Annotated in this window: 34 protein-coding genes and 1 pseudogene; 22 read left to right on the top strand and 13 right to left on the bottom strand. The window is 72.9% G+C overall.

The annotated features are described in order from the left end of the window. Positions 1–257 (top strand): LuxR C-terminal-related transcriptional regulator (locus AB0G13_RS19780; protein ID WP_357876119.1); only part of this gene is annotated, 257 nt, incomplete at its 5' end. Between the two features lie 141 nt (positions 258–398). Here the strand turns inward: AB0G13_RS19780 and AB0G13_RS19775 are convergent. After that, positions 399–809 (bottom strand): DUF5319 domain-containing protein, encoded by a 411-nt coding sequence (locus AB0G13_RS19775; protein ID WP_357876117.1) that lies wholly within the window; start codon positions 807–809, stop codon positions 399–401. 196 nt (positions 810–1,005) lie between these two features. Between AB0G13_RS19775 and guaB the strand changes: the two genes are divergently transcribed. The 4 genes from guaB (at position 1,006) to AB0G13_RS19755 (ending at position 6,802) form a co-directional block, all read left to right on the top strand. Next, positions 1,006–2,568 carry an IMP dehydrogenase gene (guaB, locus tag AB0G13_RS19770; RefSeq protein ID WP_357876115.1) on the top strand — a complete coding sequence of 521 codons (1,563 nt, stop codon included), beginning with the start codon at positions 1,006–1,008 and terminating at the stop codon, positions 2,566–2,568. 28 nt (positions 2,569–2,596) lie between these two features. Continuing rightward, positions 2,597–3,715: a GuaB3 family IMP dehydrogenase-related protein gene (locus tag AB0G13_RS19765; protein WP_357876113.1), complete on the top strand. Its 1,119-nt coding sequence runs from the start codon at positions 2,597–2,599 to the stop codon at positions 3,713–3,715. Between the two features lie 49 nt (positions 3,716–3,764). Next, positions 3,765–5,174: a M1 family metallopeptidase gene (locus AB0G13_RS19760; protein ID WP_357876111.1), complete on the top strand. Its 1,410-nt coding sequence runs from the start codon at positions 3,765–3,767 to the stop codon at positions 5,172–5,174. A 164-nt stretch (positions 5,175–5,338) separates the two neighbouring features. Further along, the gene (locus AB0G13_RS19755; protein ID WP_357876108.1) at positions 5,339–6,802 is read left to right on the top strand and encodes a M1 family metallopeptidase; all 1,464 of its coding nucleotides are present in this window, start codon (positions 5,339–5,341) and stop codon (positions 6,800–6,802) included. Between the two features lie 66 nt (positions 6,803–6,868). Here AB0G13_RS19755 and AB0G13_RS19750 read toward each other — a convergent pair whose 3' ends face one another. Beyond that, the gene (locus tag AB0G13_RS19750) at positions 6,869–7,993 is read right to left on the bottom strand and encodes an LCP family protein (protein ID WP_357876106.1); all 1,125 of its coding nucleotides are present in this window, start codon (positions 7,991–7,993) and stop codon (positions 6,869–6,871) included. A 134-nt stretch (positions 7,994–8,127) separates the two neighbouring features. Between AB0G13_RS19750 and AB0G13_RS19745 the strand changes: the two genes are divergently transcribed. Beyond that, entirely contained in the window at positions 8,128–9,822 is a 1,695-nt protein-coding gene (locus tag AB0G13_RS19745) for a GMC family oxidoreductase (protein WP_357876104.1), read from the top strand. A gap of 47 nt (positions 9,823–9,869) precedes the next feature. Here the strand turns inward: AB0G13_RS19745 and AB0G13_RS19740 are convergent, their stop codons facing one another. After that, entirely contained in the window at positions 9,870–10,847 is a 978-nt protein-coding gene (locus AB0G13_RS19740; protein ID WP_357876102.1) for a Brp/Blh family beta-carotene 15,15'-dioxygenase, read from the bottom strand. A 79-nt stretch (positions 10,848–10,926) separates the two neighbouring features. Next, positions 10,927–11,625 carry a bacteriorhodopsin gene (locus AB0G13_RS19735; protein WP_357876100.1) on the bottom strand — a complete coding sequence of 233 codons (699 nt, stop codon included), beginning with the start codon at positions 11,623–11,625 and terminating at the stop codon, positions 10,927–10,929. Positions 11,626–11,777: 152 nt separating this feature from the next. Between AB0G13_RS19735 and guaA the strand changes: the two genes are divergently transcribed. After that, on the top strand, positions 11,778–13,331 hold the full coding sequence (gene guaA, locus AB0G13_RS19730) for a glutamine-hydrolyzing GMP synthase (RefSeq protein WP_357876098.1): 1,554 nt from the start codon (positions 11,778–11,780) through the stop codon (positions 13,329–13,331). A gap of 7 nt (positions 13,332–13,338) precedes the next feature. Here guaA and AB0G13_RS19725 read toward each other — a convergent pair whose 3' ends face one another. After that, positions 13,339–13,656 (bottom strand): PspC domain-containing protein, encoded by a 318-nt coding sequence (locus tag AB0G13_RS19725; RefSeq protein WP_357876096.1) that lies wholly within the window; start codon positions 13,654–13,656, stop codon positions 13,339–13,341. Positions 13,657–13,800: 144 nt separating this feature from the next. Here AB0G13_RS19725 and AB0G13_RS19720 point away from each other — a divergent pair, with 144 nt between their 5' ends. The 3 genes from AB0G13_RS19720 to AB0G13_RS19710 all read left to right on the top strand — a co-directional run bounded on the left by AB0G13_RS19720 (position 13,801) and on the right by AB0G13_RS19710 (position 17,128). Beyond that, a complete protein-coding gene (locus AB0G13_RS19720; protein ID WP_357876094.1) occupies positions 13,801–14,748 on the top strand; it encodes an NUDIX hydrolase in 948 nt (315 codons plus the stop codon). A 126-nt stretch (positions 14,749–14,874) separates the two neighbouring features. Then, positions 14,875–15,801 carry an NUDIX domain-containing protein gene (locus tag AB0G13_RS19715; protein ID WP_357876092.1) on the top strand — a complete coding sequence of 309 codons (927 nt, stop codon included), beginning with the start codon at positions 14,875–14,877 and terminating at the stop codon, positions 15,799–15,801. Positions 15,802–16,210: 409 nt separating this feature from the next. Beyond that, positions 16,211–17,128 (top strand): CDP-alcohol phosphatidyltransferase family protein, encoded by a 918-nt coding sequence (locus tag AB0G13_RS19710; protein ID WP_357876090.1) that lies wholly within the window; start codon positions 16,211–16,213, stop codon positions 17,126–17,128. Between the two features lie 57 nt (positions 17,129–17,185). On the opposite strand, the gene AB0G13_RS19705 is transcribed toward AB0G13_RS19710, so the two are convergent. The 3 genes and pseudogenes from AB0G13_RS19705 to AB0G13_RS19695 all read right to left on the bottom strand — a co-directional run bounded on the left by AB0G13_RS19705 (position 17,186) and on the right by AB0G13_RS19695 (position 20,976). After that, positions 17,186–18,439, bottom strand: coding sequence for a phosphatidylserine decarboxylase (locus AB0G13_RS19705; protein WP_357876088.1), 1,254 nt, complete (start codon positions 18,437–18,439; stop codon positions 17,186–17,188). Between the two features lie 672 nt (positions 18,440–19,111). Beyond that, positions 19,112–19,300, bottom strand: a pseudogene (locus AB0G13_RS19700) (hypothetical protein); the annotation flags it as partial. Then, a complete protein-coding gene (locus AB0G13_RS19695; protein WP_357876086.1) occupies positions 19,297–20,976 on the bottom strand; it encodes a PspC domain-containing protein in 1,680 nt (559 codons plus the stop codon). The pseudogene AB0G13_RS19700 and the gene AB0G13_RS19695, both read right to left, overlap by 4 nt. A gap of 172 nt (positions 20,977–21,148) precedes the next feature. Here AB0G13_RS19695 and AB0G13_RS19690 point away from each other — a divergent pair, with 172 nt between their 5' ends. The 8 genes from AB0G13_RS19690 to AB0G13_RS19655 all read left to right on the top strand — a co-directional run bounded on the left by AB0G13_RS19690 (position 21,149) and on the right by AB0G13_RS19655 (position 30,619). Next, positions 21,149–22,414 (top strand): PspC domain-containing protein, encoded by a 1,266-nt coding sequence (locus AB0G13_RS19690; RefSeq protein WP_357876084.1) that lies wholly within the window; start codon positions 21,149–21,151, stop codon positions 22,412–22,414. Then, on the top strand, positions 22,414–23,100 hold the full coding sequence (locus AB0G13_RS19685) for a response regulator transcription factor (protein WP_357876082.1): 687 nt from the start codon (positions 22,414–22,416) through the stop codon (positions 23,098–23,100). Before AB0G13_RS19690 ends, AB0G13_RS19685 begins: the two co-directional genes overlap by 1 nt. Positions 23,101–23,141: 41 nt before the next feature. Next, a complete protein-coding gene (locus AB0G13_RS19680; RefSeq protein ID WP_357876080.1) occupies positions 23,142–24,143 on the top strand; it encodes a Cys-Gln thioester bond-forming surface protein in 1,002 nt (333 codons plus the stop codon). 653 nt (positions 24,144–24,796) lie between these two features. Next, entirely contained in the window at positions 24,797–26,437 is a 1,641-nt protein-coding gene (locus AB0G13_RS19675) for an ABC transporter substrate-binding protein (protein WP_357876078.1), read from the top strand. A 150-nt stretch (positions 26,438–26,587) separates the two neighbouring features. Then, entirely contained in the window at positions 26,588–27,514 is a 927-nt protein-coding gene (locus AB0G13_RS19670) for an ABC transporter permease (protein ID WP_357876076.1), read from the top strand. Positions 27,515–27,586: 72 nt separating this feature from the next. Next, positions 27,587–28,564: an ABC transporter permease gene (locus AB0G13_RS19665; protein WP_357876074.1), complete on the top strand. Its 978-nt coding sequence runs from the start codon at positions 27,587–27,589 to the stop codon at positions 28,562–28,564. A gap of 26 nt (positions 28,565–28,590) precedes the next feature. Next, positions 28,591–29,613, top strand: coding sequence for an ABC transporter ATP-binding protein (locus tag AB0G13_RS19660; protein ID WP_357876123.1), 1,023 nt, complete (start codon positions 28,591–28,593; stop codon positions 29,611–29,613). Next, positions 29,606–30,619 (top strand): dipeptide ABC transporter ATP-binding protein, encoded by a 1,014-nt coding sequence (locus AB0G13_RS19655; protein ID WP_357876072.1) that lies wholly within the window; start codon positions 29,606–29,608, stop codon positions 30,617–30,619. The genes AB0G13_RS19660 and AB0G13_RS19655 overlap by 8 nt, the downstream gene beginning before the upstream one ends. Before the next feature lie 153 nt (positions 30,620–30,772). Here AB0G13_RS19655 and AB0G13_RS19650 read toward each other — a convergent pair whose 3' ends face one another. After that, a complete protein-coding gene (locus AB0G13_RS19650; RefSeq protein WP_357876070.1) occupies positions 30,773–31,165 on the bottom strand; it encodes a chorismate mutase in 393 nt (130 codons plus the stop codon). Positions 31,166–31,433: 268 nt separating this feature from the next. Next, positions 31,434–33,284 carry a bifunctional metallophosphatase/5'-nucleotidase gene (locus tag AB0G13_RS19645; RefSeq protein WP_357876068.1) on the bottom strand — a complete coding sequence of 617 codons (1,851 nt, stop codon included), beginning with the start codon at positions 33,282–33,284 and terminating at the stop codon, positions 31,434–31,436. A gap of 210 nt (positions 33,285–33,494) precedes the next feature. Between AB0G13_RS19645 and pcrA the strand changes: the two genes are divergently transcribed. Next, positions 33,495–35,900, top strand: a complete 2,406-nt coding sequence (gene pcrA, locus AB0G13_RS19640) for a DNA helicase PcrA (RefSeq protein WP_357876066.1) — start codon at positions 33,495–33,497, stop codon at positions 35,898–35,900. 58 nt (positions 35,901–35,958) lie between these two features. Here pcrA and AB0G13_RS19635 read toward each other — a convergent pair whose 3' ends face one another. Then, on the bottom strand, positions 35,959–36,705 hold the full coding sequence (locus AB0G13_RS19635; protein WP_357876121.1) for a M23 family metallopeptidase: 747 nt from the start codon (positions 36,703–36,705) through the stop codon (positions 35,959–35,961). Positions 36,706–36,990: 285 nt separating this feature from the next. Continuing rightward, a complete protein-coding gene (locus AB0G13_RS19630) occupies positions 36,991–37,707 on the bottom strand; it encodes a M23 family metallopeptidase (protein ID WP_357876064.1) in 717 nt (238 codons plus the stop codon). 430 nt (positions 37,708–38,137) lie between these two features. Here AB0G13_RS19630 and AB0G13_RS19625 point away from each other — a divergent pair, with 430 nt between their 5' ends. From AB0G13_RS19625 to sucD, 3 genes are all read left to right on the top strand, one after another. Next, entirely contained in the window at positions 38,138–38,542 is a 405-nt protein-coding gene (locus AB0G13_RS19625) for a cobalamin B12-binding domain-containing protein (protein WP_101412721.1), read from the top strand. A gap of 444 nt (positions 38,543–38,986) precedes the next feature. After that, complete coding sequence (sucC, locus tag AB0G13_RS19620; protein WP_357876061.1) at positions 38,987–40,165, top strand: ADP-forming succinate--CoA ligase subunit beta; 1,179 nt, start codon at positions 38,987–38,989, stop codon at positions 40,163–40,165. Positions 40,166–40,167: 2 nt separating this feature from the next. Next, positions 40,168–41,055: a succinate--CoA ligase subunit alpha gene (gene sucD / locus AB0G13_RS19615; RefSeq protein ID WP_357876059.1), complete on the top strand. Its 888-nt coding sequence runs from the start codon at positions 40,168–40,170 to the stop codon at positions 41,053–41,055. Positions 41,056–41,125: 70 nt separating this feature from the next. On the opposite strand, the gene AB0G13_RS19610 is transcribed toward sucD, so the two are convergent. Beyond that, positions 41,126–41,392, bottom strand: coding sequence for a DUF4190 domain-containing protein (locus tag AB0G13_RS19610; protein WP_357876057.1), 267 nt, complete (start codon positions 41,390–41,392; stop codon positions 41,126–41,128). Positions 41,393–41,643 lie beyond the last annotated feature (251 nt).

Genomic DNA, 41,643 nt, shown 5'->3' with positions numbered 1-41,643 from the left:
CGGCGGAGGCCGCGCCCCCGGGGCGGCGGGGCGGGCCGGGCCCGCGCGGCGGCCGGTCCCAGGTCGGGCTGACCGAACGCGAGCTCCAGGTGCTGCTGGGCATGGCGGAGGGCAAGAGCAACGCCGAGATCGGCCGGGAGCTGTTCGTCTCGGAGGACACGGTGAAGACGCACGCCCGGCGGCTGTTCCGCAAGCTCGGCGCCCGGGACCGCGCGCACGCCGTGGCGGCCGGCTTCCGCGCCGGCCTGGTGGCCTGAGCCACACCCGTCGGCACGCGGCCCACCGACGGGCCCCGGCGCGCGGAACCGGCGGGTGGGCCCGAGCCGCACCCGGGGCGTTGCCGCCGCGCGGAGCCGGCGGGGTGGCCCGAGCCGCACCCGGTGCGGCGCCGGCCCGGCTCAGCGTTCGGGCTCGGGCTCCTCGTCGGCGCCCTCGGTCAGGGTGTCGTGAACCCCGTCGGCGTAGCCGCGGGCGTAGTCCCAGGTGACGTAGTGGTCCGGATCGGGGTCGTAGGCCGGCTCGTGCACCCGGGGGCGGCCCGAGCTGAGCAGGTGACGCAGATTGCCCCGCAGCAGGTCCCAGTCGAAGTAGTGCGGCTCCCGGCAGTCCTCGCACTCGATGACCAGCCCGCGCACCCCGATCGGTGCCAGCAGCGCCTGGTAGATCTCCAGGTCGGCGAGATCCTCCAGCACGTCCTGTCGCTCGACGTCGGTCAGCGGGTCGAGCGGGGCGTCGTCGCCCGGATCGTGCAGGCCGGCGGCCGGATCGGCCGGGTCGCCGTTGAAGGGGTCGATGGGCTCGTCGTGCACCCCCTCACCGTAGACCCAACGCCAGGGCCGCGTCCGCCCCCGGCCACCGGTGACCTGGGCCGCCATCGGCCGCCACCGGCCGGGGGTGGCCCAGGTCGGTGGGTACGATGGGACGACGCGCCCGTCACCCGGCGTGTGCCGGTGCCCGCCCGCGCCACCTCGCTGAAGCCCGTCCGAGCAGCTCAGGGGAGCAATCGTGGAATTTTCGCCCAGCACCGATCTTCCGACCGGCGCCGACAGCGGCGAGCTGGGCGGCCACCTGCCGGAGCTGCCCGCCGGCTCCGCCCGGGTGGTTCCGCTCGGGTTGACCTTCGACGACGTGCTGCTCCAGCCGGGCGAGTCGGACGTGGTGCCCAGCCGGGTCAACACCGTGACGAAGCTGACCCGCAACATCGACCTGTCGATCCCGCTGCTCTCCAGCGCGATGGACACGGTGACCGAGGCCCGGATGGCGATCGCCATGGCCCGCCAGGGCGGCATCGGCGTGCTGCACCGCAACCTCTCGCTGGAGGACCAGGCGCTCCAGGTCGACCTGGTGAAGCGCTCCGAGTCCGGCATGATCACCAACCCGGTGACCGCCAGCCCCGACGACACCCTGCGGGACGTCGACGCCCTCTGCGGGCGCTACCGCATCTCCGGCGTGCCCGTCGTGGACCGCGAGGGCCAGCTGGTCGGCATCGTCACCAACCGCGACATGCGGTTCGTCTCCGACCCGGCCACCCCGGTCCACCAGATCATGACCCGCACCCCGCTGGTCACCGCCCCGGTCGGGGTGAGCAAGGACGACGCCCTCGACCTGCTGCGCCGGCACAAGGTCGAGAAGCTGCCGATCGTCGACGACTCGGGCCGGCTGCGCGGGCTGATCACGGTCAAGGACTTCACCAAGAGCGAGCAGTACCCGAACGCCACCAAGGACGACGCCGGCCGGCTGCGGGTCGCCGCCGCCGTCGGGGTCGGCGACGACGCCTACAAGCGGGCCCGGGCGCTGGTCGACGCGGGCGTCGACGTGCTGATCGTGGACACCGCGCACGGCCACCAGCGGGCCGTGCTGGACATGGTCCGCCAGCTCAAGAAGGACGTGACGATCGACATCGTCGGCGGCAACGTCGCCACCTACGCCGGCGCCAGGGCGCTGGTCGAGGCGGGCGCCGACGGCGTGAAGGTCGGCGTCGGCCCGGGCGCGATCTGCACCACCCGGATCGTCGCCGGGGTGGGCGTACCGCAGATCACCGCGATCATGGAGGCCGCGCGCGCCGCGCGGCCGGCCGGCGTCCCGGTGATCGGCGACGGTGGCATCCAGTACTCGGGCGACATCGCCAAGGCGCTCGTCGCGGGCGCCGACACGGTGATGCTGGGCAGCCTGCTGGCCGGCTGCGAGGAGAGCCCCGGCGAGCTGATCTTCATCAACGGCAAGCAGTACAAGGCCTACCGGGGCATGGGGTCGCTCGGCGCGATGCAGTCCCGGGGCCAGGGCAAGTCCTACTCCAAGGACCGCTACTTCCAGCAGGACGTGCTGGCCGAGGACAAGCTGGTCCCCGAGGGCGTGGAGGGCCAGGTGCCCTACCGGGGCCCGCTGTCCGCGGTCGCCCACCAGCTCACCGGTGGGCTGCGCGCGGCGATGGGGTACGTCGGCGCGGAGAGCATCCCCGAGCTGCACCGCCGCGGTCAGCTCATCCGGATCACGGCGGCCGGGCTCAAGGAGAGCCACCCGCACGACATCCAGATGACGGTCGAGGCGCCCAACTACCACTCCCGCTGACCATCCCCCTGCGACAACTGGAGTCCCCATGCGTGACGTGGTCGAGATCGGGCTGGGCAAGACCGCGCAGCGCGGCTACCACCTGGACGACATCGCCATCGTGCCGAGCCGCCGGACCCGGGACGTCGACGACGTCTCCACCACCTGGCAGCTCGACGCCTACCAGTTCGGCATCCCCTGCGTCGGGCACCCCTCGGACGCGACGATGAGCCCGGCCTCCGCCGTCCGGCTCGGCCAGCTGGGCGGTCTCGGCGTGCTCAACGTCGAGGGCCTGTGGACGCGCTACGAGAACCCGACCAAGATCCTGGAGGAGCTGTCCGGGCTCGACGAGGACGCCCGCACCACCAAGCGGCTCCAGGAGGTGTACGCGGAGCCGATCCGCCCCGACCTGATCGCCGAGCGGGTCCGCGAGCTGCGCGCCGGCGGCGGCACGGTGGCGGTGCGGGTCTCCCCGCAGCACACCCTGGCGCTGGCCCCGGTGATCCTCGACGCCGGCGTGGACATCCTGGTCATCCAGGGCACCATCGTCTCCGCCGAGCACGTCTCGACCACCGACGAGCCGCTCAACCTCAAGGAGTTCATCGCCGACCTGGACCTGCCGGTCGTCGTCGGCGGCTGCACCGACTACAAGACCGCGCTGCACCTGATGCGTACGGGCGCGGCGGGCGTGATCGTCGGCATCGGCGGCGACGAGTGGTCCACGACCGAGTCGGTGCTGGGCATCCGGGTGCCGATGGCGACCGCGATCGCCGACGCGGCGGCGGCCCGCCGGGACTACCTCGACGAGACCGGCGGCCGCTACGTGCACCTGATCGCCGACGGCGACATCCAGACCTCAGGCGACATCGCCAAGGCCCTCGGCTGCGGCGCGGACGCGGTGATGCTCGGCGAGCCGCTGTCGCTCTGCGCGGAGGCGCCGGCCGGCGGCGCCTGGTGGCACTCCGCCGCCAGCCACCCGTCGCTGCCACGGGGCGCGTTCGAGACCGCCGGCGAGCCGCTCGGCTCGATGGAGCAGCTGCTCTTCGGCCCGGCCGACGAGCCGGACGGCCAGCTCAACCTCTTCGGCGGGCTGCGCCGCGCGATGGCCAAGTGCGGCTACCGCGACCTCAAGGAGTTCCAGAAGGTCGGCCTGGTCCTCGACCGCTGACCTGCGCAAGCGGCACCACCCGCACCGGCCGCGCCGATAGGCTCGGCCGGTGCGTCGTACCCACCGTCGGTTCCGCCCCGCGCTCGCCGTCGCCGTCGTCGCGGCCCTGGCGTTCGCGGCCTGCACCGACGGCGACGAGCGGGGCGACTTCCGGCCGGGGGCGCCCGACCTCGCCGACCCGTACGTCCCGGGGGCCGGCAACGGTGGCTACGACGTCGCGGGCTACCGGCTCACCGTCCGCTACGACCCGGCGACCGACCGGCTCGCCGGGCGGGCCGCGCTCACGGCCACCGCGACCACCGGGCTGTCCCGGTTCAACCTGGACCTCGCCGGGCTGGACGTGTCGCGGGTGGCCGTCGACGGCCGGCCGGCCGGGTCCGCCCGCGACGGCGACGAGCTGGTGGTCACCCCGCGCGACGGCCTGTCCCGGGGCGCCCGGTTCACCGTCGAGGTGGACTACTCCGGCGTGCCGGCGGCGAGAGCCGACGGGCAACTCGGCAGCGGCGGCTTCCTGCACACCGACGACGGCGCGATCGCGCTGGGCCAGCCCTGGTCGGCGGCCACCTGGTTCCCGGTCAACGACCACCCGTCCGACAAGGCCACGTACGACATCGAGGTGACCGTCCCGCAGGGGCTGGCCGCGCTGAGCAACGGGGTGCCGGGGGAGAGGTCCAGCGCCGACGGCTGGACCACCTGGCGCTGGGCCGAGCGGGCGCCGATGGCCAGCTACCTGACCACCCTGGTGATCGGCGACTACCGGGTGCACAGCGGCACGCACGCCGGCAGGCCGATGGTCACGGCGGTGCCGGCGAGCCTCCCGGCGACCGGGCCGGAGGCCGCCTCGCTGGCCCGCACCGGCGAGATCGCCGACTTCCTGGCCAGCCGGTTCGGGCCGTACCCGTTCGACTCCTACGGCGGCGTGGTGGTCACCGACGGCCGGATCGGCTACGCGCTGGAGACCCAGTCCCGACCGGTCTACGGGCCGGGCTTCTTCCGCGGCGGGCGGCCCAACCTGGGCGTGGTCGCGCACGAACTGGCCCACCAGTGGTTCGGCAACAGCGTGGCGCTCAGTCGGTGGAGCGACATCTGGCTCAACGAGGGCTTCGCCAGCTACGCGGAGTGGCTGTGGGAGGAGCACGACGGCGGTCGCACCGCGCAGCGCAACTTCGAGCTGGAGTACGCGGCCACCGACTGGTCCCGGCCGTCCGTCGACCCCGGACGGTCCGGGTTGTTCGGGTCGGCCGTCTACAAGCGCGGCGCGCTCGCCGTGCACGCGCTGCGCCGCACGGTCGGCGACGACGCCTTCTTCCGCATCCTGCGGACCTGGACCGCCGAGCGGCGCGGCGGCAACGCCACCACCGACGACCTGATCGCGCTGGCCGAGCGGGTCGCCGGGAAGCCGCTGCGCCCGTTCTTCGACGCCTGGCTCGCCGGCGGGACCGCCCCCGCACTGCCCTGACGCGGCTTCCGTCGGCGCTCGGTAGGCTGCGGCCGGACGCGGCGCCGCACCGCCCGCCCGCCCCGTCGCCATCCGTGCGCCCGGGCGAGCGGCACCGGCCGGGCGCGAGTGGTCCACCACGGTCGCCGGTGGGGCAGCCGGTGGCGCAGGGAGGGGACGAGGCGATGACGCTGTCGCGGCGGACGCTGTGCGCGGGCACCGGCCTGCTGCTGGCCGGGACGCTCGGGCTGGCCGGATGCGGGTCGGCCGACGAGCCGGCCCCGGCCCCGACCCCGGCCGCCGCCTCGCCCGGCGGGCCGCGCCAGTTCAAGGCGGGTGCGGCCGGCGCCGGCGACGAGTACTTCCCGACCTACGGCAACGGCGGGTACGACGTCAGCCGCTACACCGTGAAGGTGCGGTACGACCCGGCGGAGGACCGGCTCACCGGGACCACCACCGTGCAGGCGGCGGCGACCAGCGACCTGTCCGCGTTCAACCTGGACCTGGCCGGGCTGACCGTGCGGTCCGTGACGGTGGACGGGGCCCCGGCGAAGCACGGCCGCAAGGGCGACGAACTGGTGGTCACGCCGGCCCGCGGCCTGATCGCCGGCAACGGCTTCGTCGCCGAGATCGCGTACGAGGGCGAGCCGGAGCCGCTGCGCAACGAGGCCCTCGGCCTCGGGGGCTTCCTGCACACCGACGAGGGGGCGATCGCGCTCGGCCAGCCCGAGTCGGCGAGCACGTGGTTCCCGGTCAACGACCACCCCTCGGACAAGGCCGCCTACGACTTCGAGATCACCGTGCCGAAGGGACTGACGGCGGTCAGCAACGGGGTGCCGGCGGGGAAGAGCACGGCCGGCGACTGGACCACCTGGAAGTGGGCCGAGCGCAGCCCGATGGCGAGCTACCTGAGCATGGTGGTCGTCGGGAGGTTCCGGATCACCGAGGGCGAGCACAAGGGGCGGCCGGTGTTCCACGCGGTCACCGCCGACCTGCCCGAGGGCGCGGCGGACCGGTCGATCGCCGACACGGTCGAGGTGGCCGACTACCTGGAGAGCGTGTTCGGGCCGTACCCGTTCGGGGCGTACGGCGGCGTGGTGATCTCCGACGCCCGCATCCGGTACGCCCTGGAGACGCAGAGCCGCCCGGTCTACTCCGCGAGCTTCTTCTCCGGCGGCGAGAACACCGGCGTGGTCGCCCACGAGCTGGCGCACCAGTGGTTCGGCAACAGCGTGTCGCTGGCGAAGTGGCAGGACATCTGGCTCAACGAGGGCCTGGCCACGTACGCCGAGTGGCTCTGGGCCGAGCACGACGGCGGGCGCACCGCCCAGCAGGAGTTCGACGCCCGGTACGCCGGCTCGTCCGGCCAGGTGTGGCGGACGCCGCCGGGCGAGCCGGGGGCGGCGAACCTGTTCAGCGAGTCGGTCTACCAGCGCGGCGGGATGACCGTGCACGCGCTGCGGGTGGCCGTCGGCGACAGGGTCTTCTTCGAGATCCTGAAGACCTGGGCGGCGCAGAAGCGCGACGGGAACGCGACTACGGCCGAGTTCGTCGCGCTGGCCGAGCGGGTCTCGGGTGCGCAGCTCGACGACCTCCTCGAGGCGTGGCTGTACGGCACGGAGCGCCCCGCCCGCCCCGAGCGCCTGTGACGGCGCTCAACGCCCCGCCCCTTCCGGCACCGCCGACGGCGCTCGGTGCGGTGCCGCCGATGGCGCTCAGCGCGTGAGGCGCAGCTTCGGGTTGGCGGCGAGGTAGGCGTCCGCCCGGCCCGCGCGCAGCTCGGTGAGGAACTTCCGGCCGGCCGGCGTGAGTTGCTCGCCCCGGTAGGCGCTGCCCCGGCCGACGCCCGCGCCGGGCAGGTCGACCAGCACGAACTTCTCCGGCGTGAGCCCGCCGAGGGCATACGCGACGTCCACGACGCGCGGCCCGCCCGCGTAGACCAGGGTGTCGCCGAGTGCGTCGACCACCTGCTGGACGCGCTCCGGCTGCCGGGCCAGGTCCTCGTCGAGGATCTTCGTGGCCAGCGCCTTGATCAGCTGCTGCTGGTGGCGCTGCCGGGCGTAGCCGCCGCCGGTGATGTAGCGCTGCCGCGCGTAGTCCAGCGCCTGCCAGCCGGTGAGGTGCCGCTCGCCCTTCTCGTACACCATCTGCGGCCCGACGTAGCCCCCGCCGCCCGGCGCGGGCTCCCGGTGCCGGCCGTCGGGGCGGCGGTGCAGCGAGACCACCCGCTGGTCGACGTAGAGGTCCACGCCGCCGAGGGAGTCGACCAGCCGGTCGAAGCCGTTGAAGGTGAGCACCGCGCCGGCGTCGAAGCGCAGCCCGGTGTAGCCGCTGACCGTGCTGCGCAGCAGCTCGTACCCCTGGGCGGTGCTCGGCTGCTTGGGCTTGCCGGGCACCCGGCTGCCGTAGCTCATCGCGTGGGTGAGCTTGGTCTTCGCGCCGCGGTAGCCGGCCTTCGGGAAGGCCGGGACGTCGACCAGCAGGTCGCGGGGGAGGGAGAAGAGGTACGCCCGGTCGAGGCCCTTCGGCACGTGCAGCACCAGCACGGCGTCGCCGTGCGGCTCCCAGCCCGGCACGCTGACCCGGGTGTCCACCCCGACGAGCAGGAGGTTGAGCGGGCCGGTGATGCCGGCGCCCGGCGGCGCGGTCGGGCTCGGACTCGGGGTGGGGCTCGCCTGCGGCGTGCCGGTGGCGCCCGTCGGCCCGACCCCGCGCGGCGGCCCGTCGTCGCCGACGAGCCGGGTGACCACCAGGGCGCCCGCGGCCACCAGGATCACGGCCGCGAGGGCGGCCAGCCCCAGCACCCGTCGTGGGCGTGGCGCCCCTGTCCGCTGAGTCATGCGACACCCCCGTGATGACAACGCCCCGACGGGGGCGCCGAGTTGCGGGCGGGCGCCTCCGGATCGCGGACCGGAGCATGATCCCGCAAAATCGGGCGCTGGCGCGATGGCTACCGAGCGGTAATGATGCGGTCATGCGGTACGACGTGCTCGTCATCGGGTCCGGCTTCGGCGGCAGCGTCACCGCGCTCCGGTTGGCCGAGAAGGGCTATTCGGTCGGGGTGCTGGAGGCCGGGCGGCGCTTCGCCGACGACGAGTTTCCGCAGACCTCCTGGCGGCTGCGGCGGTTCCTGTGGGCGCCCCGCCTCGGCTGCTACGGCCTCCAGCGGCTCACCCTGCTGCGCCCGGCCGACCGGAAGGCCGGCGGCGGGGTGCTGGTGCTCTCCGGCGCGGGGGTCGGCGGCGGTTCGCTGGTCTACGCCAACACCCTCTACGAGCCGCTGGACGCCTTCTACACCGACCCGCAGTGGCGCGACGTCACCGACTGGCGCGACGAGCTGGCCCGCCACTACGACCAGGCGAAGCGGATGCTCGGCGCGACCACGTACCCGCGCGTCACCCGCGCGGACCGGGCGATGCGGGCGGTGGCCGACCGGATGGGGGTGGGCCACACCCACCACGCCACCCCGGTCGGCGTGTTCATCGGCCGCCCCGGCCAGCGGGCCGCCGACCCGTACTTCGGCGGCGCGGGGCCGGAGCGCACCGGCTGCACGCACTGCGGCGCGTGCATGACCGGCTGCCGGCACGGCGCGAAGAACACGCTGGTCAAGAACTACCTCTGGCTGGCCGAGCGGCTCGGCGCGCGGGTGCACCCGCTGACCACGGTCACCGCGGTCCGCCCCACCGACGGCGGGTACGCGGTGCACACCGTGCGCACCGGGGCCTGGCTGCGCGCGCGGCGGCAGGTGTTCCACGCCGACCAGGTGGTCTTCGCGGCCGGCGCGCTCGGCACCCAGCGGCTGCTGCACACGATGAAGGCGGAGGGGGCGCTGCCCGCGCTCTCGCCCCGCCTCGGCGAGCTGACCCGGACCAACTCCGAGGCCATCCTGGGCGCCGCAGTGCCCCGCCGGCGGGCCCGCGCGGACGGGCTCGACTTCACCGAGGGGGTGGCGATCACCAGCTCGTTCCACCCCGACCCGCAGACCCACGTCGAGCCGGTCCGCTACGGCCGGGGCTCGAACGCGATGGGGCTGCTCCAGTCGCTGCTGGTCGACGGCGGGCCGCACCGGATCCGCCGCTGGCTGGAGACCCTGCTGCGCCAGCCCGGCACGGCGGCCCGGCTGCTGTCGGTGCGCGGCTGGTCGGAGCGGACGGTGATCGCCCTGGTCATGCAGTCGGCGGACAACTCGCTGACCACCCGGCTGCGGCGCGGCCCGTTCGGCCGGCGCCTGGTCTCCGGGCCGGGGCACGGCACGCCCAACCCGACCTGGATCCCGGCCGGCAACCAGGCGGCCCGCCTGCTGGCCGAGGAGATCGGCGGTACGCCCGGCGGCGCGCTGACCGAACCGTTCGACATCCCGATGACCGCGCACATCCTCGGCGGGGCGGTGATCGGCGCCACCCCGGCCGACGGTGTGATCGACCCGTGGCACCGGGTCTTCGGCCACCCGGGGCTGCACGTGGTCGACGGCGCGGCGGTCTCGGCGAACCTCGGGGTGAACCCGTCGCTGACCATCACCGCCCAGGCGGAACGCGCGATGTCCTTCTGGCCCAACAAGGGCGACGAGGACCCGAGGCCGCCGCTCGGCGAGCCGTACCGCCGGCTGGAGCCGGTGCCCCCGCGCCTCCCGGCGGTGCCGGCCGACGCCCCCGGCGCCCTGCGGATGTGACCAGGGCCCGGCGGGGTCAGCCGGTCCGGCGTGCGTGGCCCGTGGGGTCAGTCCGCCCGGCGTCCGGGCCCGGGCCCGCGTCGGTCCGTCCAGGCGACCAGCACCGCGTGCGGGAGGGTCAGCGCGGCCAGCACGGCGAACGTCGCGGGCAGCGGGTCCGCTCCGTGGCCGGGCCAGGCGACCAGGGCGACCAGGGCGGCGACGGCCGTCACCGTGGGAGCCGCCGCCTGCCGGGCGAAGCGGCGCAGCGGCGGTGCGACCCGCCCGGCCGCCAGGTCGGCCGTGTTGCGCGGGTCGTGCCGCAGCAACCGGGCGACGTGGCGGCACGAGTGCCAGGCCGCGAAGTACACCCCCACGGCCAGGGCCGGCGGCACCGTGCCGAACAGCCCGGCGAGGAGGACGGGTTCGACGGCGTCGCGGGCGCGACCGGCGCGGACGTCCCGGATCGCGGTGACCGCGACCGCGCACAGCACGGCGGCCAGCGCCAGCGCCCGCACCTCGACGGTGAGCAGCGCCGGTGCCCGAGGGGCCACCGCCGCCAGCAGCGGGTCGACCTGGTCCCGCCACAGCGCCAACGGGACGACCACCGGCGGCCCGCCGTACGCGAGCACGGCCGTCACCCCCGCCCGGACCGGCCGGCGGTCCCGCTCGGCCTGGAACGCCACGTCGGCGGTGCCGAAGTGGACGACCGACACGACGAGGAACCCGACCAGCGCCGGGCCCGGCGCGGCCCGGAAGGCCGCCAGCCCGGCACCGGCCACGGCGGTGTAGACCACCAGCAGCGCCACGCGCGCCGACAGCGGCCGGGCGCGCGCCGACAGCCAGGCGGGCACGAGATGGTCGACCGCGCCGTGCGGGAGCCCGAGGAGCAGCCCCGCGACCAGGAAGGCCGGCGTGCCGCCCAGCCCGGCGGCGCCGATCAGCGGCGACGTCGCCAGCAGCCCGCCGAGCGCGAGCTGCGAGGCGGTCCCGGCGCGCCGCAGCAGCCGGTCCGGCTGCCGCGGCCCGGCCGCCGCGCCGGTCACGCGCGGCGGCGACCGCCGGAGCCGGGTGGGTGCCCGGCCGTCCGCCCCCGGCACCGGACGGCCGGCCCCGGTGACCGGGTCAGACGACGGTGAGCTCACCACGGGCGGACAGGGCGCGTAGCCGACCGAGATCGAGGATGCTCCAGCCCACCTTCGACAGGATGGAGAGCACGACGAGGAGCAGGCTGGTGGTGGAGGAGCCGAGCAGGCCGAGACCGGACGGGCCGAGGACCCAGAACAGCGGATAGCCCGCCCAGAGCGCGCTGAGCAGCAGGGCGGCCTCCGTGTACACGGCCGCGATCCGTTCCGGCTGGCCGTGCGCGTGGGCGCGCAGCGGTCCCCAGATCAGGCCGTAGACCGCGAGGAGGGCCAGCACGCCGATCGCGTACAGGGTGTAGCGGAGCGTGGTGTCGGCCGCGAGGTCGGCGAGCAGGCCGCTGAGGATCACCACCACGTTCGCCCCCGCGAGGACGCCCATTAGCCGCCAGCAACGCCCGGGCAGGGAGTGCGTCGCAGTCAGCATCAGGGCCACCAGCAACAGGGGGGCGGTGACCACCCAGTCGACGTACCGCGCCCAGTAGAGCGTGTGGCCGGCCACCTCCGTCCGGCCGCCGCCCAGCGCCATGACCAGGTACCAGCAGCCGGACCAGAGCGGGATGGCGATCGCCACCCGGTACTCGCTGAGCGGGACGCCCCGCGGGTTCGCGCGCCACCGGGTGAACAACACGACCCCGCCCGCCATGGCGGCGACGTACATCCACAGCCACCACTCGGTCATGCTGACTCCTCGGCCGACTCCCCCACCGTATACGGGTCAAAAGCCGCATACATGCCCAATGGCTCCCGCTGCCGGGTGTTGGCGTGGCGGATCGCCCGCACTCTGGCGGACCGGCGGGGGGCCCGGCGGCGGCGTCGGTAGGATTTGCTGCCATGAGCACGCCTCGCCCCGTCCTCGTGGTGGACTTCGGAGCCCAGTACGCCCAGCTCATCGCGCGTCGGGTGCGTGAGGCCAAGGTCTATTCGGAGATCGTGCCGCACTCGATGCCGGTCGCCGAGATGCTGGCGAAGGACCCGGCCGCGATCATCCTCTCCGGCGGCCCGTCCAGCGTCTACGCGCCGGGCGCCCCGCAGATCGACGCCGGCATGTTCGAGTCCGGGGTGCCGGTCTTCGGCATCTGCTACGGCTTCCAGGCGATGGCCCAGGCGCTCGGCGGCACGGTGGCCCGCACCGGCAACCGCGAGTACGGCGGCACCCCCCTGCGCGCCCGCCCGGAGGCCGGGGTGCTGCTGCGCGAACTGCCGGACGACCTGCCGGTCTGGATGAGCCACGGCGACTGCGTGACCGAGGCCCCGGCGGGCTTCACGGTGACCGCCGAGTCGGCGGGCGCGCCGGTCGCCGCGTTCGAGGACGTGGCCGGCCGCCGGGCCGGCGTGCAGTTCCACCCGGAGGTCGGGCACACCGCGCACGGCCAGGAGATGCTGCGCCGCTTCCTGCACGACATCGCCGGCATCGAGCCGACCTGGACGCCCGAGAACATCATCGACGAGCAGGTCGCCCGGATCCGCGAGCAGGTCGGCGACAAGGAGGTCATCTGCGGCCTCAGCGGCGGGGTCGACTCGGCCGTCGCCGCCGCGCTGGTGCACAAGGCCGTCGGCGACCAGTTGACCTGCGTCTTCGTCGACCACGGCCTGCTGCGCGCCGGCGAGGCCGAGCAGGTGGAGAAGGACTACGTCGCTGCCACGGGCATCAAGCTCAAGGTGGTCGACGCGCAGGAGCGCTTCCTCGGCGCCCTGGCCGGGGTGACCGACCCGGAGCAGAAGCGCAAGATCATCGGCCGGGAGTTCATCCGGGTCTTCGAGGCCGCGGCGCGGGAGATCGCCGCCCACGGCGACGTCGAGTTCCTCGTCCAGGGCACCCTCTACCCGGACGTGGTGGAGTCCGGCGGCGGCACCGGCACCGCCAACATCAAGAGCCACCACAACGTCGGCGGCCTGCCCGAGGACCTGAAGTTCGCGCTGGTCGAACCGCTGCGCACGCTGTTCAAGGACGAGGTCCGGGCGCTCGGCCTGGAGCTGGGCCTGCCGGAGGCGATGGTGTGGCGGCACCCGTTCCCGGGTCCCGGCCTGGCCATCCGGATCATCGGCGCGGTCGACCGGGAGCGGCTCGACCTGCTCCGCCAGGCCGACCTGATCGCCCGGGAGGAGCTCACCGCCGCCGGCCTGGACCGGGGCGTCTGGCAGTTCCCGGTGGTGCTCCTGGCCGACGTGCGCAGCGTCGGGGTGCAGGGCGACGGCCGCAGCTACGGGCATCCCGTGGTGCTGCGGCCGGTCTCCAGCGAGGACGCGATGACCGCCGACTGGTCCCGGCTGCCCTACGAGGTGGTGGCGCGGATCTCCACCCGGATCACCAACGAGGTCGCCGAGGTCAACCGCGTCGTGCTGGACGTGACGAGCAAGCCGCCGGGCACCATCGAGTGGGAGTGATCCCGCCTCACGCCGCCGGCGGGTAGGTCGGCGGCGTGGGCTGTGCCACGGTCGGCTGTGCCACCGTGGGCGGCGCGGCCTGCGCCGGGTGCGGCCAGGCGGGCGCGTCGGCCGGCTCCTCGGGCATCAGGAACCACATGATCGGGTACGCGAGCAACGCGAGCCCGCCGGTGAGCAGGCCGGAGACCGCGAAGACCACCCGGACCAGGGTGGGGTCGACGGCGAAGTACCGGCCGAGGCCGCTGGCGACCCCGGCGATCATCCGGTCCGTCACGGGGCGACGGAGCTGCTTGTACGGGGGCCGGGGAGGGGTGGTGTGGGTCATGCCTCCACGGTCCGCGCCGGTCGGCCGGCCGGCCTCGGTGACCGCCCGGATCCCTACCCTGACCTGCCCCTGAGGCGCGAGCTTTCAGTCAGGAATCTGACTCTTTTCGATGGAGGTAACCCGGGCCGGGGAGAATTTGGCCCCGTGACCACCATGCTGGAGCCGCTCCGCAGGATCGCGGCATACGCAGTTTGTGCTGATTCAGTCGGCCGGGTGTTGCTGGTCCGCGCATCGGAGCGCTCCGGCACCCCCGGCACGTGGTCGCTGCCCGGCGGGGCGGTCGACCACGGTGAGGACCCGCACCACACCGTCGTCCGGGAGACCGCCGCCGAGACCGGCCTCTCCGTCTCCGTCGCCGGCCTGCACGACGTGCTCGCCGACATGCGGGCGCTGCCGGAGCGGGGCATCACCATCCACACCGACCGCCTGATCTTCCAGGTCTCGGTGCGGGGCGGGACGCTCGCCGACCGGGTCGACCGGCCGACCGACCTGGCCCGCTGGTTCACCCCGGAGGAGGCCCGCGAGCTGCCGCTGCGGTCGTTCACCGCGCGGGCCCTGGGCCTGCCCGCCTCGTCCGCCGACATCGTTCCGGACGAGGCGCCGGAGTTCCCCTCCTTCTACGCCGTGCCCGGCCCCGACGGGCTGCACCGGGCCCAGCGCTTCGCCGCGTACGCGGTGGTGACCGACCCGGACGGGCGGGTGCTGCTCACCCGCGTCTCCGACGGCTATCCGGGCGCGGGCTGCTGGCACCTGCCCGGCGGCGGCACCGACTACGGCGAGCAGCCCGGCGCCGCCCTGATCCGGGAACTGGTAGAGGAGACCGGGCAGAACGGCCGCCTCGTCGAGCTGCTCGGCGTGGCCAGCCACCGCGACGCCGCCTCCCTCGGCCCGGAGGGCTATCCGATCGACTGGCACGGCGTGCGCGCCTTCTACCGGGTCGTGGTCGACAAGCCGGCCCCGCCCACCGTCGCCGACGTCGGCGGTTCCACCTGCGAGGCCCGCTGGTTCGCCCGCGACGAGCTGGGCGCCCTCCCCACCGACCGGCTGACCGAGGTGACGGCGGAAGCCGTCCAGGCCGCCCGCCTGGCCTGACCCACCCCGGCCCCCGAGGCCTCCCTGTTCGTCGATCACGAGGTTGACCGGGCGACACGCCGGATCCGCTGCGGCTAACCTCATGATCGACGGAACGGGTCGGCGCGGGCGGGGGAGTGCGGGCGGGTGGAGCAATGGCGGCGGGTCGGTGCGTACGGGGTGTGTCGGGGCTCGGCCGGGCGGGTGTTGTTGGCCCGGGGCTCCGGCTCGTGCCCGTTCCCGGGCGTCTGGCAGCTCCCCGGGGGCGGGCTCGAGCACGCCGAGCACCCGGCGCACGCGGTGGTCCGCGAGTTCGCCGAGGAGACCGGCCTCACGGTGGAGGTCACCGGGCTGCGGGCCGTGCTCGCCGACGTGACGACCTTCCGTGACGCCAACGTCGCGGTGCACACCGACCGCCTGGTCTTCGACGTCGCCGCGCGGGGCGGCGAACTGCGGCCGGAGCCCGCCGGCGGCAGCGACGAGGTGGCCTGGTTCACGACCGCCGAGGCGGCCACGTTGCCGCTGATGCCGTTCACCGCCGAGCTGCTCGGCCTGCCCGTGTCGCCGCTGCCGCCGGATCTGCCCCGCTCGCCGGCGGCGGAGCCGGCCACCGCGCCCCCGGCCGACCGGAGGCAGCGCTTCGGGGCGTACGGCCTGGTCACCGACCCCGCCGGCCGGGTGCTGCTCACCATGATCGCCGACGGCTATCCGGGCGCCGGCCGGTGGCACCTGCCCGGCGGCGGGACCGACCACGGCGAGCAGCCGGTCGCCGCGCTGCTGCGCGAGCTGGTCGAGGAGGCCGGCCAGCTCGGTCGGGTGGTCGAGCTGATCGGCGTCGACAACCTGCACAACCCGGCCGCGTTGGGCCCGGAGGGGCGCCCGCTCGACTGGCACGGCATCCGGGTGGTCTACCGGGTGGCGGTGGACGCGCCCACCGAGCCGCGGGTGACCGAGCTCGCCGGCGGCTCCACCGCCCGCGCCGGCTGGTTCACGCCCGGGCAGCTCGCCGGCCTGCCGCTCACCGAGATCGCCGCCGTGGCGCTGGCCGGGGCCGCCGCCGACGATCGTCCGTAGAGCGCCGCTTTGACGCTGGCCGGGGCCCCGCCGACGATCGTCCGTAACCGGACATCGGTGTCCCCGGCGCCCGCTCACCGAGCCGGCGGAGACGGGGTCCGGTACATTCGATGTGGGGTTGGTGGAGGAAACGGGCGATGGAGCCCGGGATGGGAATAAGAGAGCGGTTCGCGCGGTTGGACCAGATATAAGTACCGCCGGCAGCTATCGCCAACCCCCGTTCCCCTATGCGATGGTGTACTCCGCAAAACGGCTGCCGGGCCAGAAAGGTCCGGCACGAGACAGCCGGACACCCGCCCTCGCGGCGGTCAGCCGATCCGGTGATGGAGGAAACGTGCCGAGAGCCCCATGGCGCCGGCGTCGTACCACTGACAGTCCGCGTCCCGCAGGGCGTCGCTGGGCGGGCCCGTTGCGCCGCAGCAGTTCGCTCGCCCGGCAGGTGCTGCTGGTCCGGGTGGGGCGCCGCGACGGTGACCTGCACGGAGGCAGCGACCTTTCGATGCCCGAGCACCGCTACGCCGACCGGCCGCGCCGCCGCTACGGGCTGCCCCGGGTCGAGCGCGCCGAGGTCGCCTCGATCGTCCCGGTCAGCCCCGCCCTCGGCCCCACGACACCGGTCGACGAGCCGGCGATGTCGATCCCGCTGCTTCCCGGCGAGCGCACACTCGCCCGCCGGATGAAGTTCGCGGTGGTCAACGCCTGCACGCTCAGCAGCCTGATGCTCGGCATGCTGGCCATCTTCCTGGCCATGCAGGGCGAGGTGCGTGTCGCCGCGCTCTGCCTGATCGCCTGCGTCGTCTTCGACGGCCTCGACGGCGCGCTCGCCCGCAAGTTCGGCGTGGCCAGCCCGTTCGGCGCGCAGATGGACTCGCTGGCCGACATGTGCTCGTTCGGCCTCGCCGCCCCGGTGGTGGTCTACGCCTCGCTGGCCGGCTCGGTCTCCACACCGGCCGCCGCGGTGGCCTGCGCCCTCGTGGCGGCGTGCGCGGCGATCCGGCTCGCCCGGTTCAACGTCTCGCCGAAGGACGGCAGGTTCTTCTGCGGCGTGCCCACCACCATGGCGGCCGCCGTGCTCGCCCTGACCGTCGCCATCGGGCTGCCCGTGCCGGGCATCGTCCTGGTCGCCGGCGTGGCACTGCTCGCCTTCGCCATGGTCTCCAGCTTCCCCTACGCGAAGCTCGCGCGGCTGGTGAAGCTTCCGCCGTGGCTGTGGCTGGCCCCGGTGATCGGCGCGCTGATCGACATCCGGCTCACCTTCGCCCTGATCGTGGTCGGTTACCTGGTCAGCGGCCCGGTGCTCTGGCTGCGTCAGCGCCGCACCGCCTGAGGCACGTACGCGAGAAGGGGCGCCGCGATCCGCGGCGCCCCTTCTTCGTGTCGTCCTTCAGCGCCAGCGGGCGATGACGGTCGAGCCCCCGACCACCTTGTCCCCGGGGCCGACCAGCGGCTCCGCCGCGTCGGCCGGCAGGTAGACGTCGGTGCGCGAGCCGAACCGGATCAGGCCGAAGCGCTCACCCCGGGCCAGCAGCGCGCCGATCGGCGCCCGCTGCACGATCCGCCGGGCGATCAGGCCGGTGCGCTGCGCCACGACCACCGTGCCGTGCGCGGTGTCCAGCACCGTGTACGCCGCCACGTTGTGCTCCGCCGCCGGCTTCATCGCGTTGGCGAAGCCACCGTCGGCGACGAAGTAGTCGACCACCTTGCCGGCCACCGGAGCCCGGTTGACGTGCACGTCCAGCACCGACAGGAAGACCGCGATCCGCAGCCACTCGCCCTCGCCGAAGCGCTCGTCGTGCAGCCGCTGCACGGAGAGCACCCGGCCGTCGGCCGAGGCGACCACCGCCGACGGGTCCTCCGGCACGTCGCGGTTCGGGTCCCGGAAGAAGGCGGCCACCGGCGCGGCGGCCAGGGCCGGGAGCAGCCAGAGCTTCGACTTCGGCCGGGTCGCCCGGGCCACCGCGGCCAGGCCCAGCGCGATGCCGGCCGCGGCCACCCCGTTGGAGTCGATGTGCATGCCGCGGGTCAGCGGGACGCTGGACGGGCGGTGCGCCGGGGCCAGCCGGGCCGCCGACGCGGCGTCGGCCGGGGTGTAGCGGAGCCGGTACACCCGCAGCGGCGGCGTGTTGCGCAGCACCAGGTCGACGCCGACGCCGTACAGCGCGCCCTGCCGGTCCAGCTCGGTGGCCGCGCCCGCGGTACGCCCCGGCGTGGCGGTCGTGGCGACGCTCAACACCGCGCCGTCGGCGAGGTACTTCGTCAGGCCCTCGACGGCGGCGCGGGTCTCGTCGGCCGTGCCGGTGAGCGGCTCCCCGGCGACGACGACCGCGGCGGGCTCGGCCTCGGCCAGGGTGTCGACGACGCGGACCCGGTCGGCCACCCAACGCCCTTGGGCGGTGACGTGCTCCCGGAGGGCCGCCGAGGAGGTCGACCCGGCGGGCACCAGGGTGAGGGTGTCGCCGGGCAGCAGCGCGTCGATCGCCGCGGCCAGCACCGCGGACTCCGGCGTCGCGCCGACCAGCAGCGCGGCCTTCGGGTCGTTGATCCGGGCAAGCTCGGAGACGAGGGTACGGGCGGCTCGCTCGCCGATGCGGACCGGACCGGAGCGGCCGGAGGTGCGCACGGCGGGGGACTGCGTCATGTCGGACGGACTCCTGACGGGGTAGAGACGGGAATCGCGGCGGGACCGCCACGGCGGCGCGGTCCGGCCGGCGCGGCGGCCAGGTCGGCGCGGGCCGGCCGGCGGAGGCGAGTTCTCCACGGCCAGCATAGGCCGCCGCCGACGCCGGCCGCACCGCTGTGGTCAGCCGCGCGGGCGCTCCTCGTCGGCCAACGGCCCGTCGGTCCGCCGGGGCAGGGCGTCCTCGTCGGCGGCGCGGTTCTCGACCGCCTCGGGCCGGACGTCGGTGACGGCCTGCGTCGGCCACTCGTCGGCCTCGCCCCCGGCCCGCAGGCCGGCCGTGGGCCCGCCCGGCGTGAACCCGCCCGTCGGTCCGCCCGGCGTGGGCCCGCCCGGCGTCGGCGCGTCGGTCGTCGGTCCGCCCGGCGTCGGTCCGCCGGTCGTCGGCGCGGACACGTCCCACTCGGAGCGCCCGCCCCAGTCGGAGCGTTCGCCCCAGTCTGACCGCCGGCCGCCCCACGCCGTCGGCTCGTCGGCCGGCGCGGGCCGGTCGAGGTCCCAACGGGTCGGGTCGACCTCGGCGGCCTGTCGGTCCGTCGCCCGGTTCGCCGGTTCCGCAGCCGGCGGGGTGGAGACGGGCTCGTCCCGGTCGGTGTCGGCGGTGTCGGCGGCGGCAGCGGGCTTGGCCGCGCCGGCGGACCGCCCGGAGCGGAGCGCGCCCACCAGGCCCAGCAGGCCGATCAGGATCAGCGCGCCGGCCAGGAACCAGCCGACCGGCGGGAGGGCGAGCCCGAGCAGCTGGGCGAGCAGCCACCAGGCGGCGAGGCCGAGGAAGATCAGCCCGAAGGCGAACGACACGATGTCGGTGCGGTGGGCCTTCACCGGGTCACCTCCAGGTTGCCGGCGTTGACGTGGATGTAGAGGCGCAGCGTGCCGCCGCCGGGGCCGTCCGGACCCAGGTCGGCCGCCTCCCGCAGCTCGCCGGCGAGCCCGCCGGAACGCTTGCCGAAGACGACCGCGTCGCCGGCGTTGACGTCGGCCACCGTGGTGACGTCGACGTTCGGCGGCACCACCACCGTGCACTCGCCGAAGTTGACGGAGACGGTGATCTCGGTGTTCTTCTTGTCGAAGTCGACCGCGCGCAGGTCCAGGACCGTGTCGCCGAAGCTGTTCTCGTACCGCAGGGCGAGATCGCGGTGGTCGGTGGGCGCCCAGGTGACGTTGCCGTCGACGCCCCGGATCCGGTCGTAGGACTCGGCCACGGTGGCCACCCCGAGCGCGGCGGCGGCCACCACGCCGAGCGCGATCAGCCACCGGGCCCGCCCGAACCAGGTGCCGACCAGCAGGCCGAGCCCGATGGTGGCCAGCGTGGCCGCGAAGTACGCCGACGCCCCCACGTCGAAGACGTCCAGCAGGTCGACGACGGCCACCACGCCCAGGGCGAGGAAGATCAGCGAGAACGTCACCGCGCCGAGCGGGGAGCGCTCGCGTGGTCGCTTCGGCGGCTTCACCGGCGGCTTCGGCGGCCTCGGCGGCACGGCGGTCTGCGCGGCGTACGGGCCGTGCGGGGCGAACGGGGGCCGGTAGCCCGGGGGCAGGGGCGGGGACGGCGGGTGACCCGGCCCCGGTGCGCCCGAGGTCGCGGCGGGCCAGCCCGAGGTGGGCGGGGCCGGCGGCCAGCCGACGGTCGGCGTACCCGTCGAGGGGCGGGCGGGCGGCACCGGGGCGACGGGCGGCCAGGCGGGCAGTTCGGCGGTCGGTTCGGCCGGCCGGCCGGGCACCGGGGCACCCCAGGTGACCGGGGCGCCGGTCGCCGGCGGGGTCGGGACCGGACCCGCCGCGGGAGCCACGGCCACGGTCGGCGGGACCGCGTACGCGAACGGGGCGGGATGGCCGACCGGGGGCACCGGCCCGGGCGGGGCGGTGGGCGGTACGGGCGGGACGGGGCCGACCGGCGCGCCCTGGGCGCTCCTGTGGTCGCGGTTCAGCAGCAGCGCGCCGCCGATCAGGATCGTGGCGCCGAGCAGTACCGCCCGGAACGCGTCCGTGACGATGTAGCCGAAACTGATCGCGACCAGGATGCTCAGCACGATCACGGTGACCGGGGACATGCTGGACCGCCCCCGGCCCAGCATGGACTCGACGGGGGAGGCGCTGTCCCCCTCGCCCGGGATGATCAGCCAGGCGGTGACGTAGACCAGGATGCCGATGCCGCCGAAGAAGCCGAGCACCGCCAGCAGCACCCGCCAGAGGACCGGGTCGGTGTTGGTGGCCCGGCCGATCGCCGCGCAGACGCCGGCCAGGTAGCGACCGTCGCGGGGGCGCACCAGCCCGTACCGCGAGGTGAAGCCGGCGCCGCCGAACGACGGCTGCGGTCCGGGGCCCGGTCCGGCGCCGGGCGGGGGCGTCCGACCCGCGTCTGCGGCGGTCGGGGCGGCCACCGGCGGCGGCGTTCCGGAGTCGGTGGGCGCGGGCCCGCCCGGCGGTGTCGCGGTGGGGGGTGCTCCACCCGGCTGTGCCGCCCCGGGGCCGGCGGACTGGGCAGCTTCCTCGGTCATGTCTCGATCCTGCTGCCCGGACCCGCCGGACGACCTCAGGACCCGACCCTGACCCCACCCTGAGATCCCGACGGCCCGAATGTCGGGGGCGTCCCCGTGGTCGGGCGGTGGCGCGCCGTGTGACGATCGATCCGACGCCGGCAACGGGCCGTCGCCCGCTTTCGTGCCCGCCGTGACCAGGGAGTCTCCGATCAGCGCCGTGACACAGCCACCCCGCCTCTACCGCGCCCCCGAGCACCGGATGGCCGCGGGGGTGGCCGCCGGCATCGCCGACCACCTCGGCATCTCGGTGCTGCGGGTACGGGTCGCCTTCATGGTGCTGCTCGGGCTGAGCGGGCTCGGCCTGCTGCTCTACGCGGCCTTCTGGGCGGTCGTGCCGCTGCGCCCGGGTGACACCGCCGTACCGGCCCGCAGGGACGTCGCCCAGCTGCTGCCGTTCGTGGCGATCGGCCTCGGCGTGCTGCTGGTGCAGGTGATGGTCTTCGACTCGGTCGGGGCGGCCGGCACCGCCGGTTGGCTGGTCGCGATCATCGCGGTCGGCGCCGGGGTGATCTGGCACCAGTCGGCCCCGGAGCGGCGGCGGCAGTGGGGCGACACCATGCCGGTGCCCTGGCTGGGCGCGGTGGTGGAGGAGAGCGACCGGCGGGCCTTCGTGCTCCGGTTCATCGGCGGCGGGGTACTGGTCGCGGTCGGCATCATCGGCGTCGCCGCGGTCTACTCCCCGGCGCAGAACTTCGACGCCGTGCTCAACGGCGTGATCTTCGCCCTGGTCGGGCTCGCCGGGGTCGGCGTGGTGGCCGCGCCGGTGCTGTGGCGGACGTACAACCAGCTCCGCTCGGAGCGCGAGGGGCGCATCCGGGAGCAGGAACGGGCCGAGCTCGCCGCCATGGTGCACGACCAGGTGCTGCACACCCTGGCCCTGATCCAGCGCAACGCGAGCGACGTGAAGACCGTCCAGCGGCTCGCCCGGGGGCAGGAACGTTCCCTGCGCAACTGGCTCTACAAGCCCACCAGCTCGCCCACCGAGCGGTTCGCCGCCGCCCTGGAGCAGGCCGCCGCCGAGGTCGAGGACACGTTCGCGATCACGGTGGAGGCGGTGGTGGTCGGCGACCGGGAGACCGACGAGCGGGTCGGCGCGCTGGTGGCGGCCACGCGCGAGGCGCTGGTGAACGCCGCCCGGCACGCCGGGGTGCAGACGGTCTCGCTCTACGCCGAGGTCGAGCCCGATCAGGTCAGCGCCTTCGTCCGGGACCGGGGGAAGGGCTTCGACCCGGATACGGTGGAGGATCACCGGCACGGGGTCCGGGGTTCGATCATCGGGCGGATGAAGCGGCACGGCGGCCGGGCGGAGATCCGCTCCGGGCCGGGGGAAGGGACCGAGGTCCGGTTGATCCTGCCGATCACCCGGGACCCGGCAACGGCGGAAAGGGACAAGTGATGACCGAGCAGTCGATGGAACCGGTCGAGGGGGCGGCGGCCCGCACCGAGCGGCTGCGGGTCTTCCTCGTCGACGACCACGCCATGTTCCGCGCGGGGGTCCGCGCCGAGCTGGGCGCGCACGTCGAGGTGGTGGGCGAGGCGAGCACCGTCGGCGAGGCGGTCACCCGGATCGCCGCCACGCTGCCCGACGTGGTGCTGCTCGACGTGCACATGCCCGACGGCGGCGGCCGGGCGGTGCTGGAGGCGATGCGGCGTACCCACCCGCAGGTGAAGTTCCTGGCGCTGAGCGTCTCGGACGCGGCGGAGGACGTGATCGGGCTGATCCGGGCGGGTGCGCGGGGCTACGTCACGAAGACGATCTCCCCGGAGGAGCTGGCCGCGGCGGTCCGCCGGGTGGCCGACGGCGACGCCGTGTTCAGCCCCCGGCTGGCGGGGTTCGTGCTGGACGCGTTCGCCGCCCGTCCCGACGCCCCGGTGGCGGACCCCGAGCTGGACCAGCTCACCAACCGCGAGCGCGAGGTCCTGCGGCTGCTCGCCCGGGGGTACGCCTACAAGGAGATCGCCAAGGAGCTCTACATCTCCATCAAGACGGTGGAGACGCACGTGTCGAACGTGCTTCGCAAGCTCCAGATGTCCAACAGGTACGAGTTGTCCCGCTGGGCGGCCGACCGCCGACTCGTCTGATCCATATCCTTTCCCTGGTCGAGGGCAGCAACGTCACGCTCATGCTCAACGGGCAGCCGAAGAGCACCGGTGCGCTGGCGCTCAAGATCGACGGGAAGCTCGTCCCCGCCTTCTGCATCGACTACCACACCAACGTGGCGATCGACGGCGAGTACAAGGAGGGCACCTGGGACGAGTCCCAGGTGAAGAACCTCGGCAAGGTGCAGTGGGTGCTGACACACGGCTACCCGAACGCCGACTCCGCCAAGCTGCTGGCCGCCGCACCGGCGAAGGACGAGGCCGACAAGCTGCTCTACTTCGGCACCCAGACCGCCATCTGGAACTTCAGCGACGGCGTCAAGCTGGGCGACTGGGTCGACAACCCGAAGCTGCTCGCCAAGGAGCAGTACGACGTGGTCAAGAAGGTCCACGACTACCTGGTCGCCAACGCCACCGACCAGCCCGAGCCGAAGGCCGAGCTGAGCGTCGACCCGGCGAGCTCGAAGGCCGCCGTCGGCGAGAAGGCCGGCCCCTTCACCGTCAAGGGCCCGGCGGGCGAGATCACCGTCGCGGTCGACGGCGGCTCGGCGGTCGACGCCGAGGGCAAGCCGGTCACCACGACCACCAACGGCGGGCAGTTCTGGCTCACCGCGGACGGCGCCAGCGAGGTGAAGGTGACCGTTTCCGCCCAGGACTCGGTCTCCTTCGGCCGAGTCTTCCTCTTCACCGGCGAGCGCGCCGCGCAGAAGCTGATCCTCGGTGGCAGCACCGGCGCGACCGTGACCGCCAAGGCCGAGGCCGCGTTCGCCGCCGCCCCGACCGAGTCCCCGTCGCCGAGCGCCCCGGCGGAGTCGCCGTCGCCCAGCGCCCCGGCGGAGTCGCCGTCGCCGACCGCCCCGGTCGACAGCCCGGCCCCGTCGACGTCGCCCGCGAGCAGCGGCGGCGACCTGCCGCTGACCGGCTCCCCGATCGCCGCCTCCATCGCCGCCGGCGTGGCGCTGCTGGCCGCCGGCGCGGTCGCGGTGCTGCTGTTCCGCCGTCGCAAGCTGCGCTTCACGGCCTGATCGACGCCGCCTGACGGCTCGGCCCCGGCCCCGGTACCGCCCCGCGCGGTGCCGGGGCCGGGGCCGTTCGCGGCTCCGTCGAGCGGGTGCAACGACGTCGACCCCTCGTCCACCCAGGTGCCGATAGTGCCCGCACAGCCGAAGCCGACATCGTCCGGATGGGCAAAAACGGCCAACGCCCGGATGACGTCCGGAAGCGCCGGAGCGGACGCGGGGAAGCTCACAGCCGGCGGGCCCACACCGGGCCCGGTACCACCGCCGAACCGTGTCTTTCCTGCTCAGAGCGGTACGACCGGCGTACATCATGATCTTTTTTCGGGTATCGGCAACGTGGCGACCAACTAACGGCTTGATAACGGCACCTTCACGGAACGGGCCGGTGGGTGTCACAGTGGCAGCACCTCACCCCTCATGTGAGGCACTCCGTACGGCCTGACGACCATGGGCCCCGCCTGTTGACGGCGCTCCGTGGTGGTCTCGTGTGCGCGGTGTCGAGCGCGAAGGGCGAGGTGGCCCGGCGGATCGGTACAACATCTTGTCCCAGATTCACTGCGGTGAAACCGGCTTCCCGCGATGCGGGTCGCCGGACGTGTCACCCCCTACGTGCGTGAAACCCACGACGGAACCAGGCTAGAAAGAGGAGGCCCCTCGGAATGAGAGTCTCGAAGCGGGCAAGCAGCGCGGTCGCGCTGGGCGCGGCATTCGCGCTCGTCGCGTCCGGCTGTTCGAGCAGTGACAGCGACGGCGGCGACGCCGGCGCGAGCAAGGATGGTGCGATCACCATCCACGGCGTTCAGCCGGAGAACCCGCTGGTCCCGTCGAACACCACGGAGACCGGCGGTGGCAAGGTCATCGACTGGCTCTGGACCGGTCTGATCGAGTACCCGAACGATGGCAGCGCGCCGCGTAACGCGCTGGCCGAGTCGATCGACACGACCGACTCCAAGGTCTTCACGATCAAGATCAAGAAGAACACCAAGTTCCACGACGGCACCGAGGTGAAGGCGAAGAACTTCGTCGACGCCTGGAACTGGGCCGCCTACTCGCCGAACGGCGCGCAGAACGGTAGCTTCTTCGCCGACATCCAGGGCTACTCGGACGTGCACACCGAGGACCCGGACGCCGAGGGCCCGAAGAAGGCCCCCACGCCCACGGTCAAGGAGATGTCCGGCCTCAAGGTCATCGACGACTGGACCTTCGAGGTCACGCTGGGCGCGCCGACCGCCGTCTTCCCGACGAAGCTCGGCTACAGCGCCTTCATGCCGCTGCCGGACGTGTTCTTCACCCAGAGCGCCGAGGAGTTCGGCAAGAAGCCGATCGCCAACGGGCCGGTGAAGTTCGTGTCGTGGGAAGACGACGTCCAGATCAAGCTGACGCGCTTCGACGACTACAACCTGCGCGACAAGATGAAGATCAAGGACGTCACGGTCAAGCTCTACCAGGACGAGAACGCGTCGTACAACGACCTGCTCGCGGGCAACCTGGACTTCATGGAGACGATCCCCACGTCCGCCCTCGCCGGCGACAAGTGGAAGCAGGACCTGGGCGAGCGGGCGATCTCCACCACCACGCCCTCGACGGCGTTCATCGCCTTCCCGTTCTACGACAAGCGCTTCCAGAACCCGAAGCTGCGTCGGGCCGTGTCCCTGTCGATCAACCGGCAGGAGATCTCCGAGAAGATCTTCTTCGGTACCCGTAAGCCGGCCGACAGCTGGGCGAACCCGCTCACCCCGGGCGCCAAGTCGGGCAACTGCACCGCCTGCCAGTTCAACCCGGACGAGGCCAAGAAGCTCCTCCAGGAGGCTGGCGGCTTCACGGGTGAGATGGTGCTGTTCTACAACGCCGACTCCAGCCACAAGGACTGGATGGAGGCCGTTGCCCAGCAGATCAAGACCAACCTCAACATCAACGCGCGGGCCGAGGGCATCCCGACCTTCGCGGTGCTCCGGAAGTCGATCAACGAGCGCAAGATGACCGGTCTGTACCGTGCTGCGTGGCAGCAGGACTACCCGGACATCGAGAACTGGGTGAACCCGCTCTACGTCACGGGTGGCTCGTCGAACGACGGTCTCTACTCCAACAAGCAGGTGGACGAGCTGGCCAAGCAGGCCAGTGGCGCCCCGAGCCTCGCTGCCTCGCACGAGCAGTTCGCGAAGGTGCTGGAGCTGGTCGACCAGGACGTTCCGACCATTCCGATCTACTTCTACGGCCAGCAGTCCGGCCACTCGGAGAAGATCAAGAAGCTGGAGCTGACCAACGTCGGCGAACTCGACCTCAGCTCGGTCGAGCTCTGATCCGACAAACGGTCTGACCCTGGGTCGGGCTCACCTACCGGTGAGCCCGACCCGGGCCGTTACGCGGGGAGCTGTCACCTCAACTTCCCGCCGCGTCTGTCACCCTCCGTGTCGGCCGTCCGACGCGCCCCCTGTCTTGGAGGACCACCCATGGGCCGTTATCTGTTGAGACGGCTGCTCCAACTAATCCCCGTCTTCATCGGCACGACCTTCTTGATCTATTGGCTCGTGTGGTCGGTACCGGGTGACCCCTTTGCCGGCAAGTGCGGCGAGCGTCCGTGCCCGGAAAGCTACGTCGCCATGATGACCGATAAGTTCAAGCTCGATCAGTCGATCTGGGTGCAGTACGGCAGCTACATGCAGAACCTGTTCCAGGGCGACTTCGGTCAGACGTTCGGCGGCCGCGAGATCGGCGACATCATCGCCACCTCGTACCCGAACACCCTGAAGCTCGCCCTGGTGGCCCTGACCATCGAGGCGGTCATCGGCCTCACCGCCGGCGTGCTGACCGGTCTGCGGCGCAACGGCTTCCTGGACAACCTCGTCCTGGTGTCCACCCTGTTCCTGATCGCCCTGCCGATCTTCGTGATCGGCTTCGTGCTGCAGTGGGTGCTCGGTGTGCAGTGGGGCATCATCAAGCCGACGGTCTCCAGCGAGATGCGGCTCTCCGAGTTGATCGTTCCCGGCCTGGTGTTGGGCAGCGGCTCGATGGCGTACATCGCCCGGGTGGCCCGCACCAGCATCGCGGAGAACCGGCGCGCCGACTACGTCCGCACGGCCATCGCCAAGGGCCTGCCGATGCGTCGGGTGGTCGGGGTGCACCTGCTGCGCAACTCGCTCATCCCGGTGGTGACCCTGCTCGGCACCGACCTCGGCGCCCTGATGGGCGGCGCGATCGTCACCGAGGGCATCTTCCAGATCAACGGGATCGGCCGACAGGTCTTCCGCGCGATCGTCACCAAGGAGAGCGCTACCGTTGTCTCCATCGTGGTGGTCCTGGTGCTCGTCTACCTGCTGATGAACCTGCTGGTCGACCTGCTCTACGCCGCCCTGGACCCGAGGATCCGCTATGAGTGAGCGCAGCGAACGAATCATCATTGCAGCGTCCGCGGGCACCCGTGCCCGCGCCGAGCGGAGCGAGGTGCGGGCATGAGTGACCCGAGTGCCGCCTCGATCGTCAGCACCCCGCCAGCGGAGGCGCCGAACGAACTCGGCGCGCCGTCCAACGCGGGGTTGCCGGAGAACGCCCGCAAGGAGAAGCCGCGCGGCCTGCTCGGCGACGCCTGGCGCGACCTGCGTCGTAAGCCGCTGTTCTGGATCTCCGCGGCGTTCATCCTCGTCTTCCTGCTGATGACGGCGTTCCCCTCGCTGTTCACCTCCGGCGACCCGGAGAACGGCAACCTGCAGAACAGCCTCGTCGGCCCGTCGTCGGAGGCCTGGTTCGGCTACGACTTCCAGGGCCGCGACGTCTTCGCCCGGGTGATCTACGGCGCCCGCGCGTCCATCGTGGTCTCCCTGCTGTCCGTGCTCGGCGTGCTGCTCTTCGGTGGTGCCATGGGGATCATCGCGGGCTACCGGGGCGGCTGGGTGGACGCGCTGCTCTCCCGTATCGCCGACGTCTTCTTCGGGCTGCCGTTCGTGCTGGGTGCGATCGTCATCCTGACCACCTTCAACGGGTCGGGTACGAGCAACAGCAAGGCAGAGATCATGGCCCTGGTGAGCATGTCGCTGATCGTGCTGGGCTGGCCGGTCGTGATGCGGCTGATGCGCTCCTCGGTGCTGGCCACCAGGGATGCGGACTACATCATCGCCGCCCGCGCGCTGGGCGCCGGTACCGGCCGGATCATCCTCAAGCACCTGCTGCCGAACTGCCTCGCGCCGCTGCTGGTCTACGGGACGATCCTGGTCGGCTCGTACATCGGCGCCGAGGCGACGCTGTCCTTCCTGGGTGTCGGCCTGAAGAGCCCGGTGGTCTCCTGGGGCATCATGATCAGTGAGTCGCAGAACTTCATCCGCGTCTCGCCGGTCCTGCTCTTCGTCCCCGCCGGGTTCCTCGTCACCGCGGTGCTGAGCTTCGTCATGCTCGGTGAGGCGGTCCGCGAGGCCCTCGATCCGAAACTCCGCTAGGGGAGATTCAGTTGTCCGACATTCTCGTGTCCGAGCAGTCCGCGGCCGGTGCGTCCGGCCGCCCCTCGGGCAGGCTGCTCGAGGTCGAAGACCTGCGGGTCGAGTTCCGCACCCGGGACGGCATCGCCAAGGTCATCAACGGGGTCACGTACCACGTCGACGCGGGGGAGACCCTCGCCGTGCTCGGCGAGTCCGGCTCGGGTAAGAGCGTCACCGCGCAGACCATCATGGGCATCCTCGACACGCCGCCCGGTTTCGTCACTGGCGGTCAGGTCCGCTTCCACGGCAAGGACATGCTCGGCATGTCCTTCGAGGAACGGCGCCGCATCCGCGGCGAGGGCATCGCGATGATCTTCCAGGACGCGCTCTCGGCCCTGAACCCGGTCTTCACCGTCGGGTTCCAGATCGCTGAGCAGTTCCGGGTGCGGCGCGGCATGAGCCGTGCGGACGCCAAGAAGCGCGCGATCGAGATGCTCGACCAGGTCAAGATCCCCAACGCCAAGGGCCGGTTCAGCAGCTACCCGCACCAGTTCTCGGGCGGCATGCGGCAGCGCGCGATGATCGCGATGTCGCTCGCCCTGGACCCGGAGGTGCTGATCGCGGACGAGCCGACCACCGCGCTCGACGTGACGGTGCAGGCGCAGATCATGGACCTGCTCGCCGAGCTCCAGCGCGAGCGGCAGATGGGCCTGATCCTGATCACCCACGACCTCGGCGTGGTCGCCGACGTCGCGGACCGGATCGCGGTCATGTACGCGGGCCGGATCGTCGAGGAAGCCAACGTCTACGACCTGTACGCCAAGCCGGCGCACCCGTACACGATCGGCCTGATCAACTCGATCCCGCGGCTCGACGAGAAGGGGCAGCAGCTCCGGACGATCAAGGGTCTCCCGCCGAACCTCATGAACATCCCGCCGGGCTGCCCGTTCAACCCGCGCTGCCCCATGGCGCAGCCGGTCTGCCGGGAGAAGGTCCCGCCGCTGCTGCAGGTGGGCGCCGGCCGGGCCAGCGCCTGCCACTTCGCCGAGGAGCTGGTGAACCGTGACTGAGAACATCCTCGAGGTCCGTGACCTGGTCAAGCACTATCCCGTGACCCGGGGCGTGGTGTTCAAGAAGACCATCGGTCACGTCCGGGCGGTCGACGGGGTCTCCTTCGAGCTCAAGGCCGGCGAGACCCTGGGTGTGGTCGGTGAGTCGGGCTGCGGCAAGTCGACGCTGGCCCGGGTGCTGATGAACCTGGAGAAGCCGACCGGCGGCAGCGTCCTCTACAAGGGCCAGGACATCTCCAAGCTCTCCGGCCCGGCGCTGCGTCGACTGCGCCGGCAGATCCAGCTGGTGATGCAGGACCCGTACACCTCGCTGAACCCGCGGATGACGGTCGGCGACCTGATCGGCGAGCCGTTCGAGATCCACCCGGAGGTGGCGCCGAAGGCCAGCCGCCGGGACAAGGTCAAGGAGCTCCTCGACCTGGTGGGCCTGAACCCGGAGCACATCAACCGGTACCCGCACCAGTTCTCCGGCGGTCAGCGGCAGCGCATCGGCATCGCCCGCGCGCTCGCCCTGCGGCCCGAGATCATCGTCTGCGACGAGCCGGTCTCCGCCCTGGACGTGTCGATCCAGGCGCAGGTGATGAACCTGCTGGAGAAGCTCCAGAACGAGCTCGGCCTGTCGTACGTGTTCATCGCGCACGACCTGTCGGTGGTCCGGCACCTGTCGGACCGCGTCGCGGTCATGTACCTCGGCAAGATCGCGGAGATCGGCACCGAGGACGAGATCTACGAGCGGCCGACCCACCCGTACACCCAGGCGCTGCTCTCGGCCGTGCCGGTGCCGGACCCGACCGTGCGGGAGAACAAGGCGATCATCCGCCTGACCGGTGACGTGCCGTCGCCGGTGAGCCCGCCGTCGGGCTGCCGGTTCCGGACCCGCTGCTGGAAGGCGCAGGACGTCTGCGCCGAGCAGGTCCCGTTGCTGGAGATCCGCCCGGGCTCGGACCACCCGAGCGCCTGCCACTTCGCGGAGAAGCGCGAGATCGTGCACACGCACGAGGCGTGACCCGCACGGAGCCGCCTGCCGACGTCATCGCGACGACGGCAGGCGGCTCCGTCGTTTCCGGGGCCGGGCGGCCCGCCCGGCCCCGGAGGGAGCGTGGGCGGCCGTCCCCGGCGCCGGAGGAAAGGGCACGGCGGGCCGTTGCCGGCGTACGCCTCACAGGGGGCCGCGGCCGGCGCGCAGCAGCAGCAGCGCGAGCTGCGTGCCGTCGGCGCCGAGGGCGGCCCGGAAGCGCTCCAGGATCTCCCGTTCCCGGGACAGCACCAGCCGGGTGCCGCCGGAGGCCATCCGGGTCACCCCGACCTCCTGGGAGAGCCGGGCCCGCTCCTGCCACAGCTCGATCAGCGCCCGGTCGATCTCGTCGATCCGCTCCCGGATCTCGACGATCCGGGCGGCCGCGGTCGGCTCCGGGGTGCCGGTGCGCGCCTCCGGCCTGGCGTCGTCGGCGCCTCCCGGCGCGTCGACGGGGGGCTGGGAGGCGCCGGCGCCGGGCCGGCCCGCCTCGGGTCGCGTCAGGCTGCCGTTGGACTCCACCACGTCTGTCATCATCGGGTACCCCTTGCCGTCAGGTGCCCGGTGCCCGGATCCCGGGACGGAAAAAGCCCCGGGCTCCAGGAGCCCGGGGCTTTCTCGTAGGTCTGGTTGATCAGGCGCGACCTACGGCTGCCGGACTCCCGGTGCCGTAGTAAAAGTAGAAGCGCTGACCGAACATGTCGTCGAGTATGCCGACCTCCGGCCGGCCCGCGCAAGGATTCGGCGCAACCCGTGCCGGCAGGGGCGGCCCCGGCGCCGTCGCGACGCCGGGACCGCCCTCGCCTCAGCCGAGGCGGGTGATGCGGTCGGCGGGTCCGGGGGCGACCGGAGCGCCGGCGCCCAGGTGCGCGATGAGCGCGTCGACGTCGAAGCCGGGGGCGGTCGCCCGGTCGGTGCCGGCCTGCAACTCGGTGAAGCCGTCCCCGCCGTTGGCCAGGAAGTCGTTCGTGGTGACGCGGTAGCTGGCCGCCGGGTCGACCGGCGCGCCGTCGAACGCCAGGGCGCTCACCCGCGAGCCTGCCGGGGCGGTGCTGTCGTAGGAGTAGGTCAGCCCGGCCGAGACCTGGAGGATGCGCTGGGTGGTCTGCCCGTTGAAGCCCACGAACTGCTGCTCCAGCACGTTGCGCAGCTGCGCGCCGGTGAGGGTCTGGGTGACCACCAGGTTGTTGAACGGCTGCACGGTGAACGCCTCGCCGTAGGTGACCTCGCCCGGCGCCTCGCCCCCGGCCGAGGCCGCGTACGACAGGGACGCCCGGATGCCGCCCGGGTTCATCAGCGCGATCTGCGCCCCGTTCGACCGGGTGTACGCGAGCTGCGCGTCGGCGATGACGTCACCCAGCGGGCTCTCCCCGCTGGGACGGGCGTCGCGGACGATGTCGGCCGAGATCCGGCCCACCACCCGGTTGGCGATGGGCGCGACGGCCGCGCGGTACTTGTCGGCGAGGACCTTGGCACCCGGGTCCACCAGGTCGGGGTTGCGCACGTACGTGCCCGGGGCGCTCTGCTGCCAGGTGCCGTCCGGGTTGCGGACGCCGTTCTCGACGACGACGTTGCGGGCGGTGATCCCGGTGAACCGGCCGGTGCGCCGGTCCAGCGAGTAGTCCACGTCCGTGATCAGCTGGCCGTTGTTGCCGGCGCTGGTGACCACGCTGGGGGCGCCCGAGGAGTTCGGCAGGGAGCAGGAGTAGAAGCGGTGGGTGTGGCCGGAGACGACCAGCCCGAACTCCGGCCGCAGGCCGCGGACGATGTCCACGATCGGGCCGGAGAAGTTGGCGCAGTCCGAGACGCCGGGGGTGGCCGGCGGCGGCGACTGTGCGCCGCCCTCGTGCACCAGCAGCACCATCGCCTTGACGCCGAAGAGCTTGAGCAGGCCGCCCCACTTGTTGGCGGTCGCCACCTCGTCGGTGAACCTCACCGAGGCGATGCCCGCCGGGTTGACGATGCCCGGGGTGCCCTCCAGCGTCACGCCGACGAAGCCGACCGGCACGCCGCCGACGAACCGCACGTCGACCGGGGGCAGGATCGGCAGGCCGGTCTTCCTGCTGATGGTGTTGGCGGCCAGGTAGGTGAACTTTGCGCCGGCGAAACCGTCCCCGTCCTGGCAGCCGTCGACCGGGTGGCAGCCACCCTTGTCGATCCGGATCAGCTCGTCGACGCCCTCGTCGAACTCGTGGTTGCCGACGGAGCTGACGTCCAGGCCGATCTCGTCCATCAGCTCGATGGTCGGCTCGTCGTGGAAGGCGGCGCTGACGAGCGGGGTGGCGCCGATCAGGTCGCCGGCTCCGACGGTGGTCGTGACCCGCCCCTCGGCCCCGGCCTCGGCGCGCAGCCTCTTCAGCCAGGTGGCGAGGTACTCCACGCCTCCGGCGGGGGTGCCGTTGACCGTCGCGCCGCTGCCGCCGGGCGGGTCGATGGCGCCGTGGAAGTCGTTGTAGCTCAGGAAGTTGCCCTTGACCTCCCCGCCGGTGGGGGCGGCGTAGGAGACCGAGACGGGGGTGAGGCCGGCCCCCTGGTCGCCGGCGGGGGCCGGCGCGGGCCGGGAAGCGGTGGACAGCGTGGCGACGACGGCCAACGCGAGGGTGGGCGCGGCGAGGTGACGCAGCACCGCCCGACCGCGCGAACGCGGCTGAGTCATGGTCGTTCTCCCAGTCGTGTACGGGGGAGGAGCCGGATTTTCACCGTCATCGTTCTGTATCAGGGACGGCGACACCAGACGCGACAGGGTGACATCTTCGTCTCGACCGGGTGCGGCGGCGACGCGGGGCCGGCCCGGACGACGGCCCGGGCGAGCCGGGGCGCGCGCGGCGGGGGGAGTGTCCGCCCGGCGGCATAGACTCGCCGTGCGATGCATCCTCTCTTCGACATCCCCGCGTCCCCGCCCGCGTCGGCGCCTGCCCCGACCTCGCCGCACCGGCCCAGGCCGGCGGCCGTCCACCTCGATCCCCAGGCCCTGGTCGAGGGCCTGAACGGGCCGCAGCGCGACGCCGTCACCCACGCCGGTTCGCCGCTGCTGATCGTGGCCGGCGCGGGCTCGGGCAAGACCCGCGTGCTCACCCACCGGATCGCCTACCTGCTGGCCGCCCGGGGCGTGCACCCCGGCGAGATCATCGCGATCACCTTCACCAACAAGGCCGCCGGGGAGATGAAGGAACGGGTGGCCCACCTGGTGGGTCCCCGCGCCCGCCTGATGTGGGTGTCGACGTTCCACTCCGCGTGCGTGCGCATCCTGCGGGCCGAGCACGAGCACGCCGGGCTGAAGTCGACCTTCTCGATCTACGACGCGGACGACTCCCGCCGGCTGATGCAGATGGTCGCCAGGGAGCTGGACCTCGACCCGAAGCGCTACCCGGCGCGCGGGCTCGCCGCCCAGGTCTCCAACCTGAAGAACGAGCTGGTCGACCCGGAGGAGTTCGCGGGCCGCGCCAAGGGCCCCAACGAGCGGGCGCTGGCGGAGGCCTACACGCTCTACCAGCGGCGGCTGCGCGAGGCGCACGCGCTGGACTTCGACGACCTGATCATGACGACGGTGCACCTGCTCCAGTCCCACCCGCACGTCGCGGAGAGCTACCGCCGGCGGTTCCGGCACGTGCTGGTGGACGAATACCAGGACACCAACCACGCCCAGTACGTGCTGATCAAGGAGCTGGTCTCCGGCACGGAGGGGATCGAGCCGGCGGAGCTCTGCGTGGTCGGTGACGCCGACCAGTCGATCTACGCGTTCCGGGGCGCCACGATCCGCAACATCCTGGAGTTCGAGCGCGACTTCGGTGACGCCCGGACGATCCTGCTGGAGCAGAACTACCGCTCCACCCAGACCATCCTCAACGCGGCCAACGCGGTGATCGACCGGAACACCTCCCGCAAGCCGAAGCGGCTCTGGAGCGAGGCGGGCGCCGGCGAGCCGATCGTCGGCTACGTGGCCGACACGGAGCACGCCGAGGCCGACTGGGTGGCCCGCGAGATCGACCGGCTGGTCGACGCCGACGAGACTCGCCCCGGCGACGTGGCCGTCTTCTACCGCACCAACGCCCAGTCCCGGGTCTTCGAGGAGGTGTTCATCCGGGTCGGCCTGCCCTACAAGGTGGTCGGCGGGGTGCGCTTCTACGAGCGCAAGGAGGTCCGCGACGCGCTGGCCTACCTGCGCGCGGTGGTCAACGACGACGACACCGTCAGCCTGCGCCGGGTCCTCAACACGCCGCGCCGGGGCATCGGCGACCGGGCCGAGGCGTGCGTGGAGGCGCTGTCCAGCCGGGACCGGATCTCCTTCGGGGCGGCGCTGCGGCGGGCCAAGGACGCCCCCGGCATCTCCACCCGGGCGGCCAACGGCATCGCCGACTTCGTCGCCCTGCTCGACGGCGCCCGCGAGCTGGCCGAGACGGGCAGCCCGGAGGAGGTGCTGGAGGCGCTGCTGACCCGCTCGGGCTACCTCACCGAGCTGGAGGAGAGCCTCGACCCGCAGGACGCGGGGCGGGTCGACAACCTCCAGGAACTGGTCAGTGTCGCCCGGGAGTACACCGAGCGGATCGAGGCGGTCGGCGAGGAGGGGGAGCGGGCGACCCTGGCCGGCTTCCTGGAACAGGTCGCGCTGGTCGCCGACGCCGACCAGGTGCCGACGGACGACCCGGACCACCAGGGCGTGGTCACGCTGATGACGCTGCACACCGCGAAGGGCCTGGAGTTCCCGGTGGTCTTCCTGACCGGCCTGGAGGACGGCGTATTCCCGCACCTGCGCTCGCTGGGCGACAGCCGGGAGCTGGAGGAGGAGCGCCGGCTGGCATACGTGGGCATCACCCGGGCCCGCCAGCGCCTCTACCTCTCCCGGGCGGTCACCCGCTCGGCGTGGGGGCAGCCGGCCTACAACCCGCCGTCGCGGTTCCTGGAGGAGCTGCCGCCGGAGCTGGTCCGCTGGGAGCGCACCGAGGGGTCGTACACCTCGTGGGCCGGCGGGGGCGGCGGCGTCGGTGGTCGCGCGGACCGCGTGCCCGGCGGGCGCGGGGCCTTCAACGGCGGCACGCCCAAGGCGGCGCAGCTGGCGAAGCGGCTGGGGGTCGACGCCAGCCGGCTGACCACGGCGAGCGAGCTGCCGCAGGGGCCGAAGGTGTCCGCCGGCGACCGGGTCAACCACCAGCGCTACGGCCTGGGCCGGGTGCTGGCCGTGGAGGGGCACGGCCCGGGCGCCCGGGCGCAGATCGACTTCGGCGACCAGACGATGTGGCTGGTGCTCCGGCACGCCCCGATCGACAAGCTCTGAGACCCGGCACGGCCCGGCCCGGCAGCACGCCGGGCCGGGCCGTTTCCGGTGGTACGGGTCAGCAGGCGACGTCGATGCCCCGGGCGCGCAGGAACGGCGCCGGGTCGATCTGGTTCCACATCTGGCCCTGGTGCACCTCGAAGTGCAGGTGCGGGCCGGTGGAGTCGCCGGTGGACCCCTCCAGGCCGATGGTCTGCCCGGCCCCGACCTTCTCGCCCACCGCCACCCTGGTGGTGCTCAGGTGGGCGTAGTGGGTCAGGTAGCCGTTGCCGTGGTCGACGAAGACGGAGATGCCGTACCCGTCGCCGACGTCGCCGGCCTTGGTGACCGTGCCGCCGAAGGCCGCGCGGACCGGGGTGCCGGCGGGCAGCGCGAAGTCGATGCCGGCGTGCTGGGTGCCCCAGCGCGGGCCGTAGCAGGAGGTGATCGCGGCGCCCTTCATCGGGATGACCCAACTGGGCTTCGGCTTGCTGGTCTTCGTCGGCTTCGGCTTGGCGGTGGCCGCCTTCGGGCTGGGCTTCGCCGACGGGCTGGCCTTCGTCGGGCTGGGTGTCGGGCTCGCCGAGGGCGTGGCCGGGGCGGTCGTCTCACGCACGGAGCGGTCGGCGCGGTCGGCCGCCTCCGCGCGGGCCTGCGGCTGCACGGCGGCGGTCGGGAGGGAGGGTTCGTCGTTCCCGGTAGCCGCGAAGGCCGCCCCACCGAGGCCGAGGCCGGCCAGGGCCGCCGCGGCGATGATCACGCGGGTGCGGCTGCCGAACCGCCCCCGGCGCGGGGCGGAGGCGTCGGGGGTGTTCTCGTTCCGAATGTCTTCCTGCACGGCGGACCTTCACTGATCGAGGGGGCACTTGACCTCGAAATACTGGTGTCGCCACGCCGCGTGACGGGTACTGGGACGGGACCGCGCCGGGGCGGGGACGGCCACCGCCGTCCGTTCCGTCCCCGTCCAGGGTTTTCGCTCGCAAAAGTGATCATGCGACGCGGTGGCACCCGTCACAATCGCGGATGTGACCCGGCTTACTTTGGTCGGCAGTGGCGAACGAAAAACCGCCCGGATCGGCAGATCCGGGCGGTCAACGGGCGATGCGCAGCGTCAGGGCGCGGCTACCTCGCTGTAGTGCGCTTCGACTTGTAGCTTGATGTCCACTCCGCGCTCCATGAGCCACGGCACCGGGTCGCGCGGCTCGCCCTTGACATGCACCTCCAGGTGCAGGTGGGAGCCGTAGGAGTGGCCGGTGTTGCCGACGAGGCCGAGCTGGTCGCCCGTCTTCACCTGCTGTCCCTCCTTCACGCTCAGCGCGGAGGAGTGGCCGTAGATCGCCTCGCTGCCGTCGGCGTGCTGGACGATCACGGTGTAGCCGTAGCCGCCGAACCAGCCGGCCTTGGTCACGGTGCCGCTGTGGATGGCGACGTAGGGCGTGCCCTCGGGGGCGACCAGGTCGACGCCGGTGTGCAGCTTGCCCCAGCGCATGCCGTAGGGCGAGTTGAACTCGTAGCCCTGCAGCGGGAGCAGCCAGACGTCGGACTCGGCGGACTCGTCCGCCCCGCCCCGGTTGCTGTCGCGGCTGGCGCGGTCGGCGGCGTCGACGCGGGCCGCAGCGTCCTGGTTGATGGTCGACGCGGCCTTGAGCTCGTCGAGGACCGACGGGCTGACGCTCTTGGCGTCCGGCAGGGCGCCCGCGCCGATCGCGACGATGCCGGCGCCGACGAATGCCGTGGTGACGACGGCTGCGTAGCGGCTACGCGGGGGGGTGGGTACGCGGCGGCGACCGCGATATCGATCGGGCTCAGACGACAGGCGCTGGCGCACGCACACCCTCCGTTGTCGGGGATCCGAAGCGGCTTCGTCGACGCCCGTGAAGCTCGGGTGAACGTCGGCTGACCGCGTCGTCACCCGTCCGTGGACCTGATGACAACCGTGGACACGTTAGCCAACCACCAGTCCCGTTACAAGCCGAAGCGCCGAATTGCCGCCGCGTTCTGTCCCTTTGCGTCCATTATTGTCACGGCTCGTGCCCCTCGAACGGGTGCCCCCCTAACTGCCCGTTCGTCGCGCAGGGTGACCGAACGGCGGAGTCGTCCGGCTTGACGCCGAGGGTCGGCGGGCTCCGTCGTGCCGGTGCGGCGGGGACCCGGCCGGGCCGCGCGCCGCCCGCTTCGCCGCCCGGATTTCCCGGGCCGGGCCGGGCGGGTTACCGTTCGTTCAGTGAAGCCGCGGAGCCGGTGAAAGGGATGCGCTGATGAGCTCTCGTGTTCGGGTCGTCGTCGCCAAGCCGGGCCTGGACGGCCACGACCGTGGCGCAAAGGTCGTCGCGCGTGCCCTGCGGGACGCCGGCATGGAGGTCATCTACACCGGCCTGCACCAGACCCCGGAACAGATCGTGGAGACCGCGATCCAGGAGGACGCCGACGCGGTCGGCCTTTCCGTGCTGTCGGGGGCGCACATGACGCTGTTCCGGCGGGTGGTGGAGCTGCTCGGTGAGCGCGACGCCCGCGACATCGTCGTGTTCGGCGGCGGCATCATTCCCGACGCCGACATTCCGGAGTTGCAGCGGATCGGCGTCGCCAAGATTTTCACGCCGGGCGCGACCACCCAGTCGATCGTCGAGTGGGTCCGGCAGAACGTCGCCCAGCCCGTCGCCTGACCGCGGTCACGGATTCGGGGCCGACGATGGGTCGGCGGCCGACACAGGACAGGGGGAGGGGCCGGACGCACCCCTCACACGTCCGGCCCCTCTATGCACGATGCCCCGCCGCCACCCCTCGACCGACAGGGCATCGGCCGCTCCCGTCGCCGCGCTGCGAGCAGCGCTCCGACACCTGACTCAACGACGCCCCCGCGGAGGGGTTACGCGCCTCCGGCAACATCGCCCGGACGGCTGACATCGGGCCGAAGTCGCGGAAAGGCCGCGCGACGCCGCCGATTGTGCATTACCACACAACCCGCACCCGCTCGGTTGCCGGCGGTGTCCACCTCGCTAGGCTGCGCCCAATGGCCTGTGTCAAGTGATGACAGGCGTCAAACTGTTTTCCATAACGCTGGTGGCGGCGCGACGGCGCGCCGCGGAGACGGGACGGGACGCGCAAACGTGGACCTGTACGAGTACCAGGGGCGGGACCTGTTCGAACGGCACGGCTTGCCCGTGCTCGCCGGCGGCGTCGCCACGACCCCGGAGGAGGCCCGCGCGATCGCCGAACGCCTCGGCGGTCGGGTGGTCGTCAAGGCGCAGGTGAAGGTCGGTGGCCGAGGCAAGGCCGGCGGCGTGAAGCTGGCCGAGGGCGCGGAGGAGACGGTGGCCCGCGCCACCGACATCCTCGGCATGGACATCAAGGGCCACACCGTCCACAAGGTCATGATCACGGTGACCGCGGACGTGGCCGAGGAGTACTACTTCTCCTACCTGCTCGACCGGGCGAACCGCACCTTCCTCTGCATCGCCAGCGTCGCCGGCGGCATGGACATCGAGCAGGTCGCCGCCGAGACCCCGGAGAAGGTCGTCAAGGCCCCGATCGACGCCAACACCGGCGTCGACGAGGCGAAGGCGCGCGAGATCGTCACCGCCGCCAACTTCCCCGCCGACGTCGCGGACCAGGTCGTCGAGGCCGCCGTGGGGCTGTGGAAGGCCTTCGTCGCGGAGGACGCCACGCTGGTCGAGGTGAACCCGCTGGCCAAGACCGGCGACGGCAAGCTGCTGCTGCTCGACGCCAAGATCACCCTCGACGAGAACGCCGCGTTCCGGCACCCGGACCACGAGGCGCTGGTCGACCAGGCCGCGGTGGACCCGCTGGAGCAGGCCGCCAAGGAGAAGGACCTCAACTACGTCAAGCTCGACGGCGAGGTCGGGATCATCGGCAACGGCGCCGGCCTGGTCATGTCGACCCTCGACGTGGTCGCGTACGCCGGTGAGCGGCACGGCGGCGTCAAGCCGGCCAACTTCCTCGACATCGGCGGTGGCGCGAGCGCCGCCGTGATGGCGAACGGGCTGGAGATCGTCCTCTCCGACCCGTCGGTGAAGAGCGTCTTCGTCAACGTCTTCGGCGGCATCACCGCCTGCGACGAGGTCGCCAACGGCATCGTGCAGGCGCTGGCCCTGCTCGAGCAGCGCGGCGAGCAGGTCACCAAGCCGCTGGTCGTCCGCCTCGACGGCAACAACGCCGAGGCCGGCCGGGCGATTCTCGACGGCGCGAACAACCCGCTGGTCCAGCGGGTCGACACGATGGATGGCGCGGCCGAGCGGGCCGCCGAGCTGGCGGCTGCGGGGGTCTGACAATGGCTATCTGGCTGACCAAGGACTCGAAGGTCATCGTCCAGGGGATGACCGGTTCCGAGGGTTCCAAGCACACCCGGCGGATGCTCGCCGCGGGCACCAACGTCGTCGGTGGCGTCAACCCGCGCAAGGCGGGCCAGACGGTCGACTTCGACGGCACCGAGCTGCCGGTCTTCGCCAGCGTCGCGGACGCGATGGCGCAGACCGGTGCGGACGTGACCGTGATCTTCGTGCCGCCGCAGTTCACCAAGGGCGCGGTCGTCGAGGCGATCGACGCCGGGATCGACCTGGCCGTGGTGATCACCGAGGGCGTGCCGGTGCACGACACCGCCGCGTTCTGGGCGTACAACGTCGCCAAGGGGGAGCGGACCCGGATCATCGGTCCGAACTGCCCGGGCATCGCCTCGCCGGGCGCCTCCAACGCCGGCATCATCCCGGCCGACATCACCGGCACCGGCCGCATCGGCCTGGTCAGCAAGAGCGGCACGCTGACCTACCAGATGATGTACGAGCTGCGCGACATCGGCTTCTCGACCTGCGTCGGCATCGGCGGTGACCCGATCATCGGCACCACCCACATCGACGCGCTCGCCGCGTTCGAGGCCGACCCGGAGACCGACGCGATCGTCATGATCGGTGAGATCGGTGGCGACGCCGAGGAGCGGGCCGCCGAGTTCATCAAGGCGAACGTGACCAAGCCGGTGGTCGGCTACATCGCCGGCTTCACCGCGCCCCCCGGCAAGACCATGGGGCACGCCGGTGCGATCATCTCCGGCTCGGCGGGCACGGCCGACGCCAAGAAGAGCGCGCTGGAGGCGGTCGGCGTCAAGGTCGGCAAGACCCCGACCGAGACCGCCAAGCTCATGCGGGAGATCATGTCCGCGGGCTGAGCCCGACTGACGTACGACCGGAGGGCCGACCGTTCGCGGTCGGCCCTCCGTCGTCGTGGCGCGGGTGGCCTCAGTCGTTGTAGAGCGGGTAGTTGCCGCCGGCCCAGAGGACGCCGCTGCCGATGATGTTGAGCACCCCGAACGCGATCGCCAGGTAGCCGAGCACGGGCGACTGGCCGAAGCGCTTGGCGTCCCGGATCGACAGGTAACCGAAGACGATCCCCAGGATGCCGCAGCAGAGCAGGCCGAGGATGATGCCGAGCACGCCCCAGAGCACCGTGCGGTCACGGCCGGCCGCGGACGGCGGTGGTGGGGGCGGCGGATAGGGAGTGTTCACGGCTCTCCTCCGGACGTCGGTGCCGCGACCCTCGGTCGCGTCCCTGCGCCCGAGGCTAGACCGGATCGGGGGCGGGAGATGGTGGATCAGGGAACTCGTCGCCGCTGCGGGGCGGTATCGGACTGCCGCCGCCGGCCCGGCATGCCAGAGTAGACGCGATGTCCTCCGTCACCCCTGATCAGCCCAGCCGTCCCGGCGTCGACGTCGGCCCCGGCGCCCGGCCGGCCGCGCCCGCCGGGCGGGGCCGGCGG

The sequence above is a fragment of the Micromonospora sp. NPDC023633 genome, from assembly GCF_040640035.1.
Lineage (GTDB): Bacteria > Actinomycetota > Actinomycetes > Mycobacteriales > Micromonosporaceae > Micromonospora.
This window is presented reverse-complemented; position numbering and strand designations above follow the sequence as displayed.

Bases quoted from the DNA above. Each gene is read 5' to 3' on its own strand.
- AB0G13_RS19625 (WP_101412721.1), top strand. From the start codon at position 38,138: ATGAGCTCTCGTGTTCGGGTCGTCGTCGCCAAGCCGGGCCTGGACGGC.
- AB0G13_RS19750 (WP_357876106.1), bottom strand. From the start codon at position 7,993: ATGACTCAGCGGACAGGGGCGCCACGCCCACGACGGGTGCTGGGGCTG.
- AB0G13_RS19695 (WP_357876086.1), bottom strand. From the start codon at position 20,976: ATGACCGAGGAAGCTGCCCAGTCCGCCGGCCCCGGGGCGGCACAGCCG.
- AB0G13_RS19725 (WP_357876096.1), bottom strand. From the start codon at position 13,656: ATGACCCACACCACCCCTCCCCGGCCCCCGTACAAGCAGCTCCGTCGC.
- AB0G13_RS19765 (WP_357876113.1), top strand. From the start codon at position 2,597: ATGCGTGACGTGGTCGAGATCGGGCTGGGCAAGACCGCGCAGCGCGGC.
- guaA (WP_357876098.1), top strand. From the start codon at position 11,778: ATGAGCACGCCTCGCCCCGTCCTCGTGGTGGACTTCGGAGCCCAGTAC.
- sucD (WP_357876059.1), top strand. From the start codon at position 40,168: ATGGCTATCTGGCTGACCAAGGACTCGAAGGTCATCGTCCAGGGGATG.
- AB0G13_RS19680 (WP_357876080.1), top strand. From the start codon at position 23,142: ATGCTCAACGGGCAGCCGAAGAGCACCGGTGCGCTGGCGCTCAAGATC.
- AB0G13_RS19650 (WP_357876070.1), bottom strand. From the start codon at position 31,165: ATGATGACAGACGTGGTGGAGTCCAACGGCAGCCTGACGCGACCCGAG.
- AB0G13_RS19705 (WP_357876088.1), bottom strand. From the start codon at position 18,439: ATGACGCAGTCCCCCGCCGTGCGCACCTCCGGCCGCTCCGGTCCGGTC.
- AB0G13_RS19645 (WP_357876068.1), bottom strand. From the start codon at position 33,284: ATGACTCAGCCGCGTTCGCGCGGTCGGGCGGTGCTGCGTCACCTCGCC.
- AB0G13_RS19755 (WP_357876108.1), top strand. From the start codon at position 5,339: ATGACGCTGTCGCGGCGGACGCTGTGCGCGGGCACCGGCCTGCTGCTG.
- AB0G13_RS19685 (WP_357876082.1), top strand. From the start codon at position 22,414: ATGACCGAGCAGTCGATGGAACCGGTCGAGGGGGCGGCGGCCCGCACC.
- AB0G13_RS19735 (WP_357876100.1), bottom strand. From the start codon at position 11,625: ATGACCGAGTGGTGGCTGTGGATGTACGTCGCCGCCATGGCGGGCGGG.
- AB0G13_RS19675 (WP_357876078.1), top strand. From the start codon at position 24,797: ATGAGAGTCTCGAAGCGGGCAAGCAGCGCGGTCGCGCTGGGCGCGGCA.
- pcrA (WP_357876066.1), top strand. From the start codon at position 33,495: ATGCATCCTCTCTTCGACATCCCCGCGTCCCCGCCCGCGTCGGCGCCT.
- AB0G13_RS19670 (WP_357876076.1), top strand. From the start codon at position 26,588: ATGGGCCGTTATCTGTTGAGACGGCTGCTCCAACTAATCCCCGTCTTC.
- AB0G13_RS19745 (WP_357876104.1), top strand. From the start codon at position 8,128: ATGCGGTACGACGTGCTCGTCATCGGGTCCGGCTTCGGCGGCAGCGTC.
- AB0G13_RS19665 (WP_357876074.1), top strand. From the start codon at position 27,587: ATGAGTGACCCGAGTGCCGCCTCGATCGTCAGCACCCCGCCAGCGGAG.